Raw genomic sequence first — 57,671 nt, forward strand, 5'->3', positions numbered from 1 at the left:
GATGAAGAAACATTTGGGAGACAGGACATGACTGCACAAGCCACCTTTGCACATATCGGTAAAAGCACCCCCGAAGACTGGGCTGCCATCCTCGGAGAACTCAGGCCTTATGCCGCCACACTGGCGGACCGCGTACTCGATCATCTAAAGGTGCTTGAAGACGATTGGGGCGGCTTGCCCGTCGCTCGCCTCACGCATTGCCTGCAGACCGCCACACTGGCGCATCGGGACGGACGAGACGAAGAGTACGTGGTCTGTGCGCTGCTGCATGACATCGGCGATACCCTCGGCAGCTACAATCATCCTGATATCGCTGCGGCCATGCTCAAGCCATTCGTCAGCCCGGAAAATGTCTGGATGGTGCAACATCACGGCGTCTTCCAGGGCTACTACTTTTTTCACAACATCGGCCTGGACCCGAACATGCGGGACCGGTTTCGCGATCAGCCGGAACTGTTCGAGCGTACCGCCGAGTTTTGTGAGAAATACGATGCGCCGGCATTCGATAAAGATTACGACACGTTGCCGCTGTCATTCTTCGAGCCCATGGTCCGACGCGTGTTCGCCAAGCCACTTCATTCCATGTACGACAAGATGTTTCGTCCCGCCGAATGAAGCAGGGCGACCACGCTGCGACCATTGCACGTTGTGGAAGATAAAGCATCAGCCCACACAACGTCCGACGGAATAAGGCGACCCGCGAACCGCGTCGTTCGATGAATCTGCCGAAATGCAAACACCCCGGCGCATTAAGCCGCGGCTAGCCTTCAGAATGAATCGCCGATATGGAATCGCGGCAGACAGTGCCGACGTTCCATAGTTCGTTGCAACTCCGAGTATAGGCGGGACTAAAACGCAGGAGGCTGTGTTGAACACGGTGCGTACCGGGCATGAAACGGAGACGCCGTCGACCACGGAGAAGCAACGGTCCCCGTTGAAATAATCGAGGCTCATCCGGACGCATCTATCGAATTCCAGGATGAGTTTGGCGCAGAAGATGATTGCAATTTTCTACTTGCAAGGACGATTCCGCGACGCTCATCCACTTCCCCCAACTCCTTTCACGTCGATTCGCCCGCGCCTTGTGCGCATTCGCCACGACGCGGCGCCAGCCATCAAAAAATTGATCTTCTTTCGCGGATCACTCCGACGAGACTGAACGAAACAACGGATGCTAGCGAGCAAATTTATCCGCGAATTTCTACACATAACACCGATATGGAGGGACCGTCTTGAATGCTCAACTGCGTCTTCACGATCGGTTCTGATATGCAAAATTCTATTTCCATATTACAACGAAACATCGGGAGACTGCCTTAATATTTTGAATTCTAGAGTTGCGCAATTTTCTCCTGTCTATTAATGTCATCGCGATGGTTCCAGCATCTCTACGACCCGATAGCGCTCCGCCGAAAACGAGCGACCATGGCAGTCGCTCGCGGTCTTATTATCGAGTTGATCAGAATTTTACGCGCATACCAACTCGGACGAGCGCAGCGTGATTTCCCGCCGAAGCAGTTACGCTGGTAATGCTGGCAACCGCCGCTTGTCCAGTCGAGTCCACACCAGTTGCCTTCTGGTAGACGCCGAGAATATACAAGTCGGTACGCTTCGAGAGGAAGTAGTCAGCACCTAACGCAAACTGATGGTACCTCGCCCCAGAGTCGTGAAGCGTAGCAAGGGTGCTTCTGACGCCACTGCCGCTCGTGTAATCATAGACAACCCCCAACAACAACGCGGGCGTCAACTGATATTTTCCACTCACTTCAGCGTTGTTGAACGTGGCAGTCCCAGCGTAGCCGAGTGGATTTGGACCCGACGTTGCCGTATCTCCAAGATTCATGAACTTGATGTTGGAATAGGTCGCGCCGACCGTGGCGGAGCCAAATGCGTATGATCCCCCCATCGAGATCACCTGATAGGTGTGCGCCGATGCATAGCCGGAGAAGACCGGATTTGTGGACGGTGACATGTTATTAACCGTGACACCGCCGCCGCTCGGGTTGTCGCCAAAAAAAGAATTATTCGGGTTGCGAACATTCAAATAGCCCGCGCCGAACGCGACCGGTCCATTCGTATATGCCGCGGCCAACGAAAAGACCTGATTGCGCGAAATCGATCCCGGCTGACCGCCGAAGCTGTACAAGCCACCAAAAATCAATCCGCCAAAACTTACGCTGGTGTATTTGATTGAATTGTTCGTCCGAACCGAGTTATTCAGATTGTCTATATCGCCAGGGTGAGAGCCGCGATGACTCGCCCATTGCTGAGCTGCTCCGAAGGGTGCGACGAGATCTACCATAGTGTCATATTGTCGACCCAGCGTAATAGTTCCGTAAACGTCGCTCGATAGACCGACGAACGCTTGACGACCAAACTCAGCTCCGCCCTGATTCAGCTTGCCTGTATTGATTTCAAATCCATTCTCCAATACAAATATCGCCTTCAATCGGCTGCCCAGATCTTCTGCGCCTCGCAATCCCCACCGCGAGCCTTGGAGGCCACTTGTTGCATCCAGTTGGTACAATGCTTTGCCTTGTCCGGGGGCTGTTTTTACATTGCTGACTGCCTCAAAGCCCTCATCGATAATACCGTACAGGGTGACACTACTTTGAGCGTTGGCCGCATTTGCAAATGCGACTATTGCTACAATCACGCCAAATGACTTTTTCATGCTATGAGTCTCCGTTTAATTAGTATTACTAATTTACAAATAATGATAGCAATCTTGACTACGGCGTCACGCGCGTGATTACTTCAAAATAATACCGTTTGCGTGTGCGTTTCGTTGACAGAATTGAATCAAGGTTCAATTGCGTCGTTACAGCACCACCGCTCGTCCACCCACTTCCACAACAATTTCAAACGTCAGATCTCTTGCAAACATTGCTTAACTCGTGAGTCTTTTGGCTTCCAAGTGATTAGTGCATTTTCCGCTGAAATTCAGCTGTCTCTCTCGATTGATTTCTGACATCTAGTGTTTGTGATCATTATTTCCGCTGCTTCTCATCCAAGACAGAAGCCGACCATCGTCGACTGGAAGTACTGCACCTATGATGTCCGCGTGATCTTCGATGCTGCCCGACGCGCCCGCGCTCCACAGTGGCGCGTTATTCCACCGCTTTCACCATATCCTCGATCACCTTCTTCGCATCGCCGAACACCATCATCGTCTTGTCCATGTAGAACAGGTCGTTGTCGAGGCCGGCGTAACCCGCTGCCATCGAACGCTTGTTCACGATGACCGTGCGCGCCTTGTACGCCTCGATGATCGGCATGCCCGCGATCGGCGACTTCGGATCGTTCTTCGCGGCCGGGTTCACCACGTCGTTCGCACCGAGCACCAGCACCACGTCGACCTGACCGAACTCGCCGTTGATATCGTCCATTTCGTAGACCATGTCGTACGGCACTTCGGCTTCGGCGAGCAGCACGTTCATGTGGCCCGGCATGCGCCCGGCCACCGGGTGAATCGCGTACTTCACCTCGATGCCCTTCTCGACCAGCTTGTCGGTGAGTTCCTTCAACGCATGCTGCGCCCGCGCCACTGCAAGACCATAACCCGGCACGATCACCACGGTTTCAGCGTTGCCGAGCATGAACGAAGCATCATCAGCCGAACCGGATTTCACCGGACGCTGCTCCGCCGACCCACCCGCCACCGCCGCTCCCGCCTCGTTACCGAAGCCGCCGAGAATCACGTTGAAGAACGAGCGGTTCATCGCCCGGCACATGATGTACGACAGAATTGCACCCGACGAACCCACCAGCGAACCCGCGATGATCAGCATCGGATTGTTCAGCGAGAAGCCGATGCCCGCCGCCGCCCAGCCCGAGTACGAGTTCAGCATCGACACGACCACCGGCATATCCGCGCCGCCAATCGGAATGATGATCAGCACGCCGAGCACGAAGGCGATGATCGTCATGATGATGAACGGCAGCCAGGATTGCGTGAGGAAGAAGATCACGCCGAAGCCGAGCATCGCGATCGCGAGCAGCAGGTTGATCAGATGCTGCCCCGCGTAGACCACCGGTGCGCCCTGGAACAGCCGGAACTTGTACTTGCCCGACAGCTTGCCGAACGCGATCACCGAACCGGAGAACGTAATCGCACCGACGAACGTGCCGATGAACAGCTCGACGCGATTGCCGTACGGCAGGAAACCCGGAATCGGATTGTCCGGATCGACCAGACCGAAGGCCGACGGCTCCGACACCACCGCATACGCAATACACACGGCCGCGAGACCGATCAGCGAGTGCATCGCCGCGACCAGTTCCGGCATCTTGGTCATCTCGACGCGCGCGGCGACGAACGCGCCGATCGCACCGCCGATCACCAGCGCGACTAGCAGCAGGCCGAGCCCTAACCCGAGATTCGAGCCGAGCGCATTCGCCTGTTTGACGATCAGCGCGATGGTGGTGAGGATCGCAATCGCCATCCCGACCATGCCGAAGGTATTGCCGGTGCGCGCCGTCTTCGGATTCGACAGCCCCTTGAGCGCCTGAATGAAACAGACCGACGCAACCAGATAAAGCAGCGTGACGACGTTCAGACTCATTACGCGTTCTCCTTGGCCGTCTTGTCAGCGATGAGCTTCTTCGGCTCTTTCTTCCTGAACATCTCCAGCATTCGCCTCGTCACCAGAAATCCGCCGAACACGTTCACCGCCGCGAGCGCGACGGCCAGCGTGCCGAAGAACTTGCCGGTGTCGCCCACGGTGAGGCCTACCGCGAGCATCGCGCCGACGATCACGATCGCCGAAATCGCGTTGGTCACGGCCATCAGCGGCGTGTGCAGCGCGGGCGTGACGTTCCAGACGACGTGGTAGCCGACGTAGATCGCCAGCACGAAGATGATCAGGTTGATGACGGTGTGGTTGATGACTTCCATCGCCGTTCTCCTATGCCTTGCGCGTGACTTCGCCGTCACGGGCCAGCAGCGTGGCCGCGACGATGTCGTCTGCGAGATCGATGTTCAGGGCGCCTTCCTTGGTAATGATCAGCTTCAGGAAGTCGAGCAAGTTGCGTGCGTAGAGCGACGACGCGTCGGCGGGGACCATCGAGGCCAGATTCGTATAGCCGACGATCTGCACGCCATGTTTCAAGACGACCTGGTCCGCTTCGGTGAGCGGACAGTTGCCGCCGCGCCGGCCTTCATATTCGGCGCCGCGTCCTGCCGCGAGGTCGACCAGCACGGAGCCCGGTTTCATCGCCTGCACGGTTTCCACCGAGATCAGCGTCGGTGCCGCACGGCCGGGGATCAAGGCGGTGGAAATCACCACATCGGCCTGTTTGGCCCGTTCGTGAACCAATGCCGATTGACGCGCGAGCCACGAAGGCGGCATCGGCCGCGCGTAGCCGCCGACGCCCTGCGCGGCTTCGCGTTCCTCATCGGTTTCGTACGGGACATCAAGAAATTTGGCGCCGAGCGATTCGATCTGCTCCTTGACCGCCGGACGTACGTCCGACGCTTCGATCACGGCACCCAGACGTTTGGCGGTCGCAATCGCCTGCAAGCCCGCCACGCCAGCGCCGAGAATCAGCACCCGGGCCGCTTTGACAGTACCCGCTGCCGTCATCAACATCGGCATAAAACGCGGATAAAGCGTTGCCGCCAATAAAACCGCCTTGTACCCGGCAATGTTCGCCTGCGAGCTCAGCACATCAAGACTCTGCGCGCGCGTGGTTCTTGGCGCGGCCTCCAAAGCGAACGCGGTCACGCCGGCTGCGGCGAGCTTTGATGAGTTTTCGGTATTAAACGGATCAAGCATGCCGACCAGCGTCGCGCCGCGCTTCAGAAGCGGCAACTCGGCATCAGTCGGGGACTGGACCTTGAGGACCAGATCAGCCCCAAAGGCAGTCGCCGCGTCGACGATTTCCGCGCCGGCGGCTGTAAATGCTTCGTCAGGAAAGCTTGCGCCGGTACCGGCGCCGCTCTGGATCGTGACCCGGTGGCCCTGGGTCACATACTTCTTGACCGTTTCGGGCGTCGCGGCGACGCGGGTTTCGTGCGCCCGCGTCTCGGCTGGCACTCCGATAGATATTAACGTTGGCATAGCGACAAAGATAAGTTTTTAATATTTGTGGAGATAGACAAATCACTCGTCTCGACGAAGATGATTCTTTCTGTAACCGTTGCCTGCAGACGACCCACGAAAGCCAAAAAATCGCTCGGCGCCCCCCTTTACATCATTCCCAGAACACGCCGATCAGAACCTGTACACGAACTCGACACCAGTCTGAGTCGTAGAGCTAGCAAGACATCTCTTCGGGGAGTTCAGGGATCCAAAGCAGAGCCGAACGCATTGAACGTTCGCCATTGATAAAGCCAAAGAGGTCGCTCTTCGGCCACCCCCAAGCGCAGCAAAGTCCAGTCACAGTCGGAACGATCCTACGGGCCGAGTATTGAAAAATCTCGAATCGCCCGGCGGCACCCATGCCATCGCCGACGCACATGGCGACCACGCCGTACTTTGCGCTGCGCCGCCTGCCCGCAATCAGGAGATGACCCGTCGTTCGAGCGACCGTCATGCCATAGGGATGGCCGGCCGAGATTGCGCCGCCTGACACATTGAGTAGTTCGTTAGGGACTCCCAGCCTGCCACGGCAACAGAGCAACTGGCTCGCGAACGCCTCATTGCGTTCCCAGATTCTAATGTCGTCAATGGTTAGGCCATGCTGCTTCAACAGCTTGGGTATGGCAAAAACGGGGCCGATTCCCGACTCTTGAGGCGAGCAATCTGCGACGACCATGCCTCGATAGGCGCCAAGAGGCGTAAGACCCCGGCGTTCGGCCAGCTTTGCGTCCATGATCACGCCCGCCGACGCTCCGTCAGAGAGTTGACTGGCATTCCCGGCTGTTATGTTCCTGCCTTCCTGGCCGAGGTCTCCGCCCTTCCACGCGGGCTGAAGCCGCTGAAGATCGCTAGGCGTTGTCTGTGGACGATTGCCCTCGTCAGCCGACAGGGTCACCTCCCGAAAGATCGGGGCACCGGTCCCCTTGCCCACTACCAGCATGGTAGCTGTCATTGCCACAATTTCCCGATTAAATCGCCCCCCGCCCGAGCATGCGCCGTGCGCTGCTGGGATTGGAACGGGTACTGGTCCTGAGATTCACGGCTAACCTTGTAGCGCTCGGCCGCGACCTCGGCGGTCTCGATCACCGTGACGTACATTCCCGGAGTCGCGATTAGCAATTCGGGATCCTTCGCACGGAAAGTATTCATGTACTCGTTCTGCACGAGCGAGGTCGACTCGACGACGCCGCCGACTACGATGTCCATACCATCCACTACGATCCGCTTTGCTACTGTCGCAACCGCCAATAGGCCTGACGAACGTTGCCGCTCCATGGACTGAGCGGAGACCGTAATTGGTAGCCCAGCACGCAGGGCGGATTGCCGAGCGATGTTATATCCAGTTGCCCCCTGCTGCATGGCGGCGCCCATCACTACGTCATCGACCTCGTCACCCGCGACGTTGGCACGTCCCACGGCATGGACGAAGGCGTGCCGACCGAGCGTCCGTGCCTGGGTATCGTTGAAGGCGCTGCGATAGGCCTCTCCAATCGCGGTACGGTCAGTTGATACTATTACTGCTTCACGCAATTGGATCTCCTTCCGGCAGAATCTACCCATCACCGACTAGGTTTCACAGGGTCGACACTACGGTGATGTTTCGGGACGTCGAAGTCACACGAATTTCGCGGTTAGCATTGGACAACAGCGCCATTCTTTATGAGGGAGTCAATTTCCCTCAGTGAAAAATTCCAGTCAGCGAGAACCGCTCGACTGTATTGTCCAGGCTTACAGGGCTCATCGGGCGTCTGCGGAACGGTTCTGCTGAAACGCGGTGCCGGCATGGGGTGACTTATGCCCTTTAATGTGGCGTATGTCTTCCGTGCTTTGATATGAGGATGTTCGAAAGCCTCAGTAATAGAAAGGACCGGAGTGAAACAAACGTCCTCATCCCGAAAAATTTCACACCACTCGTCTCGCGTGTGCTTAGCAATTGTTGCTGCAATTTTTTCCGCCTGCATTTGCCACTTTGAACGATCATTCTGTGGCTGCATGTCAGGGTCCTGAGCGAGACCCAGACGTGCAAGGAGGGGATCGTAGAATTTCTTTTCAATGGCCCCGACCGCAACGTATTTGTGATCTGCAGTTTCGTACGTTCTATAAAAAGGTGCACCACCGTCGAAGGTATTGGCACCTCTCTCCTCGCGCCAAACGCCCGCTTGTAAGAATCCCACGACCATCGTAAGAAGACTAGCCGCGCCGTCGACCATCGCTCCGTCGACTACCTGTCCGACACCGTCGCGCTTAGCGGCAAGGAGACCGCAAACAATTCCGAATGCCAGATAAGCGGCCCCTCCAAAATCGCCGACCAGGTTCAACGGCGGGATAGGTCTGCCGTTTTTCGGACCAATTGCATGAAGCACACCAGTGAGCGCGATATAGTTAATATCGTGACCGGCTTTCGCTGCACATGGTCCGTCCTGCCCCCATCCTGTCATGCGGCCATATACCAGCCGCGGGTTCTTCCCAATACATACGTCGGGCCCGAGACCCAGGCGCTCCATGACACCCGGACGAAAACCCTCGATCAGCGCATCCGCATTTGCGATTAGCCGCAGGACAGTTTCGCGTCCCTCAGGCTTCTTCAGATCAATGGCAACTGACCGCCTTCCCCGACGCACCAGATTGTATTTAGCCTCGACCTCAATGCCGAGGCCCGCGGACTCAGTGCGGTCCACGCAGATAACTTCAGCGCCCATGTCCGACAGCATCATTGCGGCATGAGGTCCAGCACCGAGGCCGGCGATTTCGATAATTTTGAATCCAGCAAGAGGTCCTGTGCGCATCACGATCAAATCCTTCCTTCGCGTCGTCCGACTACCCCAAATAAATCGCCGGCATCAATCCCATCATCATCTCGCGCAAGTCCGGCGCCGCGAGCGTCTGCAACGATCGTCATACAATCACGAATTCGGAAATCCATGGTTCTCCCTCCCTTGTCCGGCGATTTTCCCATCACGCTCAAATGCGAATTCATATCGCACTGGTCGGCATTGGGCAGCCGAGATATCACTGATCTGCGGAGCTCGGTCTTCTACGCTCGATGAACGTCGTGAGTCGCGCTGCAACGTCCTCCGAGGCGAACAGCGTGGCGATATGTCGCCGCTCTACCGCGAAGCCTATGGACTGATGTGTACAAAAACCATCATAGATAGAACGCTTGATTTTACTTATTGCCTGCGTCGCCGCTGACGCGATTTGGTTTGCATAGGCGAGCGTCTGCTCGGTGAGCTCCGCCTCAGCAAACAACCGAGTTATCAATCCGAGCAGGAGCGCCTCTTCGGCAGTGACCGTGGTCCCGGTAATCATGAACTCCAGTGCTCGGGCGGGACCGATCAGAGAAGCAAGACGCTGGGTACCGCCGGCTGCCGGGAATAGTCCAAGTTTCACTTCTGGCAGGCCGATCCGATACTTTCCGGTGGACGCGAAGCGCAAATCACAAGCCAACGCGATCTCGTAGCCGCCACCGAGAGCATGACCGTCGATTTCGGCAATGTAGATCTTTTCGCTCTGCGTCAGCTTGTTGAGCGTTTCGTGCAGAAATGCAATCATCTCCGTGTTCTGTTGCGGCGCGTTCTCTCTGAATTTATTGACGTCTCCACCGCCGGAAAAGAATTCCGATAGATTGCTGCGGACAATTACAACGAAACAATCAGTGTCTCTTTCGGCGGCCTCGATGGCCGCGTCGAAGTCTCGCACGAAGCTGATGTCGATACTGTTGGCTGGCCCTCGATCCATTACGATCGTTCCAACCCGGTCATGCCGAACATATGCTACCTGGCCCATGTCCTCTCTCCGTTTTTCAGTTGGCGAAGCGATTCATGCTACTTTCAGACTATCTCGGAGCCTCGACTTGACGACCTTTCCGGTTGGATTCCGTGGAAGCGTGTCCACAAACACGAATGCATTCGGGATCTTGTATCCGCCAAGATGCAATTTACAGTGAGAACGAATTTCTTCCGGTCCGATCGCGCTAGCTTGTCGTCGAACGATAAAGGCGCAACCAACTTCGCCCCATCTCTCGTTCGGCATCCCCACGACTGCGCATTCAGCTATATCAGGTAGAAGGCCAAGAACCCGCTCCACTTCGGCCGGATAGACGTTCTCGCCACCGGAGATAAACATATCTTTCCGGCGATCCACAATGTAGAAGTAACCCTCGTCGTCGCGATAAGCAATGTCGCCGGATCGAAACCATCCAGACGAAGTAAACGATTCGCGAGTTGCTTCAGCTCTTTTCCAGTATCCTGAAGTAACGGTCGGTCCACGCACCAATATTTCACCAAGCGCGCCATTGGGCACGGGCTCATCATCCGGACCAACAATCATTATTTCAGCCAATATGCTTTGAAGACCGGCCGAACGATACTTTTGAGCCGACATCGCGAGCGGCGAAACGAGTGAGAATCGCCCCGTCTCTGTCATGCCCCAACACTGCCGCACCGGCACCTCCACGTCAGCATATCGTTCAATCGTAGAGGCAGCGCAGGGCGCTCCAGAGCAAGCGAATCCTTGAAGCGACGCCGATCGAAGTCTTTCAAATCCGGGTTCCTTGAGCAGCATCTCGAGAATCGTTGGAACGCCTAACGTGTGTGTTATGCGTCTCTTTGGATCTGTCAGAAGCTCCAGGACCACGCTCGCTTCAAAGTCACGAACGACGACGTTGGCGCCCCCAAAAAAGAACACGGGATTGGTAAAGGGCAGCAAGCCTCCAGCATGAAACTGTGGCAGCATGACCAGATTGCGACTGTCGGCGCTCAAGCGGAACGCCGAACCCATGGCAATCGCGTCGGCCAACTGCATGCCGTAGGTGAATTGCACGCCCTTCGGAAGACCAGTTGTTCCCGATGTGTAGAGCAAAGCCCAGAGGTCCCCTTCCTTGCGGATCCCGTAGTTCTCCCGCATTGGCTCCGCACTTACGAACGATTCGTATTCGCTATTTTCCCCAGCCTTCATCTCAATCGAGTGCTTGATCAAAGCAGTCGAAGCTAACTGTTCAGCCACGCTTCGAAACTCTGCTCCGTAAAAAATTGCCACGGGCTCCGCGTCGGCCACGATCGACTGCAGTTCATTTATCGACAGTCGCCAGTTCAAGGGCACGAAAATCGTCGCTGTCCGCATGCAGGCGAACTGTATTTCAAGGACGTCAGTGTCGTTTCGCGAAAGAACGAGCACGCGATCGCCCGGGAGTGCGTTAAACACCGTCACAAATCCGGACGTCAAGCGAGCAATCCGATCATCGAATTGAGCGTAAGTACGCACGCGTCCCGAACTCACATCCTCACAAGCGACATTGGTCGGCGACACCTTCGCGTGATGGGCGATCCAGTCCACCGAAAAAATCCCGTGTTCCATTGCGTCTCCTCTGTTTTCAGAATTCCTCGGGTCCGTTTTTTTGATATCTGAATCAATATGGACCAACGATTCTTCTCTGTCTTGAACGAAATTGCGGACCAACTCACATCCACTGGATTTGGCCCGCGTAGCGAAAGATATTCAGATCCTGCTACTTGTCTGCGAGATCGTCGCGATGTTGAAAATTTTGTTCCGGCGGTTAGCTGATCGGCTACATTCCGCTGTCTAATGCGAAAGATGACGATTAGAGGGAGCACAACAGGGTCGGGTGCCTATAAGCGGCAAGTGGCGCTGTTTGTGCAGCATTAAAAATAATGTCGAGTAATGAACTCAGCAACGCATGCTGGCTTGCCACTGCCTTCAATGTCGAGCGTCACGTCCCAAATCACTTGCACGCCTCCGGCTTCGACATCAGTCACGTTCATCACCTGGAAGCGAGCCCGCACACGCGTACCCACACGCACCGGCGCGGTGAAACGCACGCGATTGAGTCCGTAGTTGACGACCGTCCGTTGCTGCAGTTCGACCGTCCGGCCGAGCAGTGCCCCAATCAGCGACAACGTTAGAAAACCATGCGCGATGGGGCCGCCGAACGGCGATTCGCGCTCAGCGCGTTCGGGATCGACATGGATCCACTGATGGTCGCCCGTCGCGTCGGCAAATTCGTTGACGCGCACTTGATCTATTTCGACCCAAGCACTCTCTAACGGTGCTACATCGATCAAGGCCCGAAGAGAACTGACATCGGAAACTCGCATGACTTTGTCGGTTTGTTCCATCTTTGACTCCTTCGGTGTTTCGTTCGTTGTTTGAGCGACAATGGAACATCTTCAGGCATACAGAATGCGCGATATCACAGGTTTGAAATTTCTCCAATCGTGAAATCCCGTAGCTCTTCATACCTGACTACGTCCCAGCCACTCTTATCGAAACAGGGCTTCGCAACCTGTTCCGGCAAGAATCTCGTCGACCGTAGCGCGATCAGCATCCCATAGTGCTTCGTGTCCGGCCCGGAGCCACTTCAAACACTTTCCTTGGTACGAAAACGGCACCTGCATCCACGGTTTCCCATCAACCTCTGTCTCGACGGCATCGGAGCCGATCGCTAATGCCCGAGCGTTGGCTAGCATCACGGGTGGGTAGACGCGTCCGATCTCGCCTAACAAATCGATTAAGGTCGCAGGGACTGAGTCCAAACTCATCCAGTCGTCGTCTACCGGTTCCAGCCCTGACAGATCTTCCATCAGCCCAACCCACGCGAATACGCGAGGCGCGATCTTCAGTGTCAGCTCCATGGATGTCGGGTCGAAGCCGGCCAACTGCGTCAGTTGCCCATAGACACCAAAGTCGCATGCGCCGGGGCGGCGGCCAAGAATGAAAGGCTGTAGTTTCAGATGCGATTCGAACGCTCCAAGAAACCGGCGGTAGCTGGCTTCGATCACAGGGCCCGTGACCGCGTTTGATCCGACGACGTAGAGTCGACTGATCTGGCGCTCGGAGAAACTCCTTACAGATGCTGCGTATGCCTCGTCTGACATCGAAATGCCATGCCATAGCGGCAGCACACGAGCCGATTTATCTATATCCTCGTCGTTGGACCAACGATAGTGGTACATGGCCTTTGTCAGCCATTCGTCGGCATAGTCTTCGATCAAGGCATCCAGAAATGCCAGTGCCGGATCGTTTGGGACGACGTTGCGACCTTTCCGCTCAGCATCGAGTCGACAGATGATTGGAGTGGAATCCACCACAGCTTCCAGCTCCCCGCCAGGACCAGGCAGGTAGAAAGTCGGCATCAGTTCGACTTTTGGCTTTGGCAGACTGGCAGTGATGTCGCTACCGGTAATCAAAAGCCGATAAGGAATGCGACGATAGCGCAGCACAGCCAGCATCTTGCGTGTGTAGGGTGATCCTGGGGCGCCACTCAGGGCAATACGATCGGTCTGCGTCATGAAGAGGCTCCTTCGTTATCTGGCTACGACCTATTTTGACGATCGGTCTTGAATGCGGAGATCGTTCGTGATGTTTTTTAGTCGGTCACGTCGGTGACATCCCGCGGTTCAATCAGAATCACGCCAAAACTCGCCCCCCTAGATCACAATGGCACCGCCATCGACGACAAGAATTTGCCCCGTTATATGCCCACCTGCGTCGGAAGCAAGGAGTAATGCGGCGCCCTTCAGATCGTTCTCGCCACCAAATCTCCCCAGCGGTGTTTGAGCCAACAGGTAGTCACCGTGCTGACTGATAGTCATCCGCGACATCTTCGACGGGAAGTAGCCTGGCGCCAAAGCGTTGACGCGAATACCTCGTGATCCCCATTCCGCGGCAAGGGCCCTTGTCATGTTCACGATTGCACCTTTCGCCGTGTTGTAGGCAATAGTGCCGATCATCTGTGGATGGTGACCGCCAAGCCCTTCTGACGAAGCGATGTTTAGCACAACTCCACGTCCGTTTGGCAAAAAAGCCTCCTTCGCGGCTGCGCGTACTAACGCGAAAGGTGCGGTTACATTTACACGCATCACACGCTCCCATCCTTCGGTCGGATAGTCTTCCGCAGCCGCCCCCCAAGTAGAGCCAGCGTTGTTCACGATAATGTCAATTCGCCCGTGACGACGCATGATCTCCTCCACAAGCGTCTCGGCAGTTCCTTCAAGACTCAAGTCAGCTGCGATAGCGTCCGCTTTAATCCCATCGGCGACCAGAGCGGCTACCGCCTCGTCCAGCTCAGCCTGTTTCCGAGCGACCAACACGACGTGCGCGCCGAACTCCCCGAGCGCTTCGGCGATTTGAAGTCCGAGCCCGCGTGACCCGCCAGTAATGAGGGCGAGACGACCTGACAGGTCAAAGAGGTCGCTAAGATGTTTTTTCATGTCAGACATATCGTTCTCAAAAGTGAACTCTTGAAAATACGGGTCAAATGTGATTGGTCGGAGAAACCGCAATTCATTGCAACATTTGATATGGAATTCGTTTCAATCAGGAGCTTTGCGGCCTCCCCAGCGCGTGCTTGCATACGCCAGGCATGAGGGGACAAACCGTAACGTTCCTTGAAGCGACGAATAAGCGAATGCGTCGAAAAGCCAACTTGCTCGGCGACACTTTCAAGCATCGTTCTTTCGAACAGGGTACTGGCCAATATGTGTCTGGCTCGTTCGAGGCGTACATCCGAGTGCCCGATCCACGGCATTCGCGGCTCAAATGAATCGGTATTTTCTGAAAACCACCGGATCAATGACTGCAGCAGCAGTTCTTCTTGTGTCACCAGCTCAGTCGTTTCTGACGCACGGTGGAGATCATAGAATAACGCAACGTCTGGACTTTGATTCCCACACACGGGATTAGCAAAACTAATCACGCCTTTCGCTTTTCGCCACGCATCATCGTGTTTGACTAACAAGCTTGGAGGAAAATGCAGGCTTCGAATTTCCCAACTGTTTCCATCGATCGGGTACGCCGATTGGACTTGATGCGCACCTACCAGAACCATTTGTCCCGCTTCCACGCGCCGAATCACTCTGTCAATCGTTACGTTGACTGTCCCTGCAGTCACCAGAATTGCCGTCATGACGTCGTGCGTATGAGGAATGAACTCCTGATCATGGGCCCCATGGAACATTACAACATCCGTCCGCGTCTTAAAACGCCAGCACTTTCGATTGTCGAGCTTCCTTTCCAGCAACACATTATTGGAACGTAACATTTCCCCCTCCTCCCTAACATCACGTTCAATAGCGTCCCGCTAAATACGCGAGATTTGATTGTCTGCTACGCTTCAAGTGCCGAACCGTATATGTCAATTGACTTGACGCGTGAGATTCTCCCAATACGGTTTGCGCAGTAGATATTTCTGTAGCTTGCCGCTAGCAGTTCGAGGAAGCTCATTGCGAAATTCGACGCGTTTTGGACACTTGTAGCCCGCCACGTGTTGACGGCAATGTGCAATAAGTTCTGCATCGGTCACGTTTTGACCAGCTTCAAGAACGACGATCGCCGTAACCAGTTCTCCCCATTTTTCGTCGGGAATCCCAATGACTGCGACATCGCGCACAGCAGGATGCGATGTCATCGCATTCTCTACCTCAACGGAGTCGACATTCTCACCGCCTGAAACGATGATGTCTTTGATTCGATCAGTAATCGTAAGATAACCCTCTGAAATGACTCCGCCGTCACCCGTTCTGAACCAGTCGCCGTCATGTGCCTTAGCAGTTGCCTCAGGATCATTCCAGTATGAATCGAGAATTCGACTTGAGCGTGCAAGCAATTCTCCGCTCGGATCAATCTTCAGTTGCACATTCAGAGTCGGGACGCCTGCACGTCCAAGCAACCGGGCTTGCTCGAACGAATCCAGATCATCCCACTCCGCACGCATGCGATTGAACGTAAGTAAGGTGCTAGTCTCAGTCAGGCCATACACCTGGATCAACTCCCAGCCGAGTTCGTCACGCACGCGCTGGATTGTTCGGGTCGGTGGGGGCGCACCCCCACAAATGATACGCAAGCGGCCGTGCCCGGGAATCGGACCATTCCAGGTCTTTGCGCCATCAAGGATTGCGGTCACCACAGCTGGGGCGGCGCCTAGATACGTCACGCCATGCAACTGAACGCGCCTGAGAAGCTCGGTTCCATCCATCTTCCTCATGACTACGTGCTTGACCCCCATCGCAGTCGCTGCATAGACTTGCCCCCACCCGTTTCCGTGGAATGCTTGAACAGCATGCAGATAAACGTCCCTATCAGAGACGGATGTCTGCCAGCCGAACACTACCGCGTTTAGCCATAGGTGCCGGTGCGACATCTGCACACCTTTCGGCTGCCCTGTCGTTCCCGAGGTGTAGTTGATGACGGCGGTGGCCATCTCATCTTCGACCCATGGCACCGGGTCCGCGGCGCTGCTCCAAATCCTGTCATCGTCGTCCCCAAGGACAAATGTTCTCTGGCATGGGACGAGCTCCGCAAGATGCCGGAACTCAGGGTCAAGCAAAAGAACCTCCGCGCCTGAGTGAGCCATGATGTGACGGATCTCGGCAGGAGCAAGGCGGAAATTCACCGGCACAAGGACCCGCCCCCATCCTGACACTCCGTAGAAGGTACAGATAAGTCGCGCAGAATTCTGCGAAATGATAGCAACACGGGCCCCTACGGGGACTCCCATCTCGTCCAGAGTTGCGGCCTGCGCACGAACCTTACGTCCGAGTTCCGCGTAAGTCACCTCACCCCAAGACCTGGCGGGCTGAACCTCTTCGTCGACGATCGCCACCCGATCGGGGTATGCAACGAGCGCGCGATTCAGAAAGTCGTTGATGGTCAATGATTTGTACATAGATACTCCGAAGAGATTCTTGTCAGCGAAGCACTCGATGGTTTTTTGGAGAATGTTCGCCCCGCGCCATGATGCGCTGAGTCAGGACTGAAACCTTGTCGAAGACCGGTGCGTGGGCTCTCCATAGTTGAGAAACTGGCAGAATTCAATAGCTGTCCCAGTCACGCTCGCGGCCACAAGTTTTTTCATACTGTTGCGTCCGACATCCCCGAACGGTACGTCTTCAATCATGACTTACCCTTTCAACCTCAAAGCCGCGATGCAGAGAAGTCCGCAACATGCGGGTGAGAGCCAAATCAGTCTGCGCCCCGTCGCGAGCGCTACAATCGCCAAGTAATTCGTCTCGTTGTTGACTAGTTTGACAAAGCCGCGGACGGAACTCTGTATCAATGGATACGGCGCGATACAGGGGTTTTCCCGCGCGGTCGAATACTAATGAAGTCGCGTGCGACTGATAGCCGTCAGCGGGAAGTCGTCGGCGAACGCTGAGCCCTGGTGGCCGGCACGAAGCGTGCTGCCATCCGGGGTCTTGAATGTTGCGGGTTTCTCTGCGTCTCCGGATTTCTGCTCTAATGACGCTGCTGGCGGACATAACTGAGTGCGCATCGACACGGCTCGGGACGGCCTTCCCCAACATGTCTGGATCACCAATGCGGTCGAACCACGCCGGCAAGTCGCCGAGGGCAAAGCGTCTTTGCTCGATTCAATCGCACTCGAAGATAGCTGCCGCACAATGCGATTTCAGTCCGAGACAACTCGCGCCCGGTCGTCGCACCGAACAGGACTCTCCCGGCGACGGTAGCATTGATGCATCGATATAAAAATGACGCGGCAAGAATGCACTCGCGTCTCGCCGCCTGCCGGACGGAAACGTATATCTGTCCGTCTGACGAAGCGGCATCTGAACGCGGAAATTCACGTGATTGCCGAGGAAATTTTTGGCAGGAGTCTTCGTCATAGCTGGAAGCACATTCTGTGCGATGCTGGGAAGGTCGATGCGCAGCATTGTGGTACTCGAGCGAAGTACAGGACGGCCGGATGGGGCGCCGCGCTATTCGACATGCTTCGCCGTCAAGTGCGGTCACCAAGCACGGCTACGCATCTCTGCGCGGGACTGCGCGTAATCACGGCTACGAACACAGCGGCGAGATCGATTCCCTCAAATTCGAGTTCATCCCCTCATTGCGCGGTGGCGTGCGTCTCGACGTGCCAGACTTATATCGTTGAGCAATCTGAATATCCATTTCGCGAGATGCTTTTACTAGCTACCTGCGGGTCACGCCGCCCACCAGACTGCTGTAACACGTGCGATTTCACTACACGTTCAGTCACGTAGGTCGACAGAACCCCGCGAAGTCGAATTGACATCCTCATCGTCGGCGCTCATATCATCACACGACAGTCGACAAACCGCGTGGCGGGAGGTCATTCATGGAAGGTCATTCGACAGGATGCGGACGGAGAATCTCAACGGCATGATGGTCAGTCGTTTGCGTACTGATGTACCAGCCCGGAAGTGTCGGCGACGGCATGCAGTGCAGCGATGTCCGAGATAATGATTTCCCGACCCATTTTCAGGAGAATTCCCTCCTCCACAAATCGCGCAAGTTCGCGACTCATGGTCACACGGGTCACCCCTACAAGGTGAGCAAAGTCTTCAACGCGGTGACTTTTTGACAGACGCGCGGTATTGTTCGCCTCCAGTGTTCCATATGCGTGGAGCAACTGGACGAACAGCGTCGCCACACGCACACGCGCCGGAAAACCCGCATACATGATGTGCATGCACCCGACGCGACCCTTCTGCGCCAGTCGACGGGCTAGTTCAATGAAGATCTCGGGGTCAGCCCGACCGGCTGACATGATCGCGGCATGGCTAATCACGAGGACCCGCGAATCTTCAACCGCGACCGCGGATGTGTAACGTGGCTGGTCATCAAAGATGCCGTATTCACCAATCGTTGTGCAAGGTCCCGCAAATGCGACGTCCCGGTCCGACCCGTCTATTCCAGTCATGAACACCCGGATTCGGCCTGCCAGCGCGTAGTAGAAAGACGTGGCAGGTGCGCCCTGACGGTATAGATACACGCCGCGGGCGAAAATGCGTTCCATGCCCAGTTTGGCAATGCTGCGCGGGAGCTCCCTTACTTCCGGGAGCAAAAACGGGGAACTTGCTGGATCAAGCGGTGCCAGTCGCGTCTGCGAAACTGTTTCTTCGGTCGGCTGAAATCCCGTCAAGGCTGCGGAAACCCGAGCAGCCGTGAACTCGCCCGATAACCCGGTGCTTTGAGCATTCCTCATTCGACGCCTCCTTCGTTCCCTGCCAAGGGAACTCATCGCGCAGTATCGAAGGCGTTCCAGGTGGCTCTTCGCCTCTGTTCGGAACGCATGATCGACAGGGTCTCCATTGAGCTTACTAATTTTCGCCAGAACCGGAGACGGGCTAACCTCGAATCTAATCTGTCGCTCGCTTAAGGATGCCTAATCGTCAGACGGCCGGCATCGGCAATTACACCTATTTCGCTGCCGCACCATGGACCGGTCCCATATCATCGCCCTATGTCGCAGAGTCGTTTTTCTATTTTAATATTGAATTTAGTATCAATTGATACATAGGACTGCGGAACCGGGAAATACAGTGGAATCACGCGAATCGCGCGAGACATTGAATCGTGCAGTGCGTCATGAATCCAACCTCAAGATAAGGAGACTTAAATGAATCATACAGCCGTCAATCCGTCCAACTCCGAAACAGACATTCGCTCCTCCGCCCCCATTGCTGGCAGCCACGCCGGTCTGAACGACGAGGTAACAGTGCAACTGCATCCGCAGGGCATGCCGTTGTTCATCCTGCCCGTATCCAAGCACCTGAAGTCGGATTTTTCTGCCTTTCATACGTGGCTGATCGCCCATGAAGACGCCATCGAGAAACTGCTGCTCGAATTCGGCGCCGTGAGACTCCGCGGGTTTCCCGTCAAGGGGTCGGAGCAGTTCCGCGAACTGATGTCGCACTATCCCGCCGCGACCATGGGGTACAAGGGCGGTGGAGGGCCACGCGCAGCGGTCGCGGGCAGGGTGATGGAGGCAACACGTACAGACAAAGACCGCTTCATCCAGCTACACCAAGAGATGTCGTATCAGCGGCAATGGCCGCTGAAGCTTGCCTTCTATTCCAACGTAGTGCCGAGTGGCGGCGGAGGAGCCACCACGATCGCCGATATTCGCCGCTACGAAGCGAAGATCCCGCAGCGGATCCTCGACGAGGTGCGCAAGCGAGGTGTCCTCTATCGCCGCAATTTTCGCGACGGACGAGTACCGACGGATGGCTGGACCAGCCAGTTTCTTAACATGCATCGGCCATGGCAGGAGGCATTCTTCACCGAAGACAAGGCCGAGGTCGAAGCCGCATGCGAAGCCGGCGGGATGGAATGGCAATGGCTGGAGGATGGCAGCCTGCAAACCGAAGCCCACAAATCCGGTTTCGTCACTCATCCGGTACTCGGCACGCGCCATTGGTTTAATCAGATCAGCAATCAGACCGCATTACCCCAGGGCGACAGGCTTTGGCATAACACGCTAACGGCCGAGGATCTTCGACAAGGTAAGCGTTATCCCAACGAACCTAGGTTCGGCGATGGCGGCAAGATTCCCGTCGAGGATGTCGAGCTCCTGCGCCAGATTGAAGATGAAGTCCTGATTGACGAGCCCTATCTACCCGGCGAAATCATGATTCTGGACAACGTTCTGTGCGCCCATGGCCGCACACCGTATGAGGGTCAGCGCGATACGCTGATTCAACTTCTAGGGACCGGGAGCAGTCAATAAAGCGCACGCGGCCCGTGACGCATTGCTGCTGGATTGGCCGGCAGCCAGGTCAGTGAATCGAGCGCAGTCGTAGACGAGGCCGCGAATTCTTCGCAGATGAAGAAACATTTGGGAGACAGGACATGACTGCACAAGCCACCTTTGCACATATCGGTAAAAGCACCCCCGAAGACTGGGCTGCCATCCTCGGAGAACTCAGGCCTTATGCCGCCACACTGGCGGACCGCGTACTCGACCATCTAAAGGTGCTTGAAGACGATTGGGGCGGCTTGCCCGTCGCTCGCCTCACGCATTGCCTGCAGACCGCCACACTGGCTCATCGGGACGGACGAGACGAAGAGTACGTGGTCTGTGCGCTGCTGCATGACATCGGCGATACCCTCGGCAGCTACAATCATCCTGATATCGCTGCGGCCATGCTCAAGCCATTTGTCAGCCCGGAAAATGTCTGGATGGTGCAACATCACGGTGTCTTCCAGGGCTATTATTTTTTTCACAACATCGGCCTGGACCCGAACATGCGGGATCGGTTTCGCGATCAGCCGGAACTGTTCGAGCGTACTGCCTAGTTTTGTGAGAAATACGATGCGCCGGCATTCGATAAAGATTACGACACGTTGCCGCTGTCATTCTTCGAGCCCATGGTTCGACGCGTGTTCGCCAAGCCACTTCATTCCATATACGACAAGATGTTTCGCCCCGCTGAATGAGTCTCACCGACCGTGCCGTGACTGTCGCACGTTGTGCGGGGTAAAGCATAAGCCAGCACAACGTGCGACGGAACAAAGCAATCCGCGAATGGCGTTGCTTCGGCCTCCGCCTCGAGCGCACTCGTCAACGTGCAGCGCCGTCTGTTGGACAAAATCAATTGTCTCGCTCCATTTCGCGTGATCTATGTCGAGGCAATCAATCGAAATGATGGATGCAAGGGGATGCCAGTAGAATAAATTTTCCGGAGAATTTCCAACTCAAGGCGGCAAATGCGTACGAATCTTGTCAAATGGTCAACGACACTCACCGGCTGGATCTGTGCGACGGTATATTTGGATCAAAACGACAGATTGTCCGACGGCTGATTATCCTCGAGATGGCCTTCGCATCCCCGTAGTTTTCTTTAGCGTTTCCGTCGAACAGCGAGCAATCAACTACATCAGAACCAGATGTCTTGCATGTCGAGGGCGGTCCGGTCAAGTGTCTCGAGCAGATTGAGTTGCGTTGTTACGCGTGGCAATTCCCATCTGAAGAAATACGCAGCGGCAGCCAACTTACCTCGATAGAACGAGTCGTCTTCCTTATTTCCATCCATCGACAGAGCGGAATGTGCCACGATGGACTGTTCCAGCCAGATCCATGCCACTACGATGTGGCCGAATGCTTCGAGATATACCGATGCGTTGGCAAGGGTAAGACTTGAATCTCCAGCCGCCCACAGTCGCCGCGTAACGAGTTTAAGCCCCGCCATCGCAGTGCCCAGCGCATTCGCATATTCGTGGAGTGCAGTATCTTTTTTAGCAAGCGCCCTATGGACGCCGGCCTGCACCGTCTCGCCGAGCATTCTCAATGCCTCGCCGTCTTTCATCATCACCTTGCGACCCAGCAGATCTAATGCCTGGATCCCATGCGTGCCTTCGTGGATCGGATTCAAACGGTTATCGCGATAGAACTGTTCGACGTTGTACTCACGCGTGTAGCCGTAACCGCCGTGCACTTGGATTGCGAGGTTGTTCGCTTCGAGGCACCATTGCGATGGCCAGCTCTTGGCGATCGGCGTCAGGATCTCGAGCAGCGAAGTGGCGCGCTCGCGCGCGGCTGCGTCGCCGCCAACCTGTGCGGCGCGCTCCTCGTCAACTAGCTTCGCACAGTACAGGATCAACGCCAGCGCGCCTTCCGCATAGCTTTTTTGCGCGAGCAGCATCCGACGTATATCGGCATGTTCCACCAGCCTAACCTGTGGGCTAGCGGGGTCCGCTCGGCCTTTACCGATGGCGCGCCCCTGCGGCCGATTACGTGCATAATCGAGCGCGTGCAGGTAGCCTGTATAGCCTAGAACTGCTGCACCTAGTCCTACGCCGATGCGCGCTTCGTTCATCATATGGAACATGCATGCGAGTCCCCGCCCGGGTTCGCCCACTAGATACGCAACTGCTCCAGCTTTGCCGCCTGGCCGATATTTGACGCCTTCGCCAAAATTGAGTAGACAGTTTGTTGTACCCCGATGACCCATTTTGTGGTTCAGACCCGCGAGTACTACGTCGTTGTGCTCCCCGAGCGAGCCGTCATCACGGACGAGGTATTTTGGTACAACAAAGAGCGAGATACCGCTAACGCCATGAACCAGTTTTCCGCCTGGACCCGGAATCTTGGCGAGCACCAGATGTACGATATTTTCCGAGAGTTCATGCTCCCCACCGGAGATCCACATCTTGTTACCGCGCAGGCGGTACTGCTGACCAAACGCGGACTCGCCCTCATATTCGGCACGGGTGGTAATGTCCGAAAGTGACGAGCCCGCCTGCGGCTCCGATAGACACATCGTGCCGAAGAAACGACCCTCCATCTCAGGTCGCACGAACGCATCGACCTGCGCTGGCGAGCCGTACGTGCGCAGCAGGTTTGCGTTGCCGATGGTCAGAAATGGGTAACCAGCAGTGGCGGCGTTCGCACTCAGGAAATATGCGAAGCCGGCCTTCTCCACGACCAGCGGTAGTTGCGTACCGCCGAGTTCATAATCCTGCCCCGCAGCGATCAAACCGGCTGCGTTGAAAGCGTCGAGCGCAATCTTCACTTCGGGGATGATGTGAACAGTTTCGCCGTCGAAATACGGTTCCTGCTGGTCGTTCTTCTTGTTGTGCGAAGCGAATAGGTCGGTGGCGATCTTCTCACAGGTGTCGAGTGCAGCATCAAAGGTTTCACGCGTATGGTCCGCATACCGGGGAATGCTCGTCAGTTCTTCGACCCGGAGCCACTCGTAGAGCAAAAAGTTTAGATCACGGCGTGAGAGAATCAGTGACATGACACCACTCCGTTCAAAGCACTTCGAAAAGACCTGCTGCGCCCTGACCACCGCCGATGCACATCGTGACGATCACGTACCTCACGCCGCGGCGCCTGCCCTCGATAAGTGCGTGGCCAACGAGCCGCGCGCCCGATACTCCGTACGGGTGACCGACCGCAATTGCGCCGCCGTTCACGTTCAGGCGGTCCATCGGAATGCCCAGCTGATCGGCGCAGTAGAGCACCTGCACGGCAAATGCCTCGTTCAGTTCCCACAGGCCAATGTCCTCGATCCTCAGGCCCGTCCTCTTTAGCAGCTTCGGAACCGCGAACACTGGACCGATGCCCATCTCATCCGGCTCGCATCCTGCCACTGCGAATCCGCGGAAAACGCCCAATGGTTGAAGGCCTTTCGCAGCAGCCACGCGCGCATTCATCACAACGGTCGCCGATGCGCCATCAGAAAACTGTGAGGCATTACCCGCCGAGATTACGCCGCCAGGAGTGGCTGAACGAATTTTCGACACTCCTTCGAGAGTCGTATCCGCTCGAATGCCTTCGTCAGCCGAAATCGTCACTTCCTTCGTCACAATCTGACCAGTGGCCTTGTCGGTCACACCGGCGATCACCGTCATCGGCACGATCTCGTCATTGAACAGGCCTGCGGCCTGTGCAGCCGCCGCGCGTTGCTGACTGCGTACGCCGTATTCGTCCTGACGCTCACGGGAAATCCTGTAACGAGTTGACACGTTCTCGGCGGTCTGCAGCATGCTCCAATAAATTTCCGGCTTGTGCTGCACAAGCCACGGGTCACTCGCGAATTGTGTGTTCAACTGCCGCTGCGTCCACGAAATGCTCTCCAGTCCGCCCGCAACGAAGATATCGCCCTCATCGGCAATCACACGCTGCGCGGCCATTGCGATCGTCTGCAAGCCCGACGAACAGAAGCGGTTCACAGTGGCGCCCGGGACCGTCACTGGGCAGCCGGCGCGCAGGGCGGCCTGCCGCGCGATATTGGTCCCTGTCGCGCCTTCAGGATTCGCGCAGCCCATTAACACGTCTTCCACCTCGCCGCCCTCTATACTTGCGCGCGAGATCGCATGCAGTACCGCATGGGCGCCAAGCGTCGCACCGTGAGTCATGTTGAAGGCTCCTTTCCAGCTCTTCGCGAGACCGGTACGCGCCGTGGATACGATCACTGCTTCATTCATGTCTTGTTCCTCAATATGCTTCGACGTCGGACCGTCCGCGGTCACGAACGCATTTCATCCTTTGCGCTGGCCGGAAACGACGAAGAACTGACCTAGTCGTTAAAACCCATACCTGTATCCGCGAGTGTCTGCAGGAGTGGCGCAACCTGCCACGCGTTGCCCTGATAGCCTTTCGAGTAGCGGCGAATCGCCTGCGCAACGTTGTACAGACCAACCTCATCCGCATACTGCATCGGGCCACCACGCGAACGCGGAAAGCCGTACCCGCTCAGATAAACCGTGTCAATGTCTGACGCCTTCGATGCAATTCCTTCCTCGACGATCAGTGCGCCTTCGTTAACGAGCGCGTACATCAAACGCTCGACGATTTCCTCGTCGGAGATTTTTCGCCGCGTGACACCGAGGTGCTCTGAATGCCGGATGATCATGTCGTTGACCTGCTGGCTCGGGTACGCCTTGCGGTCACCCGACCTGTAGTCGTACCAGCCCGCGCCAACCTTCTGGCCGAAGCGCCCCGTTTCGCACAACAGATCGGCCGTCTTTGAATACGCAAACAACGGGCGCTCGACGGCGCGGCGTTTTCTAATCGCCCAACTGATGTCATTACCAGCCATATCGTTCATCCGGAAAGGCCCCATCGCGAAGCCGAAATTCTCGATGGCCTTGTCGACCTGCTCGGGCAGCGCACCCTCGTCAAGCAGGAAGCCCGCTTGACGGCTGTACTGTTCGACCATCCGGTTGCCGATGAAGCCGTCGCACACGCCCGAGACCACCGCGGTCTTCTTGATCTTCTTGGCCAGCTTCATGACGGTGGCAAGCACGTCTTTCGCCGTGTTCTTGCCGCGCACCACTTCGAGAAGCTTCATCACGTTGGCCGGGCTGAAAAAGTGCATGCCGACCACGTCCTGCGGACGCTTGGTGAAAGCGGCGATCTTGTCGACATCCAGCGTCGACGTGTTCGAGGCCAGGATCGCGCCGGGCTTCGCCACTTCGTCGAGACGCTTGAACACCTGCTCCTTGACGCCGAGTTCTTCGAACACCGCTTCGACGATCAGGTCGGCGTTTTTCAGGTCGTCGTAGGAGAGCGTCGGCGTGATCAAGGCCATGCGCTGTTCCAGCGCTTCGGGCTTGAGCTTGCCCTTCTTGACGGTGGCTTCGTAATTCTTGCGGATCGTGGCGAGGCCGCGATCGAGCGCTTCCTGCTTGGTTTCCAGCAGCGTGACCGGAACGCCCGCGTTGATGAAGTTCATCGCAATGCCGCCGCCCATCGTGCCGGCGCCGATCACGGCCACCTGCTTGATGTCGCGCACCGGCGTGTCCGACGGCACGTCAGGGATCTTGCTCGCAGCGCGCTCGGCGAGGAAGGCATGTCGTAGCGCCCGCGATTCGGGGGTGGTCAGAAGGTAGAGGAACGCATCGCGCTCCTCCTTGAGGCCCTGATCGAACTGCTTGAGCGACGCCGCGATGGCGTCCACGCATTTGACTGGAGCCGGGGAATCCCCTGCGTTTGCCACGACCGTATTGCGAACGAAGCCCAGATAGGCTTCTGCGTTTTCGTGGTGCACCTGCAAGTCGCGTATGCGAGGATGCGGGCCCACGGCCGCGGCAGCGTCCCGCGCAAACTTCAAGGCATCCCATAACAAATCGTCGGCCGCAAAGTGATCGAACAGCTTTGTGTCTGCAAACACCTCCGCGACCATCGTCTTGCCCGACACGATCATGTTTACCGCAGTCTCCAAGCCGACCACGCGCGGCAAGCGTTGTGTACCACCGGCCCCGGGCAGCAGGCCTAGATTCACCTCTGGTAAGGCGATCTGCGTGCCCTTGACCGTGACGCGATAATGACAGCCGAGGGCCAGTTCCAAGCCGCCGCCCATCGCAACCGAATGAACTGCGGCCACAACGGGTTTCGCAGACGCCTCGATCGTATCAATTATTGTTTGCAGACTCGGCTCCTGCAGCGCCTTAGACGTGCCGAACTCACGAATATCGGCACCACCCGAGAACGCCTTGCCCACGCCCGTGAGAACAATCGCCTTGATGCCCGGGTCGTCAAGTGCACGCACTATGCCGTCTACAATGCACACTCTTGTGGAATGACCGAGACCATTGACGGGAGGATTGTCAAGCAAAATGACGGCCACACCGTCCTGGACTTGATAATGCGCTGTCATGCCGGTTCCTTTTGGTGTTCCGAAATTGTCTAGCAATTCGGAGATTCAGTCATGCAAGAGCCAGCCTGTTTTCCTGCCGAGGCATGCCAGCCTGCCGCAGATAATCTGCTGCCTGTCGCCCCCACGCGTAACCCGAGACGACGCCCCGCGTCGAATGATTGATGCTGTAGATCCTCCAGCACGTGCAGTTCAGTTCGTGAATTGCGGGGCGCTCGCTGCCGTCATCGTTCTCCACGAACTCGCAGACCATCCGTCGGGCGATAGCAGCTTTCTGTTTCCAGATACGCGTGCGGATTCAATTTCAAGACCACCGACGAGAGGAAGTCGAGCGCCGGGTTGCTACCAGACTTCGGATGATCGATCGGCTCGCATCGTGACGCTAACACGAGCATTTCGTGGTCTCGGCGACGGCAACGCAACGTCTGCGGCACATTGCCGGTACGATGCGATTCGTTTGCGAAACGAATTGTGTAAGCTGCTACGGGTAGCAACGCGGCATCCGGCGCGATGCGAGGAGGTTGCCGACGACGTCGGCACTTCACTACAGCATTGACTATCGACCGCGGAACACGGGTTCGCGCTTCTCGCGGAAAGCTAGTGCGCCTTCTTTTGCATCTTCCGTTTCGAAGAGTGGCACTTGCCCTGCGCGCTCACGGTCAAGGGCCTCGTCCAGATGGGTCAGCGTCGTGGCCGAAATGGCGCCTTTCATCGCAGTAAACGCTTTGGTAGGTCCATTTTTGACCTTTTGCACCAGAGCCGCCAACTCAGCATCGTAAGCCTCGTCGGCTACCGATCGATAGATCAGTCCCGCTTCCATTGCGTCATCAGCAGACAGCCGATTTCCAAGCATGGCCATACTGTTAGCACGTGCGCGGCCAATTGAAGCGCCAATTAACTCCGTTGCGCCGCCGTCCGGCATCATTCCAATGTTCACAAACGCCAGTAGAAAATAAGCGGATCGCCTCGCGAGCGCAATGTCAGCGGCGACCGCAATGGAGCACGCCATTCCAGCTGCAGGACCATTGACCCCGCTTATGACGGGCACACGCGAACGCACAATCGCACGCACAAGACGATGGCCGCTGTCCACGGTTTCAATAGTGATGCCGCTCTTGAAATCGCCTCCGGCGCTGAAGGCACGACCCTCGCCACTGATCACGATTGCGCGCACATCGTTGGGTACATCATTGATAGCCTGTGCGGCATCCTCAAGCATCGAAGCGTCGAATGCATTGAGGCGATCTGGCCTGTTCCACTTGATGGAGAGAACTCCGTCCGAGTTATTGATAAGTACGTGTTGCGTCATGAGCAGCTCCCTTTTCTCCAAGGCGGGCGACGTTTGCCCGCACAATCTGATCTACGCGCGCAGCCCCTGTGGGACCAACATGCAGGGCTACGACAGAATTACGGAACGAGTACGACCTTACCGGTTGCGAGTCTCTGGTCGATTGCGAGCAGAGCCCGCGACGCGTCTTCGAGTGCGTAGCTCGTTCCGATGACCGGACTAAGTGCCCCGCTTTGGACATGTGGCTTGATCGCCGCCCATTGGGATGGCATACGCCCAACGTGCTTGTAAGCGTCCCAGCCAACACCGATCGCGGATGTATTGTTCAGCATCAGACGGTTGACTTGGACAGAGGGTATCGTGCCCTCTGTGAAACCGAGAATGAGGATTCGTCCGTTTGCCTTAAGCGACCTCAGGGAGTCGGTAAAACGCTCACCGCCGACCGGGTCAACGACAATGTCCACGCCGCCGAAGGTCTTTACTGCCTTGGCGAATCCCTCGACCGGGATGAACTCGTCAGCGCCCGCAGCAACAGCAATGGCACCCTTCTCAGGCGTGGATGTTACGGCGATGACCCGGCTAGCGCCGAAGGCCTTTGCAATCTGAATCGCCGCCGTTCCCACCCCACCCGCCGCACCGTGGACGAGCACCGATTCACCTTGCACGAAGTGACCACGCTCGATGAGGGCGAAGTAGGCGGTAAGGTAGTTGAGCGGAAGGGAGGCGCCCTTCTCGAACGAGACATCATCCGGAAGCGCAAATGTCATGTCTACCGCTGCGACCGCTTGCTCCGAGAAGCCACCAAGCATCGGCAGTGCCGCGTGATCTGGACCCTGAAACGACGTGATTGCTGCGACGCGATCCCCGACGGCAAACCCGGAATCCGCAGGGGCTGCAACGACGACGCCCGCGACCTCCGATCCCGGCGTATAAGGCAGGGCGGGCTTTACGTGGTAAAGCCCGCGCGACTGCAGCACATCCGGGAATCCAACGCCAGCGGCGCGAACACTGATTAGAACCTGATCGGGCGCCGGCTTTGGAGGCTCAACGTTCACAAGTTCAATCGAAGTCGGGCCGTCTAGTTTGGTAATCTGTATCGCTTTCATGGAGTTCAGTGTTCCGCGTGGTTTGTGTAACATCACTCTATTTGCCAGCTCCGCCGGCCGCTGTATCAACGGATACGAAACTGACTACCAGATCAAAAAAATGTCCCCGCTCAACGGCATTTCAATGATAAGCATGAGACCAGCTCATCGTTGCACCAGAGAAATTGACAGCGCGCGACCATGAAAACATCATCTGAGCAAACCGGACAGCACCTGATTCGGATGCCCGATAGCGCCCATGTCGGCGACGACGCTAATTGCCGGATGGACTGTGTTTGAGAAACGCATCATGGTGCTGGTCGTCAGTTGGCCGCCACGACTGCGTCGATGACATGGGCGACGACGGCCTGTTCTCGATGCTGTCCTTGCGTCAGTGGCCGCACAAATTCGCATTCGCGCAAAATGCGCTAACGGTCGGAAGGACGATCGAGAACGACGAGTTGAGAGTGCCGTCCTTCAATGGACCACGTTGCAGGCAGGGCAACTCGCTTCCTCGCAACATCGTCCAAGGTTTGCTGTGCGTGCTTCGATGGATCGAATTACGGACATCATGTCGAGCCGGCCATTACCCAGTTCCACGCTTTCCGCGTAAAGTTTTCGACTCAGATCGAGCAAAGGCGAGGCGATGCCAGCGGCGCGTGCCGCATCAGCTATCAACTGACAACTGGAAAAGGCATCCGCTGTAGCCGCCTGCACGGCGAAGTCTCGCTCGACGAGTTTTGGAATCTTCACACTTGTTACGTCGCAGGCCATCGGCCCTGAATCGATTGCGGCCTTAAAAGTATTGAGGTCCAGGCCGTTTCGATCCGCGAAGTGCATCGCTTCGGACAGACCGACGAGCATCGTGTTTGCATAGAGATTGACCGCCAGTTTCATAAGCAGCGCGTTGCCGATCGGACCACAAATCACTGACGCTCGGCACATCGGCGCGAGCATTGGGCGGATTTTCGCGACGATTTCAGGATCGCCGCCTAGCAACGACACCAAACGGCCCGCCTCAGCCGGTTTTCGCGAACCGGACACCGGGGCCTCAACATAACGCCCCCCGGCCGCATGGATGCTCGCAGCAAGTCCCCTTGAGTAATCCGGAGCAACTGAACTCATGCTTATGATGGTGTGCCCTGCGACACGCGATGCGAAGGCCGGCGTGCCAGATCCCAACACTGCGTCTATCACCGAGCTATCCGACAGCATAAGAATCACAGTTTTCGTCTGCCTGAATACTTCGTCAGCAGACTCCGTCACTCGAGCGCCGATGGCACGCAGCGGCTCGGTACGCTCGGTTGACCGATTCCAGACGACGAGCTTTGTGCCAGCCTTAGCCAAATTCAAAGCCATGGGCTGGCCCATCCCGCCGAGCCCGATAAAACCAACTTCCTCTTGCGCCCGAGACTCGGCGCCTTCCGTTGTAGATGTCATTGTCGATATTCCTGGGTTGAGAAACACGGAAATCCGATCTCACTCAAAAGAGCCAAGCCAGTCAATCACATTGGGCTCGATCAAACTTCTGTTGAATCTCCAGTCGCCGCGCTCCGGCGCCCTATCAGAGGCTCATCTTCGTCATTTCCGTCTCGTGAAATTGCGATTACAGCCTTTCACGTTTTTCTAAATATCAGGTCATTCTCGGACACGCCTGAAATGTAGGCTCTGAGGCAGAGCCTAACGATCGCTAATCGCAACAGGTTTCACATTCTCTCGAGTGACATAATCTATACGCCGTCACTCAGCAGAACGCCCCGAGCCGCCTGCAGCAGGGGCCAGATCCGTACGGAACAATCCAGCGCCCCGCTTCGCAGATTTCTTGAATCTTATTCGTTGCTCCCGGATCCTAGAAATTGAATCAACGTATCGCGCTTACCTTCAAACGGCGTGCGGCCGTGGGTGCACAAAATGTTGTCCAGCATCATGATCTCGCCCGCCTCCCACGGCTCGTCAACGCGAATTTCGTCTTCGATCTTGCGCAGCAGCTTGACGTCCTCGGCAGGAATCGTGCCGCCATCGCCAAACAGAACTTCGTTGGGGTAACGTCCTCCGTTGCGCTGGTCCTCGGGTGTCAACGTGTACCATTGCCGAGCACTCGTGGGCAACGCGGTCAGGTTGCTGATCTGGTTGAACCAGTGGCTCGTGCCATGTACCGGATGAGTGACGAAGCCGGATTTGCGAATTTCGGTTTGCAGGCTGCCATCGTCCAGCCATTGCCATTGCAGTCCTCCTGCTTCGCATGCGGCTTCGACCTCGGCCTTGTCTTCGGTGAAGAAAGCTTCCTGCCAGGGGCGGTGTATATTGAGCAGTTGACCGCTCCAGCCTTCCGTCGATACACGTCCGTCGCGGAAATTGCGACGATAAAGTACACCGCGTTTGCGCACCTCGTCGAGGATCCGCTGCGGAATCTGCGCCTCGAAGCGGCGAATATCTCCAATCGTAGTAGCTCCGCCAGAACTTGCTACCACGTTGGAATAGAACGCAAGCTTCAGCGGCCATTGACGTTGATAGCACATCTCGTGATGTAGTGGAATGAAGCGGTCTTTTTCTGTCCGCGTCGACTCCATCACTCTGCCTGCAATCGCTGCGCGTGGTCCCCCACCGCCCTTGTATCCCATAGTGGCGACGGGATAGTGCGACATCACATCGCCGAACTGCTCCGGACCTCTGACGGGAAATCCACGAAGACGCACGGCGCCAAACCGAAGCAGCAGCTTATCGATGACCTCCTCGTGATCAATCAGCCATGTCCGAAAGGCCGCAAGATCCGTCTTGAGACGCGTGGAGACGGGCATGATGAACAATGGAATTCCCTGCGGATGCAGGTGCACTGTTACCTCGTCGCCTAAAGCGGCGTGGGTGCCAGGAATAGGACTGGAAGATCGGATGTCCAGTGTCTCGGGGCTGGACAGACTGACGGCTGTGTCGTTCATTAAAGTCTCCTTACCTTGAGGTTAAAGTCGTGATGCACAGCACGATTAAATTCATCGTGTGGTTCGTGTAATGCCACTGTATTTCCCGGTTCTACAGTTGGCTGTATCAGCGGATACGAAATGGACAGTTGAATCAAAAAATATCTCGAACCTGACGCCGTCAAGCGACAAACACGAAACAGGGCGCAGCGTTGCGGCGAAGAAATGGACAGATACGGCCACGATGGTCTCGTCTGATCAAATCAGATCGATCCCTGATACTGACCGGCAAGATAGGTGTAATTGCTGATGCCAGGCGCGTGACGATTAGGCATCCTTAAGCGAGCGACAGATTAAATTCGAGGTTAGCCCGTCTCCGGTTCTGGCGAAAAGTGGTCAGAGATGCTGCGGATATCGAGTAGTAACCTCAATGGAGACCCTGTCGATCATGCGTTCCGAACAGAGGCGAAGAGCCACCTGGAACGCCTTCGATACTGCGCGATGAGTTCCCTTGGCAGGGAACGAAGGAGGCGTCGAATGAGGAATGCTCAAAGCACCGGGTTATCGGGCGAGTTCACGGCTGTTCGGGTTTCCGCAGCCTTGACGGGATTACAGCCGAGCGAAGAAACAGTTTCGCAGACGCGAGCGGCACCGCGTGATCCAGCAAGTTCCCCGTTTTTGCTCCCGGAAGTAAGGGAGCTCCCGCGCAGCATTGCCAAACTGGGCATGGAACGCATTTTCGCCCGCGGCGTACATTTGTACCGTCAGGGCGAACTTGCCACATCTTTCTACTACGCGCTGGCAGGCCGAATCCGGGTGTTCATGACTGGAATAGACGGGTCGGACCGGGATGTTGCATTTGCGGGACCTTGTACAACGTTTGGCGAATACGGCATCTTTGATGAGCAGCCGCGTTACACATCCGCGGTCGCGGTTGAAGATTCGCGGGTCCTCGTGATTGACAATGCCGCGATCATGTCAGCCGGTCGGGCTGACCCCGAGATCTTCATTGAACTAGCCCGTCGACTGGCGCAGAAGACCCGCCTCGGATGTATGCATGTCATGTATGCCGGTCTGCCAGCGCGCGTGCGTGTGGCGACGCTGTTCGTCCAGTTGCTCAATGCATACGGAACGCTGGAGGCGAACAATACCGCGCGTCTGTCAAAAAGTCACCGCGTTGAAGACTTTGCTCACCTTGTAGGGGTGACCCGTGTGACCATGAGTCGCGAACTTGCGCGATTTGTGGAGGAAGGAATTCTCCTGAAAATGGGTCGGGAAATCATTATCTCGGACATCGCTGCACTGCATGCCGTCGCCGACACTTCCGGACTGGTACATCAGTACGCAAACGACTGACCATCATGCCGTAGAGATTCTCTGTCCGGATCACTGTCGAATGATCTTCCCCTCAATGGTCTGCCTTGTGGCAGTGGGAGTTCGGGACAATCGCGCAGGCCATCGTCAAACAGTTGGCGCAGGTCAATCTTAGCGCCTGCCTGAGCGAGACGATAGGATCGCAGCGGAACGACTGAAGCTCTCACGGCTGAGCCGCGAAAACCGGCAATCAAAAAAAGAAACGTGACATTCTCAGTCGCGTGACTGTCTGATTCGCTCCGGAGCCCGGCCGCGTCGCAGCCAGTGCTACGAGTTCGTGGAGGCGCTCCCCCCGGCGGTCGGTCAAATTCCTCCGGGTATGGTCACTTCAAACTCCTCCACCTGACGCCCGTCAGCTGAGCAACTAAAGCTGCCGGGAGAGGTGTTGCAGGACGTCTATCTTCGTCTCCTTCGAACAAGAAGGAGTTCAGGGAGTGAACGTCTTGAAGCCGCACCTGCAAAGCACCGTATTCACATTACTCGAACGCAACAAGAGCCAGCGCCAGATCGAGCGACTCACGGGTATCGACCGCAAGACGATCCGCCGCTATCAGGCGATCTTCGCGTCGGAGAAGTCCGCTTCGGCAAACTCCCCCACGGTGACCACCGGCTCTGAAGCGGCGGTCACGCAAACTCCTCCACCGCCGCGACCACCGGCTACCGACAATTCCGGCAAGACCACAACGTTCAATTTCGCGCGCTCGGCAAGCGAACCGCATCGCGAATGGATCGAGCAGCAGGTCCGCCTGAGGCGCAACGCGCAGGCGATCTATCAGGATCTGGTCGACCGGTTCGGCTTTGCAGCCAGCTACGAGAGCGTCAAGCGTTTCGTTCGCGCTTTGCGTCACATCGATCCCGAGCAGTTCGACCGTCTCGAGTTTGCCCCCGGCGAGGAAGCCCAGGTCGACTATGGGGAAGGCGCACTGACCCGCGATCCGAAGAGCGGCCGGTACCGGCGCCCGCGGTTGTTCGTGATGACCCTGCGGTACTCACGGCGCAGTTTCCGGCGCGTGGTCTGGAAGTCCAGCAAGCAGGTCTGGGCCCAGCTTCACGAAGAAGCCTTCCGCTACTTCGGCGGCGCTGTCAGTTATGTCGTCCTGGACAATCTCCGGGAGGGCGTCATCACGCCCGACCTGTACGAACCCGAGATCAACCGGCTCTACGAGACGATGCTCGAGCATTACGGTGTCGTCGCCGACCCTGCCCGAGTGCGCGACCCGAATCGAAAGGGGACCGTCGAGAACGCGATTCAACACACGCAGGGCACCGCGCTTGCCGGCCGCCGTTTCGAGTCGCTCGAAGCACAGAACGAATTCCTGATGCATTGGGAGGCGAACTGGGCAGCCAAACGCATACACGGCAGCACCCGGCGACAGGTCGAGGCCATGTTCCAGGAGGAGAGGCCGCATCTGCGGCCGTTGCCGACCACCGGCTTTCGCTACTTCACGGAGGTCGTGCGTACTGTCTGGGACGATACCACTGTCAACATCGATCGCAGCAACTATGCGGCGCGGCCTGCACCGATCGGCAGTCTCGTTTCAGTGCGTATCTACGATTCCACCATCGAGATCCGCGATCGCCGGACGCAGGCGTTGCTGCGCACGCATCCTCGCGCCGTAAATGCCGGTTCGCTTGAACTGCCTGAAGACGAACGCCCGTTCAATCCGTCCCGCCAAAGCGCCTTCCTGCTTGCGAGCGCCGGCGACGTCGGGCCACGAACAAAGGCGCTGTGCCAGCACATGTTCGACAGCGAAGGTCGCGTCGGCCACCGCGCCATGTGGGGCATCGTCGGTCTGGCGAAGAAGTATCCCGCCCGGCTCGTTGAACAGGCCTGCGATCACGCGTTACGTCATCACGTCTACCGCTACAAACAGGTGCGCGCGATCGTCGAACGGCTGTTCGAACAGGCACTTGAGCGTCTCGATCAGGCACCGCAACTCGAGCTGCCTCTCACGCAGGATCACCCGCTGATCCGTCCTGCCGCCGAGTACGGCGAACTCTTTACCCTCGGTGCGCAGCACGGCGCCGAACCTCAACCTCCAACGGGAGAAACACAGGCATGACCATGACGTTACCGGAAATCGAACGGGCTCTCGGACAGCTTCGCCTGTCCGGCGTGCGTGACACGCTCGAAACGCGCGTACTGCAAGCACAAGGCTCCCAGCAGCCGTTCCTTGAAACCTTCGCACTGATCCTGCAGGACGAACTGGATCGCCGCCAGTCCCGGCTCATCGAACGCCGCTACAAGCTCTCCGGCCTCGAAGAGAAACTTACTCTCGCCGAATTCGACTGGGGCTTCAATCCCAAAGTGCCTCGTCAGGCCTGCTTCCAGCTGCACATGCTGAAGTTCATCGCCGCCGGCGACAACGCGCTGATCATAGGTAAACCAGGCACCGGCAAATCGCACGTTGCGAAGGCCGTCGCCTACCAGGCCGTCCTGCAAGGCCACAAGGTGCAGTATCTTGAGACCGACGACTTCTTTAACCGTTACGCGCTGAGCCCGACTGCCCAGCGCGAAGCCCGGCTGCGGGCTATCCTCGAGAGCGATCTGCTTGTGCTGGACGACCTGTTCCTGTCGCGTACGATCCCCGAGGCCGCCGGCGCGCTGCTGCAAACCCTGATCCATCAACGCTACAAACTCCATCGCAGCGTTCTCGTCACGTCCAACCGCGTTGTGCAGGATTGGGGCGCATACCTTGGCGACAACACGATGAGCACCACGATTCTCGACCGTCTTATGCACCACTGTCATCTGCTTGAATTCGACGGCCGCAGCTATCGCCTCAAGGAAGCCGCTGAAACGCTTGCGCGGAAATCGAAAACCAGCTAAATAAAACCCTTAGTCCTGCTGCACAGGGTGGGGGAATTTGCGCGACCATAAGTGGGGGAGTTTCAACTGACCGTCCGGGGGCGCTTCAAACACAATGCTCGGTCGTCCTGTGGGCCGGCTGCCGGAAGTCTGCTCCAGAAACTATCGCGCGCGGCTCAATCCTGCAACATCAGAGCGCGCGCTGGCCGACGCGAAGTCACTTGCGAACATCGGCATTCTTCGCGCGTTCGCGCACAGTTTCTCGGTGAGAGCAAGCATGAGGCGCTGACCCATGCGGGCTGCGAAATCGGCCCGTCATACGACTCGCGGAGGTTTGCCGACTGCCAGTACAGATATACGCGGATGTGCTCTTTGGGAGATCCATGCGCTTCACGCCACAGTCGCAACGTCAAGGTCCCGCACCGATCGAGCATTAGGTCCAGCACGCCGAACGCTGCGGACTCGCCACTTACTCCGGTGCCGATCCTAGACTAAAGCGGTGAGCGCCTCTAACCTTGCGGCCGGCTAAACGCCCTATTGCAGAGCTGAAAGTCACTCACCCAGGACGTTGTAAGTTTCATCGGGGCACCTTCTCGGATGAAACGCAGTCCTTTGAAGGCAAGGTCGGTCAGGTGGGGTCAGCTGCGACAAAACTCCCTTGAAGCGTCCGCAAGAATTGAATCCAGCTCCGCATTGACGGACAACTTGATACGCGGCTTGCGCAGCTACTTGATGTAGAACTGTACAACTGCTTCCCATGAACGATCTCACCTGCGATCGAGATTGAGCTGGGTTGGTTCAGCATGATCTGCTGGTCGACTTAACTTTTTCGCCACAAAAATTGCCGGATGGCGGATTGCTTCGCAACAGGACGTGGAACTGATCTGATCTGGTCTGATCTAGCTTCAGAGTACGCCACTCGACACATGGCAATTTCATAAAAGGTCCGTTTTCCACGGGGTAAAATTTGCTTCCGATATTCAATAACGCGCTGCCAGAAGGCAAGAAGTTTAAATCATTTGTTTCTGACAGGGTCGGCTTAGACGACGCAGGTTACGAATCAGGCCAAAATGCCTCGGCGCGTGGACGCGCACTTCGAAGGGAAAGCGGCTTCACGAGGCCGGAGCGGCGCATCTCGTTGTATCAGCTAGCAAGATGTTATTGCGGAAGCGATGCATATCGTGAATAGCCACAGCGCATGTTGCCTTCGATTCCCTGAGTGGTTCAGATTCTTTAAGTTGATCTTCGCACCCATCAATCACGATATCGCCTACATCCAAGGCGTACCCCGCGCCAGAAGACACCCTTGATGCCGCTGCGATGGTATGATCGGCAAGAAATCAGCATTACAAGAAGTACAACATCTAGCTATCGACGGCGCCGACGTACGCTGAATGGTCGCGGCATAATTCGTTATCACGGATCTCGCGAATGGCGCGTTCAAGCCAATTATCGATTGGTTGTTGAAACTTGAAGGTCCGGTGAAAGTGCGTCGATATCTTGGAAACAATGATCAATTCAGTAAAATCGTTTTCCCTTCGAGCTGATGCTGACTCCAGGGTTGGTTGCGGTACTGCGCCAGCATAGGCCACGAACCTCGATCCAGCGCGCCAATACTTTGCCGCCTGGAACGCTGGTCTGGAGGCTGTCTGTTTGAGGAGGCTCTGGCTTGGCCGAGGGTAGATGGTGCCCTCGTCAGTTCTTTTACCGATGCATACTATCGCCTTCGTACAAGGTCGAGAGGAAGGCATCAATCACTACCTCAAGCAAGGTAGCCCCTTACAACCAATTGATAATGAATACTGGAGCAGACAACATGCCCGCACCCTACACCGGCGGCTGCCAATGCGGCTCTGTGCGTTACGTATTGACGTCGGAACCAATCCGCCTTGCTGCATGCCATTGCAAAGAATGCCAGCGTCAGTCAGGCAGCGCCTTTGGCATGTTTATGGTGGTAAAGAAAGATAGTCTGACATTGACTGGCGCGACGAAGCAATTTGCGCGTCTTGGTGACAGCGGCGGTGAGGTTACAGGTGTGTTCTGCCCCGAATGCGGCGTCCGCATCTATCATGCTCTGAAGTCAGTGCAGGAGGTACTCTCCATCAAGCCCGGCACTCTCGATGACACAAGTTGGCTCCGACCAGCTCAGTTCATTTGGATGAAAAGCGCGCAGGGCTGGGTCCCGATTCCCGACGACGTCCAAGCGCTTGAAGGGCAAACTTAGACGGCGATTTTGCGGTCTTGGGCGTTTCGCTAGGCGAGAATCAGCGCTATTGTCCAAGTCCGCACAGAATGCTGTCGCCAACCCGAATTAACGGAGGCTAAAAATCACGCAGGATCAAAGTTGTTCGGGCCAGAAATTGTAATTCTTCCAGTCACAGCTTCCCCCCCTGCCCAGTTGAGGTTAACAAGGGATTCTCTGCGGTCAGTATCAATCTTGCACGTTCAATACGGCGTAAATGCAGATATTTCCCGCTTTAAATTCCAGAGGACTATGGACACCATGCTGCTGGAATTCCTGACGCCGCAAGCAAGGATGATGTAAGTTACTTTACCCCATCGCCCCATCCATGAACGTCCTGCACGGCACAAGCCATACCGTAAGCACGATAGAGAGATGAGGCGACGCTATGAGTAATTCTTACTCCGACTGCGAAATTGACAATCCGGCGGGTTGCGACATCTATCCTGACTCGCCATCTTCTTTACTCTGTTCAATCCCATAATACGAAGTCGCAAAATCAACAAACGCACGAACTTTCGCCGGCATAAACTTTCGAGCGCTATATGCAAGACGCAGCTCATTGCCGCTTTCGACGACGTTATAGCCGTCTAGGACGCGAACCAGCGTTCCGTCCTTAAGCTCTTCGTTTATCAACGGTTCGGGCAATACGCCGAGCCCGAATCCCCGAACTACCATTTCCTTTCGCAGTGAAGAATTGTTGGAGGCGATCTCGACATTGACGTTGATCGTGTCTTCTTGATCGTTTCGTCGCAAACGCAGCAAAGGAGCCTGCACGGAGGGCGAAATCGCCACAAAATTGAAGTTCACAAGATCGTCCGGCGTCTGTGGTTGACCACGTGAAGCGAGATAAGCCGGAGACGAAACCATCGCCATTGGAAGGCGCGTAAGAAACCGCGTGATCATCCGATCCGTTGTCAGCATAAACGGAAAAAGAATACCTAAATCAAAACCATCCTCGACAAGGTCAACAGACCGTTCGGTGAGCGTGATATCGAGATGCACGGAGGGGAACTGCGTCTTGAAGTCTGCGATCAACGGCACAAGAACGTTCACCGTCGCCGTCGTATGTGCAACGAGTCGTAACACTCCAGTTGGTTCTGTCGTTCCATGTCGCGCCTCCGTCTCGAGCGCACCGAGTTCGACAAGAATACGCTCGCATCCCACAAAAAAACGTTCTGCCGCCTCAGTCATCGAAATGTGACGCGTTGAACGCTGTAAGAGCCGGACTCCAAGCTTTTGTTCGAGATCCGTGACGGCCCGGGACACCTTCGGTATCGACAGCCCTAGCTTTTCGGCAGCACGAGTAAAGCTTTTCACCTCAACAACAGTACAGAAAATTCGCAAAGATTCTAAATGGTCCATCAATCATCCTCTAATGCCCCAAAGGCGGAATGCCCCAACTTCGTTTCAAAAGTCTGACCACGATCTCGATCACAATATTGTGTGGTTCACAGATAAAGGCTTGAAGGGCACGGCACTTCTGCGTAGGTCCATCTCGTCGCCTATCGTCACCACCGACCTGGCACTGCTCCAGTCGAAGTGCGCGTCAAAGACGGCGCGTAGCAACTGATCGACTTCAGGCCACATGCATCGGACGGCAGGACATGCTAATAACTCGCCGCGGCCCTTTCCCAACGTCGTCACCGTGCCCTCCAGCACATTCGCCGGAATCCCGCCGAGAGGTCATCGCATTGGGCAATTCGGAAGCGACTCGCGGGTCATAGGCGGCGTACTGCAATACTGCACATTAAGCCCACCCGATTCTTCGGCCCGACGATCGGCTCAAACATTACGATGATCTGCGGAACATTCGGCGCGGTTCGACCGACTTGACCAAGCGACTCTAGAGAGTGGTGAACATGCCAACCAGGCACATCGACGTTCAGGATATTTGTATTCAGTCTGAATCGAGAACTTAGTCATCATCTCCCCGACCACGGGACGTGATTCCCACAACATTGGTTGTAATCCGCGATCAAACCCGATTTTCACGGCAAGCTGGATCGCCGATCTGATACGCACGCTCTACTCTCTTCGTTCCTACCCGTCAGCTCCCGCTAGAACCTCATCCATTGGGGCCGGCGCATGAACAAAGTGCCCTTGTATGTAGTCGATACCCATGTCTCGCAGCAAAGCCGCAACGGCTGAGGTCTCGACGAATTCTGCGACGGTTCGCTTGCCTAGTGCGTTTGCTACGTCGCTAATGCAGCGCACCATTGCTCGATCAATGGGATCTTTGTCCAGATTGGTGACGAACTGTCCGTCGATTTTCAAATAATCTACAGGTAACGCCTTTAGATAACCGAAAGACGACGCACCGCTGCCAAAATCGTCCAGCGCAAAACTTATGCCCTGCAATTGCAGCAACTCAATGAATTCTGTTGCCACGGGCAGATTCGTGATAGCGGCTGTCTCTGTTATTTCAAAACACAGCTTATCTAATTCGATATCAAACGTGTCAGCCAAGTCCCGCACGTAGCGATGGAAGCTACGATCGCCGATAGATTGGCCCGAAAGATTGACTGAAATGCTTTTCACGTGTCTCAACCGACCGCGGTGACTCGCCATCCATGCGAATACTCGCCTGACTACCCAACGATCAATGCGTGATGCCATCTGGAAGCGCTCAGCCGGCAAAAGAAAAACTCCGGGCAAGACCAGACTTCCGTCAGGCTCACGAAGACGCAGCAGAAGTTCGCACCGAACGCCGTTGTCCGCCGGGTCAATAGCTTCGATGAGTTGGGCGTACAGCTCGAATTGATCTTCGTCAAGGGCCTGCTCCAAGCGAGTCACCCATAGCATCTCGCCGCGTCGCGCCAGCACTACCTCATCCGCGTCAAACCACGAGTGCACGCGGTTACGTCCAGCATCTTTGGCGGCGTAACAAGCACTATCTGCAGCCTGAAGCACGGTCGCAATCGTTGGCCATCGATTGTCAATGGGCACAAGACCGATGCTTGCACCAATATGAAAACGTCGTTGGCTAAAAATAAATCTGAATTCGTCAAGGTGTTGGCAGATTCGGGTGGCGACCCGATTCGCCCACTCCATATCACACTGCTCGAGGATGACACCAAATTCATCGCCTCCTAGCCGGCCCAGTGTGTCGCTCGTCCGGATACATTGTCCCAATTGTGCCGCTATCTGCCGCAGCATTTGGTCACCGGCGATATGACCGAATGTGTCGTTCACGACTTTAAATTGGTCTAAGTCGATATACAGCATCGCATGTTCGCTACCTGTCTCATGCGCATCGGTGAGCATGCGCTCAAGTCGTGTTTCAAATTCCGCGCGATTCAATAGTCCGGTCAGAGCATCGTGTGTGGCACGATAACTCATTTCTTTCGCGAGCCGACGTTGCTCGGTAACATCGTGGAACACCAACACCGCCCCCAGGACTTGCCCGTCCGTGTTCACGATCGGGGCCGCAGAAGTATTTAACACGTGCTCCCTGCCGCTCCGCGATATCAGGACGATACTGTCGGCGCTATCGACCACACGGTTCTCCGTGAGGCATTGCATGACTGGATCCAGTTCCTGTTCACCAGTCCGTTCATTGCGCGCATCAAACACATCTTTCAGGCGCAATCTATCCGTATGTTCGATTGACCAGCCCGTTAGCCGTTCGGCAGCTGGATTAAGATACGTGACGCGACCTTCTTCATCAGTAGTGACCACACCATCGGCAATTGAATGCAGCGTCACCCGCAATAACTGGTGCTGTTTCGCAAGGGTAGACTGCATTTCCTTTCGCTCGGTCATATCAAGGAGCAGGACGGCACATTGACCGGGACCCGGACAATACGCAACCATGTCGACCCAGCCACCCGACGACGTCGGCACATCCTGCAGCGCAATCGGATCGCCAGTGTGCACGACCGACGCGAACGTGCCGAGCCAATCCCATCTTGGCTTACCCGATCTGCCTACTACCTCGGAAACGGTTTTCCCGATTAGAAGATCTGGCGTAAAGTTGCTCGTCTTACTTATCGCCGCATTTGCCGCGACGAACCGAAAGTCAACGATCTTTGAGGCTTCATCGTTTATAGTCTCCAGCACCGCGAATCCTGCTTGAAGATTTTCGACAAGCGCGCGGGATCGACGCTCGTCCTCACATAAAGTGGCCTCCATTTTTCTGTGGTCTGTAATATTTTCGACAACGGCCATGGACCGCAATGGTGTTCCGTCGGGGTGCCGATCCAGCACGACGCCGGACAATAGGACGTCGATTACCTTGCCGTCCTTTCGCATCATCTCGCACTCCACGCCGCGACAATGGCCAACACGAAAGAACTCAGGAAGCACGACAGAGTGGGTGTACTCGCGCGACGCCGGCGTCAGAAAATCGGACCAAGGTCGATCCAGTACTTCATCGCGGCTATAGCCGAGCGTGGAAAGCCACAAATCGCTAACGCTGAAAATGTTACCGTGTGCATCCATCGAGTGGAGCAGCGCTGGCGTGCATTCGCACAGTAGTCTATGTTGCCGCTCGCTCTTTGCTAACGCGAGCTCCACTTGCCTTAATTCACTAATGTCATGCCCGACTGCATAGACTGCCACAGTCCGTCCTTGAATTTCCGCTAACGGTTGATAAGTCCATCGCATCCATCTATCAATATTTTCACTTCCTGCCATGCGTACGACAAAAGGCGCACTTAGTCGTCCCTCAATCGCTCCGCTAATAGCTGTATCGACCGACTTCCAATGTTCCGGGTCAACGAAATCGCGCAGGTTGATGTCGGCCAGACGAAGCGAGATGCTCTCCAGATAGCGAGCAGATGTCGGATTAGCGTAATCGATTCTTCCGCGACAGTCGGCAAGCAAGACAAAATCCAGTTCAGAGTTCCGATTCGAGTCAGCCTCGCCTTCAATCCAAGCACCAGCGAGAGGAGATGAATTCAATAGAGAATTGAGGGCAAGCCGAGCCAGGCTGTCCAAGGCGAGCATCTGGACATCGGATAACTGACGAGCCTCGCAGGCCGCCACCGAAAGAATTCCAACGCAACGGTCCTCCGTCCCAAGATGAATGGGGACGTTCGCATAAAAACGGATGTCAATACCATCAAGCGCGAATGGTTTTTGGGAACAGCGGGGACCCTCAATTGTTTCGGCCACTGCTTTGCCACGATCTCTAATGGGCGAGCAAGGGAGGAACGCCGCTTCGGCAGCCGTCCAGTCCGCGTGGGATATCTGGATTTCTGAATACAGCCATCGCAAATTTGGGTCAGAAAACGTAATGGCAGCGATTGGCACCTGACAAACGAGCGCGGCGGTCCTCGCGATCTCCTCGAATAGTGAGCTCGAGAGGTGCGTATCGGCCGAATTGATGCCGGCTACTGAGTGCCTACCCTTATAGCCATGCGGTGAGCGAGCCGTCATGCGTAACGGTCCGGAAAATTTGGCGGCAAACATGCAAGCGATCCACTCGCAAACAATTGTCCGACCTTTAGCCATCTTCCGCATCGTTTCATTTTAAAAAGCTCACGCGACTGTTTTATCATTGTTCGTCCCCACGCAAAAATTGAAAGTGCGTCATTGATCCGATGCAGCATGCGTTTTTGCATTCTTGAGACTTGCGATCGAGAATTAAGGGATTGACAGTCTTATCTCATCTGCCCTTATCCCGCGCATCCGGGCAGTCGACAACCAATGTTCGCAAGCCGCCCGCTATGCGAAACCCCGCGAGAGCAATAGTACGACTTACTCCCCGGCATCTTTGATATTGTTCGCATACTTAACGAACAACTTTCCTATCAAAAAGCAAAATTGTCAACAAGTCCCTCCGCACAAAAATTTTTGAAATCATTAGGCTTCTGTACAAGACGGATTCAAGATGTACGCCCCGTTTGATTCAGTCGATTCCGCGCAGTGACACGTTGACTCTGTCGCCGGACTTTTGATCGACTGAGTCGATTGACTGAGAAGAACAAGCCCCCTCGTTAGATTTCGCTTGCCTGGCTGATAGCCGTCGGGATTTCCGCTGGTCCAGCGCTGTCCGACCGTCAGCACACGTTTGATATCCAGATGTTCCGCGGGTGTAAGCGAATCCGGATGAAATTGTTGAAGCTCTCTTAAGGTAGTTTGAATCCGCCTATTTGAAAAACCGTCAGACGTCACGATTGGCCACGCATGCATAAGATATGCGAGCGGGATGACGCTTCGTCGTTCGCACCAACCGTCGAAAAGTCGAAAACACAAGGCTTCAATCTCTTCTGCGTCATGCACTTCCTGTTGCATCGGTCGCTCCTTTGGCCGATTTTCTTCGTTGCCGACTCCGCGCTCCATCCAAAGACTGAAGTGCCTCGGTGAACCGTGGGGTAAGACCAGTTCATCTAGATCTCCCACGCGCTTCCAATCTTCTATAAATCGAATTCTCAATCGTCATGAGAATCGACGGTAAAACCGAACACCATTCGGCTCAGATAAAGAGGCTTACCACGGGGAAACCCAGCGCGTAGCAAAAAATCGCCGCTCCATCGAAGCAATTAGGGAACATCGCGAAACACGCGTCAGGTTGGCCACTGGGTTGCACTGACGTGCCGCTCGCAACGGCCAACAACAGCTCGCATGAGCGATGTCTTCACATACTGCAGATGAGCACTGTCGCGATGAATCCGATTGCGCAACATCGCACCTTGCATTAAGTCCACAATCATCACCGCGAGTTCGTCACATGCCGAGTCCTCCGGCAAGTCTCCCGCCGTAACGGCGTCGCGGAGACACCCGGCAACGTAAGACTGAAGTTCATTGAAGACCTCGAGGAGTCGGCGCCTGATGCTCTCACTGCGAGCGCTCACCTCGACGCTAAAATTGCTAAGCATGCACCCTTTCTGTACACCAAACCCCCCCACGTAATCTACACGAGCTTCTAAATAGGCTCCGAGTCGCGATAACGGCGACAGCTCGCCATTGAGTAGGGTCTCCTCCGCCGTCCGCCGAAGTTTAGCAACGTATATCTCAAGCACTTTCAGGAAAAAATCTTCTTTCGACCTGAAGTGATATGTGAATGACCCCTGCGACACTCCCGCGGCGCCAATAATGTCTCGAACGCTCGCGCCTGCGCATCCGCGCTCCTGCAGCACACGAAAGCCTTCCGTCAACAGTTTTTCTCGATTCGATCTCTTTCCCATCGTTCCAATATGCTCGTCCATATTTTACCTGTCAATAGACCCAGTTGCTTGCCGCCGCAACGTTGATTTTTGAACTGACCACATCTAACTGACATAGAGAGGACGGATGCTCGGCCCAGTCGTCAACGCTACAGAACAAAGCACGTTTCTTCGCCTAGGTAATTTAGACGGGTCGAACAATGCAGATCACGTCGTTCGTAGTTTTGGCTTGGTCGAGTGTATGCCATCGCATCGACGCCCGCCTGAGGGCTACGCATGCTGGCGCAATGCACAGTTTGGCGTGGTACGCACCGTGGAGCAATTTCAAACTGTACAAAACGCAAAAATCGAGCCATCGATGGCCCAGAATTGACTCTGAGTTTTGGGAAATATGGTACGTGCTGACTGCGGTGGCGTAATCGCGGAGAAGCTACTACAGTGTGAATCAACGCGTACGTTCGAAGATTTGGGCGTGACGAGTCATGTCCCTATCGACCAGCAATGCTAGTCAAGGGCGCGCCACTCTGTGACGTATATCGTGGGCAAGCCGTGCGTTACCAGCACCGAGCTTTCGTCAATTTGACGGCCCCGCCGACAGCGCAGACTCGTTGCGCGCCTGCAGGGCGCAAAGAAAAGCACTCTGCCCGTCTTCAGACGCAAAGACCAAACGGAGGGTCCCCCGCGAAATTGCACCAATCGGCAGATCTCATTTGGTGCGCGCGCTGCGCAATGGCCTTTGCAGTGCCCCGCTCGCTTCGCACCGCATCGCTTCGGACGGTCTGGGATGAAATAGACGTTTTGTCAAAAACGGCTCGTCCAGCCTTGTCGCAAGTCTTCGTCAGAGTAGACGACCAGACAATTGGACTACCTTCGACTAAAGGTCTAGTCGCACCTGCGGCGGCAATTCGATTTTTCAATACCTCGTCTCATTCGAAGTCCTCCTCGCTAGCCCGTAACCCGGGGCGACGCGGAAAGGCCAACAAACGAGGACATCAATCTGGCGTGTTATGATATGTACGTCCGTACAATTCTGCACTTGCTATGCCTAGACCATCACACAGAGAAACCCTCCTCTCCAAAGGAATGCGTGTAGTCCACGAGCATGGCTTCAACGGTGCGAGCGTGCGCGATATCGTCCAAGCGGCGGAGGTTCCACACGGCTCCTTCACAAATCATTTCGCGTCCAAGGAAGCATTCGGTCTGGAGGTGATCGACCTGTATTTTGCAGACGCGTGTCACGATCTTCGCGAAACACTATGCAATGACGAACTCGCCCCGATGTTCCGATTGCGCAAATATATCGACACGAGCATCCGACACATCAGCCGCAACGATTCCCGCAATGGTTGCCTGTTCGGAAATTTCGCCGCGGAGGCCGGTGACAGCGGCGAAGCCATTCGGCTCCGCATAGTCCAGATCTTTGCTGAAATCGAAAAATGCGTAGCTTACTGTCTGGCGGCGGCAGTTGATATCCGCGAACTGCGTGCGGACACCAACTGCCAGGAACTCGCGGCATTCATTGTGTCTTCTCTACAGGGCGCGTATTTGATGGCAAAACTGCGTCGCGATCCTACGCCAGTGGTCAAGTTCAAAGAGACTCTGTTCTCGACGATTCTGCGCTGACATTCGAGACACGCGGCTATTAAGGATGGTCTGCACAACCCCTTTCCTGCACTTCGTGCAGTTTGCTGCCCGCGTTTTAGCGACGGCGAAGATGCCGGGACCTCGATCGCCGTTCGGTTCGAACCGTGGCAGGGTGCGTTTGTCCAAATTCAAGGCGTCCGCGCCCGCCTGTTTTACGCTTTGCGCAGCGCCTTACGCACCATCCACAGATTACCCAGTGCAAACAGCGTCGTGATCTGGCTGTGTTTTTCGTCAGGCCACGGTATCGGGTCTTCGTACAGCCGAACTGGCGCTTGATGATCCGGAATGGATGCTCCACCTTGGCGCGCACGCCGGCTTTCAGACGTTCTATCTGATCGAATATCGCGTCCAGATGATCACTCAGGTCCAGTTTTCTGCGCTTGCCGGGCCCCATTGCGACATGCCAGCGCACTGAACCGTGCGCGCATCGCTTCTGAATACCCTGATATCCGGCATGGGCGTACACATCCACCTCTTCGCCGTGCAGCAACTCCTGGGCTGTATTGATGTCCTGAGCGTTGGCAGCTGTGCCGATGACCGTGTGCACCAGGCCCGATTCCGCGTCCGCGCCGATATGCGCTTTCACCCCGAATTGGTGAGTAGGCCCGGGGAGTTTCACCTCGAGCCTCTCGTAGAACCGTACGTGACACTCTCGCGTCATACGGCTCCCGTTATCCAACCTTTGATCCGGCGACACGCCAATGATGGAACAACGATGGGTTTGCGACCTGCATCTTGCGCACCCATTCCGCACTGCGTCGATGGCGACCGTGAAGAGTCTTGTACTTGCGCCCAGCCCAACGTTCCAGCGCACGATCAATGTGCTGGAAGAAGCGAAGCATGACCGTCTGGTAAAACGCACCATAGTAGTTCCACCATCCTTGTATCACCGGGTTGTATAGCATCGCCAGGTCGGCAAGCTTGACATGAGTCTGTCTGTTTAGCCGCCACCTGCGCACTGCCTGCCTCATCCGCTTCAAGGCGTCGTTGCTAGCCCCCGGAAGGAAGCTGGTAAATAGCCTGTTGTGTTGGCTATACGCCTTCCTCGGCCGGAACGTGAAGCCGAGGAACGTAAAGCTGACATGCGGATGGTGCTCGGTACGATTGCTGTCCTTGCAATACACGACCTTCGATTTCTCGGGATGCATCGTCAGTCCGCAAGCCGCCAGCCGTGATGCGATGGACCGCATCATGTATTCCGCCTGCTTCTGGCTACGGCAATGAACCACTGCGTCGTCGGCATAGCGGGCAAACGGGCAATTTGGACTGGTGCGCTGCATCCAATGGTCGAATGCGTAGTGCATGAACAGGTTCATCAAGATGGGACTGACCACCCCGCCCTGCGGTGTGCCGCGCGCCCGTGGTACACGCGTGCCATCCTCCATTTCGAACGGCGCGACCAGCCACCGCTCGATGTACAGAAGAATCCAGTTTTCCTTGATGTGGGTGCGCACCGCCTTCATCAGCAGCCCGTGATCGATTTGATCGAAGGCCGCCTTGATATCAAACTCCACCACCCAGTCGTATCGCCAGCAGCGTTCGCGAGTAATTGCGACGGCCTGCTTCGCTGATCGTCCGGGCCGGTACCCATAAGAGTCCGGATGGAAGATCGTGTCGAGGTTCGGCTCGATGATAAGTTTGACCACGGTCTGCGCGACACGGTCCGTGACCGTGGGGACGGTCATCGCGAACTGCACAACCGCTCAACGAGCATTTGGGTTGGGCTGAGATTCGTCACCCGTTCCATCCCCTCAGAGGTCAACGTTTTCCCGTTCTAAAGGAGCGCCGTGTCGCGGGCACCGACACACTGCTCCTCGGTCATGTGGAACGCGGCAGCTTCAGCATTGCCCGCGAATGGACCGACTGGGGCGCACCCTTCGTCCAGGACGACGCCGGCATCACCGTGTGCCGATTCGATCTGAGCATGTTGCTGGAGCTGATCGACTTGATCGACCTGCTTGCCGTTTCGGCCTCCAGGAAGTCATCCATCAAAGGAGCTTGATCAATGGATCTTCCTGTCCTACTATCAGACCAGTCGTTAACGTGGTCCGCTTATGGAAGACATTCCATCATCCGCCTTACGCAGACGCCGCGCCCAATTGCTGAAGCAGATGCCGGCGTTGGAGACACTCCTGCGGGGCTCGCTCATCGAACGCTACAAGCGCTGCGGCAAACCCGGCTGCAAATGCGCCGACGGCCCCGGCCATGGCCCCAAGTACTATCTGTCCGTGAGCTTTCCCGGGCGCCGACCGCAAATGGACTACGTGCCTCAGGCCGATTACGCCGACGTCACCGAACGCCTGGCGAACTATCACCGGGTCCGCGAGATCATCGAGGAGATCTGCGAGATCAACCGCGAACTCTTACGCCGCCGCGAAGCGCTCTGAGAGGCAGCGGTGAGCCAGTCGTCCCTGTCACTCACCCAATCCATCGATCCTCACCTGGCCGGCGTACTCATCGCCAACATGCTCGAGGCCTGGCTCACCGCCGGACCCGCGCTGGAACCGACCGAGGAGGCCGTCGATGAACACCAAGATCACCACGCAACATCACAGCAAGCCGGCGTACATCTATATCCGCCAGTCGACGCTGGCCCAGGTGCGACACCATCAGGAGAGCACCGAGCGTCAGTATGCTTTGCGCGACAAGGCGCTGGCACTGGGTTGGCCACCCACGGCGGTCCGGATCCTGGACCGCGACCTCGGTCAGTCGGGGGCGCAGATGACGGGCCGCGAGGACTTCAAGACGCTGGTGGCGGATGTCTCGATGGGGCAAGTGGGTGCGGTGTTTGCACTGGAAGTGTCGCGACTGGCGCGCTCAAACCTGGACTGGCATCGCCTGCTCGAACTGTGTGCGCTCACTCATACCCTGGTAATCGACGCCGATGGTTGCTACGACCCGGGCGACTTCAACGACGGCCTGCTTCTTGGTCTCAAAGGAACGATGGCACAGGCAGAACTGCACTTCTTGCGCGGCCGCCTCCAGGGCGGCAAGCTGAACAAGGCCCAGAAGGGTGAGTTGCGCTTTCCGCTGCCTGTCGGATTGTGCTATGGCGATGACGGCCGCATCGTCCTGGATCCCGATGACGAGGTTCGGGGCGCCGTGCAACTGGCATTTCGTCTGTTTCAGGAGACCGGCAGCGCATACGCGGTTGTCAAGCGTTTTGCTGAAGATGGCCTGCGCTTTCCAAAGCGGGCCTATGGAGGTGCCTGGGCAGGCCGACTCATCTGGGGGCGCCTGAGCCACGAACGCGTACTCGGTCTGATCAGGAATCCTTCCTATGCAGGAGTCTATGTGTTTGGACGGTACCAATATCGTCAGCGCATCACCCCACAAGGAGAGGTTCATAAGCGCGTGCAGCCGGTACCCAAGGCGGACTGGCGCGTCCATCTGCCCGACCATCACGAAGGATATATCACCCCGGAGGACTTCGAACGCAACCAGGCACGCCTGGCGCGCAATCGGACCAACGGCGAAGGTACCGTGCTCAGCGGTGCGGCACGTGAAGGGTTGGCACTGCTTCAGGGGATGCTGATATGCGGCCGCTGTGGCCGGGCGCTGACCGTGCGGTACCAGGGTAACGGTGGCCTTTATCCACAGTACCTGTGTAGTGCGCGTCGCCGCGATGGTCTGGCGACCACCGATTGCATGAGTATGCGCAGCGATCTCCTTGACAACGCGATTGGCGAGGCGGTACTCACCGCCCTACAGCCTGCCGAACTCAAGCTCGCCGTCACTGCCCTGAACGAACTCGAACAGCGCGATCGCGCCATCATGCGCCAGTGGCACATGCGCATTGAACGCGCCGAGTATGAGGTCGCGCTCGCTGAACGTCGCTACCAGGAATGCGACCCGGCCAACCGTCTGGTCGCGGGCACCCTCGAGCGGCGCTGGAACGACGCGATGATTCGCCTCGAAGCAATCAAGACCGAAGCCAGCCAATTCCAGAGCCAGAAGGCACGCGTCGCCACGTCCGAACAGAAGGCCCAGGTTCTCTCGCTTGCGCGCAATCTGCCCCGCCTCTGGCGTGCGCCCACAACCTCGGCGAAGGATCGCAAGCGCATGTTGCGACTGCTGATCCGGGACATCACGGTCGAGAAACTGGCCGCCACGAGACAAGCCGTGCTGCACATCCGCTGGCAGGGCAGCGCGTGTACTGACATCACCGTGGACCTACCAAAGCCAGCTGCCGACGCGATGCGTTACCCCGCCGCGTTCGTCGAGCGGGTGCGCGTACTATCGCAGCATCTGCCTGACCGGCAAATCGTTGCACACCTCAATCAGGAAGGCCTGCGCAGCGCCGCTGGCAAATCGTTCACGCTTGAAATGGTCAAATGGATCCGTTACCGGTATGAAATTGAAGCAACCTGCTTCAAGCGGCCAGACGAGCTCACGGTACAGCAGCTTGCCCATCGACTGACAGTCAGTCCACACGTCGTGTATTACTGGATCGAGCGCCACGTGGTCCAGGCCCGTAAGCTCGATGGGCGGGGGCCGTGGTGGATCACGCTGGATCCCGCCGGGGAGCAGCAACTGCGGGATTGGGTACGCACTTCAGGGCATCTGCAGCGGCAACATTCCAACACTCAACTGTGAGAGGTGCATTATGAAATCACCGTCGGCACACCCAGCTTTCTCACGCCCCCCGATGCTTTGGGAATCTCCACCTGCCGGACCGGTGGCGGGAAGTACGATCCCGATGACATCCGGTTCCACAGCTTGTACAGATTCTTCGACAGGTTCTGCTCGAACTCGGCGATGGTTTCATCGTCGATGCCTGCAGCTCCGCGGTTGGCCTTGACTTGCTGGTATGCCTCCCATACCGTGCGCTTCGCAATGCTATTAGGTTTCGCCGCGATCACGTTGCTCATCCCCGTAGGTTGACAGCGTTTATCGGCAGGATAACGTCACCCCTTCGCTCCGCTCCCATTACAGGCGCTTCCACGCTACTACGGGTGACTCCGTCCCTTGGTCCAGCATCGGTATTCTTCCTCATGGTTTCTGCCATTTGTCATTTCCCTTCGCATCTGGAACAAGGTTCTCACGTTCCGTACCAAAGCCTGTATTGAGATCATGCCGCCTATACACCGGCTGCCATCGGGCCTGTAAGCAGGTATCGTCCCGATTTGTCCTGAAGCCAATGGTCTACCTCAGTTTCGACAGCGCCTTGGGCATAACGATGCGTCATCGGACGGTTTGCTTTCGCTCATCTTCTCAATACGTACCTGCCACCCTCGACGGGTGACTTTTCCACAGTCGCTCACCACCACGCCTTTTGAACGCAGCAGCACCGGGCGGTTTGAAGTCTGCTCCTGCAAGCCGACTCCGGAAGGCCTTCTTCCATCTTCAGTACAGCATCCCAAGCTTGCGCTCAGGTTCGTGACACACACCATTGATTTCCCTTCTTCGTCTGGTGCATTTCCGGGTCGCGCGTCCCGGATGCGTTCTTCGTCGAGTTGGGGCGCAGAAATCAAGGTGGCGTCGACTACCGACCCGGCCTTGAGCATCAGACCTTTCCCGCTCAGGATCTCATTGATCAGCGCGAGCATCTGCACAGCCAGACCGTGCGCTTCGAGCAGGTGGCGAAATCGCAGGATTGTGCTCTCGTCGGGCAACCGCGTCATGCCATCGTCGAACCCCGCAAAGTCGCGATACAGCGGTACGTCATAGAGCGCTTCTTCCATCGCCGGGTCTGACAGACCAAACCACTGTTGCATGAAGTGAATCTGCAGCATCGTGGCAATCGGAAAGGGCGGCCGTCCCGTTTTACCCTTCGGATAGTACGGCTCAATCAGGGCAATCAGTTGCGACCACGACACCACGCGCCTCATCTCTTCGAGAAATTACCGTTTGCGCGTGCGTTTCGTTGACAGATCCAGACCAAGGCCAAGTTGTGCCATTACCCCCCTTAAATTCTCCCGCTCCTAGGATAGTCCACGCTCACATCAATGCTCACGCACCGCCGCAGCGGACGATGATTCCCGCCCCGGACCTCTGGATTACAGAATGAAATACTCGCCCGCCACGCTGTGGATGACCGGCCTGAGCGCAGCCGGCAAGACGACGCTCGCTCAGGCGCTCGAAGCGGCGCTGGCCGCGCTCGGCATAGCGGTTGCCGTGCTCGACGGCGACGTCGTGCGACAGCAACTGAGTCGCGATCTCGGTTTTTCCAGGGAAGACCGCAGCGAAAACATCCGGCGCGTGGCCGAGCGGTGCCGGCAGCTCAATGACGCCGAAACTTGGGCGATTGCCGCGCTGATTTCGCCTTTCCGGCGGGACCGTGAACTGGCGCGCCAGACGGTCGGGGAAGCCAGGTTCTTCGAGGTCTACGTGGCAACGTCGCTCACGGTGTGCGAGGCGCGCGACCCGAAGGGGCTGTACCGGCGTGCCCGGGCGGGAGAGATCGCGAACTTCACCGGCATCAATGATCCCTACGAGGCACCGCTCAATCCGGATCTGTGGCTCGATACGGCGACCCGGTCGCTTGCCGGGTGCGTGGCGACGACGATGGGACGGCTTGAAGCAGCGCGTGCCGCGCTGCACGTGGAAGGCGCGCGGTGAGTCGCATTGTCTTCGCCTGCGAGCCTAGCGAAGATCACGGGCACCTGTCCCCTGCGAGCGGTCACCCGCCAGCTAATGTTGCTCGCGCATGATCTCGTGTTCGGGCCAAGGTCGATCGATGGCCGCGGCCCAGCGTTATCTGGCTTTGCACGGCGTCCGCCGGTTTGCCTGCCCGACGCCTGCCGGCGTGGCGGGGCTGGGGCGGGACATTGCCACCTGCGCTGACATCCGGGCCGCGTATTCCACGCCATGCTGGACAGCGATTTCGCACGAAGCTGCACGATGAGCTTGTGAGGGCGCCAGCCAGCGGATCGAATCGCACCATACATCGCGTGGCAGACAGGAAATGGATAATCCGCAAGGAGTGGCAGCGATGCTCGCACCACGACTGAAGAAACACACCGGTTCATTCTCACCCGTAAGGCTTCCGAGAGGGACCATTGCTGCGGGAAATTGCGGGCTGCGGCCCAGCACAACGCGATTCTCTCCGACGGCCTCAGAGCGACGGTTTCGTGGGCAGAGGAAGCGAGAGGAATCTAATCTGCAGAGCCACGCCCACTATTTCCATTACTTGAATAGTTTCAACTCCACGTTTTGCACAATGACGTTTGCGTGGGCGTCACTTTTTGCTTTGTTCGCGGCTATTTCGACTAAGGTCTGGCTTGCATCGCGGCAAGCGTGTCTGTAATCGGGAAGCGCGATCGCGCAAGCTGCTGCCGTCCCCTTGCTCTGCTTGTTATCGCCTCTCATCTGATAAAAAGCGATCCTGTCTGGCCAGAGTTTGGGCGCCTTGCCAAAATATTCGAACCGTTGCTCCATGAACGTCTGCGCTTTCTGAGGATCGCGCGATAGCATTTGATAGCAACAGTCACCTGTAGTCGCCACGACCGCTCGGGGGACTTCGGATTGCGCATCAGTACTTGATTCGGATCCTCTTTCCCCTGAGCATGCATGTCATTAATCGCGTTCGCCAGATAGCCGTAGCGTTCACTTTAGCCGAAGCTCTGTGTATGTATCTTGCGCAGACAATGCGAGATCAGTGGCACAGGTATGGGAACGCCTAGCCGCCCTCATGCTGCTCAAATTCCTGCGCAGGTAGTAGCCGACCTAGAAAACGGCGTCACGATTCAGTCAGAAAATGGCGAACGCTTTTGGCTGGCAACGAATGAGTCGAGCCGCGCGCGAGCCTCGACAAACATCCAGGCGGCAGCAGACGCTAGCTGCCGGTCATACAAAGCTAGCACCTCCTCTAGCGAGCTCGCAGTCGCAGGATCCAGCGTCCAGACTTTTTTAAGGTTCGCTTGAGCGAGAGCGTCCTCCAAACCGGCTTCTGCCTGGCGATATAGCTCCAGGGACGCATCGCCAAAACCAGACCGCTGCAGGTAGTACGTCGTATAGACGCTCTTTACGAGCTCATTCATGAGATAGGCATTGCCGCTGCCACGACGACAGACGGCAAGCGCGAGATGGTTCAGGAGCGAGATATCGGAGGCAGACTGCCGAGAAATTGGCAAAAGCATCTGTTTGCTCAAATGCCTTGAGCCGGATATGGCTCGGCTGAACGACTGGGAAGCGTTGCGATACATGACGGGGGCGTTTAACGCGAGGAGAATTTGGCCCGGCAATGGTATCAGACGTTCCGGAACAGCTCACGCGTGACGGGGAAATCGTCCCGTCCTGACGGCAGAAGAACCTTTCCTCGGCGCTTGCGACATCCGTCACCGCAGCACATGTTACGGCAACGTATCTGACAATCGAATCACAAGGCGGCCCGCGCCGAACTATTCAGGCGCGGACTCACAGCGTTAAATCTTACTTGCCGTTTACGCGATCTTTGAAGCCTTTGCCGGCCGTGAACTTAACGGTCTTTGCGGCTGGAATCTGGATCTCTGCGCCAGTCGCCGGGTTGCGACCGACTCTTGCAGCCCTGTTGCCAGTCGAAAATGACCCGAAACCAATAAGCTGCACACTGCCTCCGCCAGAAATCGTCTTGGTGACAACCTCGATGAATGCGTCGATGGCTTCGCCGGTGACGCCTTTGCCTTGACCTGTGGCGCCGGCCACAACGTCAATCAGTTCCTGTTTATTCATACGTGTCCTTATAGAACGTGTTGATGTTTGACGATTCGCTGAAACAGTCAACCTGTTTCTTCTCGAATCCTACCATTCGCCGCGGAGCTTCCCCTGCCTTTTGATCGCAGGGGTCAATGTTGGCAGTCCATGGCGATACGCGAGCCATTCGCCTGCACAGACCTAGTTTCATTCGCTTCGGCGGCTCGTCCCTCAGCCCTGAACACTTTGCTTCACGCGGACACACCGCCAAAACAATTCGTTTCCCGCAAAACAAGAGGATAGGTCGTAGACCGGGCTAAAAAATTAGCAATCTCAGGTGGATGAAGTAAAGCAACAGTCTGTCAGCTGCCCGAATAAAAAACGCGCCTACACGAGTTTTAACTTGAGCTCGTGTTATGCGTTCCATCGAAAGCTATATTACGCAGTACGCGTCCGCAGTTGCCGGCGTCGAAAGTGAATCCCTGTTTGACGGGGCACACAGTCGTCTGAAATGCGTCGAACTGTTTGCTGGCTGCGGCGGGATGGCGAAAGGCCTGGAAAATGCCGGCTTTCGCCACTTGGTTAAGGCAGAGTTCAACGCCGCAGCGTGCGCGACTCTACGCGCGAATTGTCCAGATACACACCATCGCGAGCCATCTCTTATCCTCGAAGCAGACGTCAGAACCATCGACTGGAGCAGTTATCAGGGAGTCGACTTGGTAGCCGGCGGACCGCCCTGTCAACCGTTCTCCAATGGCGGCCGGGCTGCGGGGCCACAGGATGGGCGTGACATGTGGCCGGAGGCTATACGCGCTGTGCGCGAGATGCAGCCACGGGCGTTTCTTTTCGAAAACGTGAAAGGGCTACTACGGCCGGCGTTCAGCGAATACGTTCGCCACATACTCGATTGCCTGGAACGAGGTGGCTTTGAAGAATCTCTGGACGCCCCTAAGTACCAGGTCGCGGTGGCTAAGGTCAACGCAGCGGACTACGGCGCTCCACAGAAGCGCGAAAGAGTCCTGATTGCAGGGGTACGCGTCGACTGTGGCACCCTGCCATCGTTTCCCGTGAAAACGCACAGCGCGCGCCGGCTCTATTTCGACAAGTGGATAACGGGCGAATACTGGCAACGCCACAACCTGCCGCGTCCGAACGACGATGCGATACCGCGCTCTACACGCGTCCAGCTCGCGGAATTGGCTTATTCGGCCGAACCACCAGAAGAAGCAGCGTGGCTTACCTGCCGCGATGCTTTTTTCAGCCTTGGCGCCCCGTCCTTCAAAGCCAACGTGACCGGGCACGAACCGCGTCGCGCAGGCAAGCAGTACGAAGGCCATACCGGAACTCTTATCGACGAGCCAGCAAAGACGCTCAAAGCTGGCGTCCACGGGGTGCCTGGCGGCGAAAACATGGTGGTGGACCTCGACGGCACCAGTCGCCACTTCACAGTTCGAGAAGCTGCGCGACTTCAAGGATTGCCAGACACATTCGAACTCCCCGGCTCGTGGTCTCAGGCTATGCGCCAGTTAGGCAATGCGGTGCCTGTGCAACTTGCCACTACCGCCGGCTGCTGGATCGCGTCGGCCCTGAGGTAAGCGGCAAACCCGAGCACAGAAGTCCACCA

General features: G+C 56.5%; 42 protein-coding genes and 4 pseudogenes. 13 read left to right on the forward strand and 33 right to left on the reverse strand.

Annotated features, from left to right (window positions below):
- The first annotated feature begins 27 nt into the window (after positions 1-27).
- On the forward strand, positions 28-615 hold the full coding sequence (locus tag ACUN0E_RS17290) for an HD domain-containing protein (protein ID WP_445567375.1): 588 nt from the start codon (positions 28-30) through the stop codon (positions 613-615).
- An 844-nt stretch (positions 616-1,459) separates the two neighbouring features.
- On the opposite strand, the gene ACUN0E_RS17295 is transcribed toward ACUN0E_RS17290, so the two are convergent.
- The 15 genes and pseudogenes from ACUN0E_RS17295 to ACUN0E_RS17365 form a co-directional block, all read right to left on the reverse strand.
- Positions 1,460-2,674 (reverse strand): porin, encoded by a 1,215-nt coding sequence (locus ACUN0E_RS17295; protein WP_445567376.1) that lies wholly within the window; start codon positions 2,672-2,674, stop codon positions 1,460-1,462.
- Between the two features lie 436 nt (positions 2,675-3,110).
- Complete coding sequence (locus ACUN0E_RS17300; protein ID WP_200563836.1) at positions 3,111-4,565, reverse strand: NAD(P)(+) transhydrogenase (Re/Si-specific) subunit beta; 1,455 nt, start codon at positions 4,563-4,565, stop codon at positions 3,111-3,113.
- A complete protein-coding gene (locus ACUN0E_RS17305) occupies positions 4,565-4,897 on the reverse strand; it encodes an NAD(P) transhydrogenase subunit alpha (RefSeq protein WP_445567377.1) in 333 nt (110 codons plus the stop codon). Before ACUN0E_RS17305 ends, ACUN0E_RS17300 begins: the two co-directional genes overlap by 1 nt.
- Positions 4,898-4,907: 10 nt before the next feature.
- Entirely contained in the window at positions 4,908-6,050 is a 1,143-nt protein-coding gene (locus tag ACUN0E_RS17310; RefSeq protein ID WP_445570463.1) for a Re/Si-specific NAD(P)(+) transhydrogenase subunit alpha, read from the reverse strand.
- A gap of 208 nt (positions 6,051-6,258) precedes the next feature.
- On the reverse strand, positions 6,259-6,816 hold the full coding sequence (locus ACUN0E_RS17315; protein WP_445570464.1) for a hypothetical protein: 558 nt from the start codon (positions 6,814-6,816) through the stop codon (positions 6,259-6,261).
- A gap of 51 nt (positions 6,817-6,867) precedes the next feature.
- A pseudogene (locus ACUN0E_RS17320) lies at positions 6,868-7,643 on the reverse strand (thiolase family protein); the annotation flags it as partial.
- A gap of 71 nt (positions 7,644-7,714) precedes the next feature.
- Entirely contained in the window at positions 7,715-8,869 is a 1,155-nt protein-coding gene (locus ACUN0E_RS17325) for a CaiB/BaiF CoA transferase family protein (RefSeq protein ID WP_445570465.1), read from the reverse strand.
- A gap of 223 nt (positions 8,870-9,092) precedes the next feature.
- The gene (locus tag ACUN0E_RS17330) at positions 9,093-9,869 is read right to left on the reverse strand and encodes an enoyl-CoA hydratase/isomerase family protein (protein WP_445567378.1); all 777 of its coding nucleotides are present in this window, start codon (positions 9,867-9,869) and stop codon (positions 9,093-9,095) included.
- Between the two features lie 33 nt (positions 9,870-9,902).
- Positions 9,903-11,438 (reverse strand): class I adenylate-forming enzyme family protein, encoded by a 1,536-nt coding sequence (locus tag ACUN0E_RS17335; RefSeq protein WP_445567379.1) that lies wholly within the window; start codon positions 11,436-11,438, stop codon positions 9,903-9,905.
- Positions 11,439-11,743: 305 nt separating this feature from the next.
- A complete protein-coding gene (locus ACUN0E_RS17340) occupies positions 11,744-12,217 on the reverse strand; it encodes a MaoC family dehydratase (protein WP_445567380.1) in 474 nt (157 codons plus the stop codon).
- A 144-nt stretch (positions 12,218-12,361) separates the two neighbouring features.
- Complete coding sequence (locus ACUN0E_RS17345) at positions 12,362-13,390, reverse strand: glutathione S-transferase N-terminal domain-containing protein (RefSeq protein WP_445567381.1); 1,029 nt, start codon at positions 13,388-13,390, stop codon at positions 12,362-12,364.
- Between the two features lie 138 nt (positions 13,391-13,528).
- Entirely contained in the window at positions 13,529-14,311 is a 783-nt protein-coding gene (locus ACUN0E_RS17350; RefSeq protein WP_445567382.1) for an SDR family oxidoreductase, read from the reverse strand.
- Positions 14,308-15,141, reverse strand: a complete 834-nt coding sequence (locus tag ACUN0E_RS17355) for an AraC family transcriptional regulator (RefSeq protein ID WP_445567383.1) — start codon at positions 15,139-15,141, stop codon at positions 14,308-14,310. Before ACUN0E_RS17355 ends, ACUN0E_RS17350 begins: the two co-directional genes overlap by 4 nt.
- A gap of 93 nt (positions 15,142-15,234) precedes the next feature.
- Positions 15,235-16,764, reverse strand: a complete 1,530-nt coding sequence (locus tag ACUN0E_RS17360) for an AMP-binding protein (RefSeq protein WP_445567384.1) — start codon at positions 16,762-16,764, stop codon at positions 15,235-15,237.
- Between the two features lie 1,482 nt (positions 16,765-18,246).
- Entirely contained in the window at positions 18,247-19,065 is an 819-nt protein-coding gene (locus tag ACUN0E_RS17365) for a Crp/Fnr family transcriptional regulator (RefSeq protein WP_445567385.1), read from the reverse strand.
- Positions 19,066-19,479: 414 nt separating this feature from the next.
- On the opposite strand from ACUN0E_RS17365, the gene ACUN0E_RS17370 reads away from it, so the two are divergent.
- Positions 19,480-20,589: a TauD/TfdA family dioxygenase gene (locus ACUN0E_RS17370; protein WP_445567386.1), complete on the forward strand. Its 1,110-nt coding sequence runs from the start codon at positions 19,480-19,482 to the stop codon at positions 20,587-20,589.
- Positions 20,590-20,711: 122 nt separating this feature from the next.
- Positions 20,712-21,299 (forward strand): annotated as a pseudogene (locus ACUN0E_RS17375) (HD domain-containing protein).
- A 440-nt stretch (positions 21,300-21,739) separates the two neighbouring features.
- On the opposite strand, the gene ACUN0E_RS17380 reads toward ACUN0E_RS17375, so the two are convergent.
- The 7 genes from ACUN0E_RS17380 to ACUN0E_RS17410 all read right to left on the reverse strand — a co-directional run bounded on the left by ACUN0E_RS17380 (position 21,740) and on the right by ACUN0E_RS17410 (position 32,274).
- Complete coding sequence (locus tag ACUN0E_RS17380) at positions 21,740-23,602, reverse strand: acyl-CoA dehydrogenase (RefSeq protein ID WP_445567387.1); 1,863 nt, start codon at positions 23,600-23,602, stop codon at positions 21,740-21,742.
- A gap of 13 nt (positions 23,603-23,615) precedes the next feature.
- A complete protein-coding gene (locus tag ACUN0E_RS17385; protein WP_445567388.1) occupies positions 23,616-24,794 on the reverse strand; it encodes an acetyl-CoA C-acyltransferase in 1,179 nt (392 codons plus the stop codon).
- 92 nt (positions 24,795-24,886) lie between these two features.
- Positions 24,887-26,968 carry a 3-hydroxyacyl-CoA dehydrogenase NAD-binding domain-containing protein gene (locus ACUN0E_RS17390; RefSeq protein WP_445567389.1) on the reverse strand — a complete coding sequence of 694 codons (2,082 nt, stop codon included), beginning with the start codon at positions 26,966-26,968 and terminating at the stop codon, positions 24,887-24,889.
- 553 nt (positions 26,969-27,521) lie between these two features.
- The gene (locus tag ACUN0E_RS17395; protein ID WP_445567390.1) at positions 27,522-28,274 is read right to left on the reverse strand and encodes an enoyl-CoA hydratase-related protein; all 753 of its coding nucleotides are present in this window, start codon (positions 28,272-28,274) and stop codon (positions 27,522-27,524) included.
- 98 nt (positions 28,275-28,372) lie between these two features.
- Positions 28,373-29,359 (reverse strand): NADPH:quinone oxidoreductase family protein, encoded by a 987-nt coding sequence (locus ACUN0E_RS17400; RefSeq protein ID WP_445567391.1) that lies wholly within the window; start codon positions 29,357-29,359, stop codon positions 28,373-28,375.
- A gap of 456 nt (positions 29,360-29,815) precedes the next feature.
- Positions 29,816-30,778: an NAD(P)-dependent oxidoreductase gene (locus tag ACUN0E_RS17405; RefSeq protein ID WP_445567392.1), complete on the reverse strand. Its 963-nt coding sequence runs from the start codon at positions 30,776-30,778 to the stop codon at positions 29,816-29,818.
- Between the two features lie 389 nt (positions 30,779-31,167).
- A complete protein-coding gene (locus ACUN0E_RS17410; RefSeq protein WP_445567393.1) occupies positions 31,168-32,274 on the reverse strand; it encodes a TauD/TfdA family dioxygenase in 1,107 nt (368 codons plus the stop codon).
- 516 nt (positions 32,275-32,790) lie between these two features.
- Between ACUN0E_RS17410 and ACUN0E_RS17415 the strand changes: the two genes are divergently transcribed.
- From ACUN0E_RS17415 to ACUN0E_RS17430, 4 genes are all read left to right on the forward strand, one after another.
- Positions 32,791-33,609, forward strand: a complete 819-nt coding sequence (locus ACUN0E_RS17415; protein ID WP_445567373.1) for a Crp/Fnr family transcriptional regulator — start codon at positions 32,791-32,793, stop codon at positions 33,607-33,609.
- Positions 33,610-34,061: 452 nt separating this feature from the next.
- Positions 34,062-35,690: an IS21 family transposase gene (gene istA / locus ACUN0E_RS17420; protein ID WP_445567332.1), complete on the forward strand. Its 1,629-nt coding sequence runs from the start codon at positions 34,062-34,064 to the stop codon at positions 35,688-35,690.
- Entirely contained in the window at positions 35,687-36,457 is a 771-nt protein-coding gene (istB, locus tag ACUN0E_RS17425) for an IS21-like element helper ATPase IstB (RefSeq protein ID WP_445567331.1), read from the forward strand. The genes istA and istB overlap by 4 nt, the downstream gene beginning before the upstream one ends.
- Positions 36,458-38,252: 1,795 nt before the next feature.
- Positions 38,253-38,660 carry a GFA family protein gene (locus ACUN0E_RS17430; RefSeq protein ID WP_445567394.1) on the forward strand — a complete coding sequence of 136 codons (408 nt, stop codon included), beginning with the start codon at positions 38,253-38,255 and terminating at the stop codon, positions 38,658-38,660.
- Positions 38,661-39,119: 459 nt separating this feature from the next.
- On the opposite strand, the gene ACUN0E_RS17435 is transcribed toward ACUN0E_RS17430, so the two are convergent.
- From ACUN0E_RS17435 to ACUN0E_RS17450, 4 genes are all read right to left on the reverse strand, one after another.
- Entirely contained in the window at positions 39,120-40,043 is a 924-nt protein-coding gene (locus ACUN0E_RS17435; protein ID WP_445567395.1) for a LysR family transcriptional regulator, read from the reverse strand.
- A gap of 678 nt (positions 40,044-40,721) precedes the next feature.
- Positions 40,722-44,093 carry an EAL domain-containing protein gene (locus tag ACUN0E_RS17440; protein WP_445567396.1) on the reverse strand — a complete coding sequence of 1,124 codons (3,372 nt, stop codon included), beginning with the start codon at positions 44,091-44,093 and terminating at the stop codon, positions 40,722-40,724.
- 393 nt (positions 44,094-44,486) lie between these two features.
- Complete coding sequence (locus tag ACUN0E_RS17445; protein ID WP_445567397.1) at positions 44,487-44,918, reverse strand: hypothetical protein; 432 nt, start codon at positions 44,916-44,918, stop codon at positions 44,487-44,489.
- 272 nt (positions 44,919-45,190) lie between these two features.
- Entirely contained in the window at positions 45,191-45,832 is a 642-nt protein-coding gene (locus ACUN0E_RS17450) for a TetR/AcrR family transcriptional regulator (protein ID WP_445567398.1), read from the reverse strand.
- A gap of 999 nt (positions 45,833-46,831) precedes the next feature.
- Between ACUN0E_RS17450 and ACUN0E_RS17455 the strand changes: the two genes are divergently transcribed.
- Entirely contained in the window at positions 46,832-47,413 is a 582-nt protein-coding gene (locus ACUN0E_RS17455) for a TetR family transcriptional regulator C-terminal domain-containing protein (RefSeq protein ID WP_445567399.1), read from the forward strand.
- 173 nt (positions 47,414-47,586) lie between these two features.
- Here the strand turns inward: ACUN0E_RS17455 and ACUN0E_RS17460 are convergent.
- Both ACUN0E_RS17460 and ltrA read right to left on the reverse strand, forming a co-directional pair.
- Positions 47,587-48,026, reverse strand: a pseudogene (locus tag ACUN0E_RS17460) (transposase); the annotation flags it as partial.
- Between the two features lie 79 nt (positions 48,027-48,105).
- Positions 48,106-49,119 carry a group II intron reverse transcriptase/maturase gene (gene ltrA / locus ACUN0E_RS17465; protein WP_445567400.1) on the reverse strand — a complete coding sequence of 338 codons (1,014 nt, stop codon included), beginning with the start codon at positions 49,117-49,119 and terminating at the stop codon, positions 48,106-48,108.
- Positions 49,120-49,148: 29 nt separating this feature from the next.
- Here ltrA and ACUN0E_RS17470 point away from each other — a divergent pair, with 29 nt between their 5' ends.
- The 3 genes from ACUN0E_RS17470 to ACUN0E_RS17480 all read left to right on the forward strand — a co-directional run bounded on the left by ACUN0E_RS17470 (position 49,149) and on the right by ACUN0E_RS17480 (position 52,030).
- On the forward strand, positions 49,149-49,436 hold the full coding sequence (locus tag ACUN0E_RS17470) for a DUF5372 family protein (RefSeq protein WP_408505657.1): 288 nt from the start codon (positions 49,149-49,151) through the stop codon (positions 49,434-49,436).
- Between the two features lie 52 nt (positions 49,437-49,488).
- Positions 49,489-49,821 carry a DUF6788 family protein gene (locus ACUN0E_RS17475; RefSeq protein ID WP_408313096.1) on the forward strand — a complete coding sequence of 111 codons (333 nt, stop codon included), beginning with the start codon at positions 49,489-49,491 and terminating at the stop codon, positions 49,819-49,821.
- 136 nt (positions 49,822-49,957) lie between these two features.
- Complete coding sequence (locus ACUN0E_RS17480) at positions 49,958-52,030, forward strand: recombinase family protein (RefSeq protein ID WP_408313098.1); 2,073 nt, start codon at positions 49,958-49,960, stop codon at positions 52,028-52,030.
- 8 nt (positions 52,031-52,038) lie between these two features.
- On the opposite strand, the gene ACUN0E_RS17485 is transcribed toward ACUN0E_RS17480, so the two are convergent.
- Positions 52,039-52,305: a hypothetical protein gene (locus ACUN0E_RS17485; protein ID WP_445567401.1), complete on the reverse strand. Its 267-nt coding sequence runs from the start codon at positions 52,303-52,305 to the stop codon at positions 52,039-52,041.
- 518 nt (positions 52,306-52,823) lie between these two features.
- Positions 52,824-53,334, reverse strand: a pseudogene (locus ACUN0E_RS17490) (IS5 family transposase); the annotation flags it as partial.
- A 106-nt stretch (positions 53,335-53,440) separates the two neighbouring features.
- Here ACUN0E_RS17490 and cysC point away from each other — a divergent pair.
- On the forward strand, positions 53,441-53,995 hold the full coding sequence (gene cysC / locus ACUN0E_RS17495; RefSeq protein WP_445567402.1) for an adenylyl-sulfate kinase: 555 nt from the start codon (positions 53,441-53,443) through the stop codon (positions 53,993-53,995).
- 567 nt (positions 53,996-54,562) lie between these two features.
- On the opposite strand, the gene ACUN0E_RS17500 is transcribed toward cysC, so the two are convergent.
- The 3 genes from ACUN0E_RS17500 to ACUN0E_RS17510 form a co-directional block, all read right to left on the reverse strand.
- Positions 54,563-54,814, reverse strand: coding sequence for a hypothetical protein (locus ACUN0E_RS17500; RefSeq protein ID WP_445567403.1), 252 nt, complete (start codon positions 54,812-54,814; stop codon positions 54,563-54,565).
- 308 nt (positions 54,815-55,122) lie between these two features.
- Positions 55,123-55,515, reverse strand: a complete 393-nt coding sequence (locus ACUN0E_RS17505; protein WP_445567404.1) for a hypothetical protein — start codon at positions 55,513-55,515, stop codon at positions 55,123-55,125.
- 292 nt (positions 55,516-55,807) lie between these two features.
- Positions 55,808-56,086, reverse strand: a complete 279-nt coding sequence (locus ACUN0E_RS17510; RefSeq protein ID WP_445567405.1) for an HU family DNA-binding protein — start codon at positions 56,084-56,086, stop codon at positions 55,808-55,810.
- 377 nt (positions 56,087-56,463) lie between these two features.
- Here ACUN0E_RS17510 and ACUN0E_RS17515 point away from each other — a divergent pair, with 377 nt between their 5' ends.
- Positions 56,464-57,642, forward strand: coding sequence for a DNA cytosine methyltransferase (locus tag ACUN0E_RS17515; protein WP_445567406.1), 1,179 nt, complete (start codon positions 56,464-56,466; stop codon positions 57,640-57,642).
- Positions 57,643-57,671: the final 29 nt, after the last annotated feature.

This window comes from Paraburkholderia sp. D1E, from assembly GCF_052682275.1.

Excerpts from the sequence above, each read along its gene's own strand:
- ACUN0E_RS17290 (WP_445567375.1), top strand. The coding sequence starts at position 28 with ATGACTGCACAAGCCACCTTTGCACATATCGGTAAAAGCACCCCCGAA.
- ACUN0E_RS17295 (WP_445567376.1), bottom strand. The coding sequence starts at position 2,674 with ATGAAAAAGTCATTTGGCGTGATTGTAGCAATAGTCGCATTTGCAAAT.
- ACUN0E_RS17300 (WP_200563836.1), bottom strand. The coding sequence starts at position 4,565 with ATGAGTCTGAACGTCGTCACGCTGCTTTATCTGGTTGCGTCGGTCTGT.
- ACUN0E_RS17305 (WP_445567377.1), bottom strand. The coding sequence starts at position 4,897 with ATGGAAGTCATCAACCACACCGTCATCAACCTGATCATCTTCGTGCTG.
- ACUN0E_RS17315 (WP_445570464.1), bottom strand. The coding sequence starts at position 6,816 with ATGGACGCAAAGCTGGCCGAACGCCGGGGTCTTACGCCTCTTGGCGCC.
- ACUN0E_RS17325 (WP_445570465.1), bottom strand. The coding sequence starts at position 8,869 with ATGCGCACAGGACCTCTTGCTGGATTCAAAATTATCGAAATCGCCGGC.
- ACUN0E_RS17330 (WP_445567378.1), bottom strand. The coding sequence starts at position 9,869 with ATGGGCCAGGTAGCATATGTTCGGCATGACCGGGTTGGAACGATCGTA.
- ACUN0E_RS17335 (WP_445567379.1), bottom strand. The coding sequence starts at position 11,438 with ATGGAACACGGGATTTTTTCGGTGGACTGGATCGCCCATCACGCGAAG.
- ACUN0E_RS17340 (WP_445567380.1), bottom strand. The coding sequence starts at position 12,217 with ATGGAACAAACCGACAAAGTCATGCGAGTTTCCGATGTCAGTTCTCTT.
- ACUN0E_RS17345 (WP_445567381.1), bottom strand. The coding sequence starts at position 13,390 with ATGACGCAGACCGATCGTATTGCCCTGAGTGGCGCCCCAGGATCACCC.
- ACUN0E_RS17350 (WP_445567382.1), bottom strand. The coding sequence starts at position 14,311 with ATGAAAAAACATCTTAGCGACCTCTTTGACCTGTCAGGTCGTCTCGCC.
- ACUN0E_RS17355 (WP_445567383.1), bottom strand. The coding sequence starts at position 15,141 with ATGTTACGTTCCAATAATGTGTTGCTGGAAAGGAAGCTCGACAATCGA.
- ACUN0E_RS17360 (WP_445567384.1), bottom strand. The coding sequence starts at position 16,764 with ATGTACAAATCATTGACCATCAACGACTTTCTGAATCGCGCGCTCGTT.
- ACUN0E_RS17365 (WP_445567385.1), bottom strand. The coding sequence starts at position 19,065 with ATGAGGAATGCTCAAAGCACCGGGTTATCGGGCGAGTTCACGGCTGCT.
- ACUN0E_RS17370 (WP_445567386.1), top strand. The coding sequence starts at position 19,480 with ATGAATCATACAGCCGTCAATCCGTCCAACTCCGAAACAGACATTCGC.
- ACUN0E_RS17380 (WP_445567387.1), bottom strand. The coding sequence starts at position 23,602 with ATGTCACTGATTCTCTCACGCCGTGATCTAAACTTTTTGCTCTACGAG.
- ACUN0E_RS17385 (WP_445567388.1), bottom strand. The coding sequence starts at position 24,794 with ATGAATGAAGCAGTGATCGTATCCACGGCGCGTACCGGTCTCGCGAAG.
- ACUN0E_RS17390 (WP_445567389.1), bottom strand. The coding sequence starts at position 26,968 with ATGACAGCGCATTATCAAGTCCAGGACGGTGTGGCCGTCATTTTGCTT.
- ACUN0E_RS17395 (WP_445567390.1), bottom strand. The coding sequence starts at position 28,274 with ATGACGCAACACGTACTTATCAATAACTCGGACGGAGTTCTCTCCATC.
- ACUN0E_RS17400 (WP_445567391.1), bottom strand. The coding sequence starts at position 29,359 with ATGAAAGCGATACAGATTACCAAACTAGACGGCCCGACTTCGATTGAA.
- ACUN0E_RS17405 (WP_445567392.1), bottom strand. The coding sequence starts at position 30,778 with ATGACATCTACAACGGAAGGCGCCGAGTCTCGGGCGCAAGAGGAAGTT.
- ACUN0E_RS17410 (WP_445567393.1), bottom strand. The coding sequence starts at position 32,274 with ATGAACGACACAGCCGTCAGTCTGTCCAGCCCCGAGACACTGGACATC.
- ACUN0E_RS17415 (WP_445567373.1), top strand. The coding sequence starts at position 32,791 with ATGAGGAATGCTCAAAGCACCGGGTTATCGGGCGAGTTCACGGCTGTT.
- istB (WP_445567331.1), top strand. The coding sequence starts at position 35,687 with ATGACCATGACGTTACCGGAAATCGAACGGGCTCTCGGACAGCTTCGC.
- ACUN0E_RS17430 (WP_445567394.1), top strand. The coding sequence starts at position 38,253 with ATGCCCGCACCCTACACCGGCGGCTGCCAATGCGGCTCTGTGCGTTAC.
- ACUN0E_RS17435 (WP_445567395.1), bottom strand. The coding sequence starts at position 40,043 with ATGGACCATTTAGAATCTTTGCGAATTTTCTGTACTGTTGTTGAGGTG.
- ACUN0E_RS17440 (WP_445567396.1), bottom strand. The coding sequence starts at position 44,093 with ATGTTTGCCGCCAAATTTTCCGGACCGTTACGCATGACGGCTCGCTCA.
- ACUN0E_RS17445 (WP_445567397.1), bottom strand. The coding sequence starts at position 44,918 with ATGCAACAGGAAGTGCATGACGCAGAAGAGATTGAAGCCTTGTGTTTT.
- ACUN0E_RS17450 (WP_445567398.1), bottom strand. The coding sequence starts at position 45,832 with ATGGACGAGCATATTGGAACGATGGGAAAGAGATCGAATCGAGAAAAA.
- ACUN0E_RS17455 (WP_445567399.1), top strand. The coding sequence starts at position 46,832 with ATGCCTAGACCATCACACAGAGAAACCCTCCTCTCCAAAGGAATGCGT.
- ltrA (WP_445567400.1), bottom strand. The coding sequence starts at position 49,119 with ATGACCGTCCCCACGGTCACGGACCGTGTCGCGCAGACCGTGGTCAAA.
- ACUN0E_RS17475 (WP_408313096.1), top strand. The coding sequence starts at position 49,489 with ATGGAAGACATTCCATCATCCGCCTTACGCAGACGCCGCGCCCAATTG.
- ACUN0E_RS17480 (WP_408313098.1), top strand. The coding sequence starts at position 49,958 with ATGAACACCAAGATCACCACGCAACATCACAGCAAGCCGGCGTACATC.
- ACUN0E_RS17485 (WP_445567401.1), bottom strand. The coding sequence starts at position 52,305 with ATGAGCAACGTGATCGCGGCGAAACCTAATAGCATTGCGAAGCGCACG.
- cysC (WP_445567402.1), top strand. The coding sequence starts at position 53,441 with ATGAAATACTCGCCCGCCACGCTGTGGATGACCGGCCTGAGCGCAGCC.
- ACUN0E_RS17500 (WP_445567403.1), bottom strand. The coding sequence starts at position 54,814 with ATGGAGCAACGGTTCGAATATTTTGGCAAGGCGCCCAAACTCTGGCCA.
- ACUN0E_RS17505 (WP_445567404.1), bottom strand. The coding sequence starts at position 55,515 with ATGCTTTTGCCAATTTCTCGGCAGTCTGCCTCCGATATCTCGCTCCTG.
- ACUN0E_RS17510 (WP_445567405.1), bottom strand. The coding sequence starts at position 56,086 with ATGAATAAACAGGAACTGATTGACGTTGTGGCCGGCGCCACAGGTCAA.
- ACUN0E_RS17515 (WP_445567406.1), top strand. The coding sequence starts at position 56,464 with ATGCGTTCCATCGAAAGCTATATTACGCAGTACGCGTCCGCAGTTGCC.